Source organism: Ruminococcus flavefaciens (genome assembly GCF_900116855.1).
Lineage (GTDB): Bacteria > Bacillota > Clostridia > Oscillospirales > Ruminococcaceae > Ruminococcus > Ruminococcus flavefaciens_R.
Window position 1 is genome coordinate 277,744 of sequence record NZ_UETD01000002.1, and the last position, 57,671, is coordinate 335,414.

41 protein-coding genes and 2 tRNA genes (1 of these 43 running past the window's edge) are annotated in these 57,671 nt (G+C 45.9%); 13 read left to right on the forward strand and 30 right to left on the reverse strand.

Features of this window, described 5'->3' with window-relative positions:
- Positions 1-143: 143 nt before the first annotated feature.
- The 4 genes from DSZ37_RS01375 to DSZ37_RS01390 form a co-directional block, all read right to left on the reverse strand.
- Positions 144-536: a hypothetical protein gene (locus DSZ37_RS01375; RefSeq protein ID WP_109725182.1), complete on the reverse strand. Its 393-nt coding sequence runs from the start codon at positions 534-536 to the stop codon at positions 144-146.
- Between the two features lie 10 nt (positions 537-546).
- The gene (locus DSZ37_RS01380) at positions 547-1,122 is read right to left on the reverse strand and encodes a hypothetical protein (RefSeq protein ID WP_109725183.1); all 576 of its coding nucleotides are present in this window, start codon (positions 1,120-1,122) and stop codon (positions 547-549) included.
- A 2-nt stretch (positions 1,123-1,124) separates the two neighbouring features.
- Positions 1,125-1,637, reverse strand: coding sequence for a MotA/TolQ/ExbB proton channel family protein (locus DSZ37_RS01385; RefSeq protein ID WP_109725184.1), 513 nt, complete (start codon positions 1,635-1,637; stop codon positions 1,125-1,127).
- Between the two features lie 108 nt (positions 1,638-1,745).
- The gene (locus tag DSZ37_RS01390; protein WP_242978536.1) at positions 1,746-2,762 is read right to left on the reverse strand and encodes a lysylphosphatidylglycerol synthase transmembrane domain-containing protein; all 1,017 of its coding nucleotides are present in this window, start codon (positions 2,760-2,762) and stop codon (positions 1,746-1,748) included.
- A gap of 212 nt (positions 2,763-2,974) precedes the next feature.
- Here DSZ37_RS01390 and DSZ37_RS01395 point away from each other — a divergent pair, with 212 nt between their 5' ends.
- A complete protein-coding gene (locus DSZ37_RS01395) occupies positions 2,975-4,702 on the forward strand; it encodes a MutS-related protein (RefSeq protein ID WP_109725185.1) in 1,728 nt (575 codons plus the stop codon).
- Positions 4,703-4,747: 45 nt separating this feature from the next.
- Here the strand turns inward: DSZ37_RS01395 and DSZ37_RS01400 are convergent, their stop codons facing one another.
- Entirely contained in the window at positions 4,748-7,267 is a 2,520-nt protein-coding gene (locus DSZ37_RS01400) for a glycoside hydrolase family 9 protein (RefSeq protein ID WP_109725186.1), read from the reverse strand.
- A gap of 420 nt (positions 7,268-7,687) precedes the next feature.
- Between DSZ37_RS01400 and DSZ37_RS01405 the strand changes: the two genes are divergently transcribed.
- Positions 7,688-8,113 carry a hypothetical protein gene (locus tag DSZ37_RS01405; protein ID WP_109725187.1) on the forward strand — a complete coding sequence of 142 codons (426 nt, stop codon included), beginning with the start codon at positions 7,688-7,690 and terminating at the stop codon, positions 8,111-8,113.
- A 42-nt stretch (positions 8,114-8,155) separates the two neighbouring features.
- On the opposite strand, the gene DSZ37_RS01410 is transcribed toward DSZ37_RS01405, so the two are convergent.
- Both DSZ37_RS01410 and spo0A read right to left on the reverse strand, forming a co-directional pair.
- On the reverse strand, positions 8,156-8,827 hold the full coding sequence (locus DSZ37_RS01410) for a suppressor of fused domain protein (RefSeq protein ID WP_109725188.1): 672 nt from the start codon (positions 8,825-8,827) through the stop codon (positions 8,156-8,158).
- 124 nt (positions 8,828-8,951) lie between these two features.
- Positions 8,952-9,710, reverse strand: a complete 759-nt coding sequence (spo0A, locus tag DSZ37_RS01415; RefSeq protein ID WP_109725189.1) for a sporulation transcription factor Spo0A — start codon at positions 9,708-9,710, stop codon at positions 8,952-8,954.
- A 246-nt stretch (positions 9,711-9,956) separates the two neighbouring features.
- Here spo0A and DSZ37_RS01420 point away from each other — a divergent pair.
- Positions 9,957-10,041 (forward strand) — tRNA-Leu (locus tag DSZ37_RS01420).
- A 6-nt stretch (positions 10,042-10,047) separates the two neighbouring features.
- Positions 10,048-10,139, forward strand: a tRNA-Ser gene (locus tag DSZ37_RS01425).
- A gap of 127 nt (positions 10,140-10,266) precedes the next feature.
- On the opposite strand, the gene DSZ37_RS01430 is transcribed toward DSZ37_RS01425, so the two are convergent.
- The 3 genes from DSZ37_RS01430 to DSZ37_RS01440 all read right to left on the reverse strand — a co-directional run bounded on the left by DSZ37_RS01430 (position 10,267) and on the right by DSZ37_RS01440 (position 13,927).
- Positions 10,267-12,207, reverse strand: a complete 1,941-nt coding sequence (locus tag DSZ37_RS01430) for a CotH kinase family protein (RefSeq protein ID WP_278297886.1) — start codon at positions 12,205-12,207, stop codon at positions 10,267-10,269.
- 202 nt (positions 12,208-12,409) lie between these two features.
- On the reverse strand, positions 12,410-13,339 hold the full coding sequence (locus DSZ37_RS01435) for a phosphatase PAP2 family protein (protein ID WP_181380191.1): 930 nt from the start codon (positions 13,337-13,339) through the stop codon (positions 12,410-12,412).
- Positions 13,340-13,348: 9 nt separating this feature from the next.
- Positions 13,349-13,927: a hypothetical protein gene (locus DSZ37_RS01440; protein WP_109725191.1), complete on the reverse strand. Its 579-nt coding sequence runs from the start codon at positions 13,925-13,927 to the stop codon at positions 13,349-13,351.
- A gap of 268 nt (positions 13,928-14,195) precedes the next feature.
- Here DSZ37_RS01440 and DSZ37_RS01445 point away from each other — a divergent pair, with 268 nt between their 5' ends.
- The 3 genes from DSZ37_RS01445 (at position 14,196) to DSZ37_RS01455 (ending at position 20,721) form a co-directional block, all read left to right on the forward strand.
- Positions 14,196-14,750: an RNA polymerase sigma factor gene (locus tag DSZ37_RS01445; RefSeq protein WP_109725192.1), complete on the forward strand. Its 555-nt coding sequence runs from the start codon at positions 14,196-14,198 to the stop codon at positions 14,748-14,750.
- Positions 14,740-17,319, forward strand: a complete 2,580-nt coding sequence (locus DSZ37_RS01450) for a hypothetical protein (protein WP_109725193.1) — start codon at positions 14,740-14,742, stop codon at positions 17,317-17,319. Before DSZ37_RS01445 ends, DSZ37_RS01450 begins: the two co-directional genes overlap by 11 nt.
- 213 nt (positions 17,320-17,532) lie before the next feature.
- On the forward strand, positions 17,533-20,721 hold the full coding sequence (locus DSZ37_RS01455; RefSeq protein WP_109725194.1) for a dockerin type I repeat-containing protein: 3,189 nt from the start codon (positions 17,533-17,535) through the stop codon (positions 20,719-20,721).
- Between the two features lie 77 nt (positions 20,722-20,798).
- Here DSZ37_RS01455 and DSZ37_RS01460 read toward each other — a convergent pair whose 3' ends face one another.
- The 5 genes from DSZ37_RS01460 to DSZ37_RS01480 all read right to left on the reverse strand — a co-directional run bounded on the left by DSZ37_RS01460 (position 20,799) and on the right by DSZ37_RS01480 (position 25,394).
- Positions 20,799-21,425, reverse strand: coding sequence for a hypothetical protein (locus tag DSZ37_RS01460; RefSeq protein ID WP_109725195.1), 627 nt, complete (start codon positions 21,423-21,425; stop codon positions 20,799-20,801).
- Complete coding sequence (locus DSZ37_RS01465) at positions 21,376-22,605, reverse strand: ABC transporter permease (protein WP_109725196.1); 1,230 nt, start codon at positions 22,603-22,605, stop codon at positions 21,376-21,378. The genes DSZ37_RS01460 and DSZ37_RS01465 overlap by 50 nt, the downstream gene beginning before the upstream one ends.
- A complete protein-coding gene (locus DSZ37_RS01470; protein WP_109725197.1) occupies positions 22,605-23,501 on the reverse strand; it encodes an ABC transporter ATP-binding protein in 897 nt (298 codons plus the stop codon). Before DSZ37_RS01470 ends, DSZ37_RS01465 begins: the two co-directional genes overlap by 1 nt.
- A 76-nt stretch (positions 23,502-23,577) precedes the next feature.
- A complete protein-coding gene (locus DSZ37_RS01475) occupies positions 23,578-24,735 on the reverse strand; it encodes a HAMP domain-containing sensor histidine kinase (RefSeq protein WP_109725198.1) in 1,158 nt (385 codons plus the stop codon).
- Positions 24,723-25,394 (reverse strand): response regulator transcription factor, encoded by a 672-nt coding sequence (locus DSZ37_RS01480; RefSeq protein ID WP_109725199.1) that lies wholly within the window; start codon positions 25,392-25,394, stop codon positions 24,723-24,725. The genes DSZ37_RS01475 and DSZ37_RS01480 overlap by 13 nt, the downstream gene beginning before the upstream one ends.
- A 273-nt stretch (positions 25,395-25,667) precedes the next feature.
- Here DSZ37_RS01480 and DSZ37_RS01485 point away from each other — a divergent pair, with 273 nt between their 5' ends.
- The 4 genes from DSZ37_RS01485 to DSZ37_RS01500 all read left to right on the forward strand — a co-directional run bounded on the left by DSZ37_RS01485 (position 25,668) and on the right by DSZ37_RS01500 (position 31,424).
- Positions 25,668-26,537: a hypothetical protein gene (locus DSZ37_RS01485; protein ID WP_109725200.1), complete on the forward strand. Its 870-nt coding sequence runs from the start codon at positions 25,668-25,670 to the stop codon at positions 26,535-26,537.
- A 109-nt stretch (positions 26,538-26,646) separates the two neighbouring features.
- Positions 26,647-28,971, forward strand: coding sequence for an ABC transporter ATP-binding protein (locus DSZ37_RS01490; RefSeq protein WP_109725201.1), 2,325 nt, complete (start codon positions 26,647-26,649; stop codon positions 28,969-28,971).
- On the forward strand, positions 28,964-30,811 hold the full coding sequence (locus DSZ37_RS01495; RefSeq protein ID WP_109725202.1) for an ABC transporter ATP-binding protein: 1,848 nt from the start codon (positions 28,964-28,966) through the stop codon (positions 30,809-30,811). Before DSZ37_RS01490 ends, DSZ37_RS01495 begins: the two co-directional genes overlap by 8 nt.
- A 79-nt stretch (positions 30,812-30,890) precedes the next feature.
- The gene (locus tag DSZ37_RS01500) at positions 30,891-31,424 is read left to right on the forward strand and encodes a DUF3877 family protein (protein ID WP_181380192.1); all 534 of its coding nucleotides are present in this window, start codon (positions 30,891-30,893) and stop codon (positions 31,422-31,424) included.
- 236 nt (positions 31,425-31,660) lie between these two features.
- Here DSZ37_RS01500 and DSZ37_RS01505 read toward each other — a convergent pair whose 3' ends face one another.
- From DSZ37_RS01505 to DSZ37_RS01525, 5 genes are read right to left on the reverse strand one after another with little or no spacing between them, the layout of a single operon-like run.
- Positions 31,661-32,635 (reverse strand): ion transporter, encoded by a 975-nt coding sequence (locus tag DSZ37_RS01505; RefSeq protein WP_109725204.1) that lies wholly within the window; start codon positions 32,633-32,635, stop codon positions 31,661-31,663.
- A complete protein-coding gene (locus DSZ37_RS01510; protein WP_109725205.1) occupies positions 32,628-34,052 on the reverse strand; it encodes a deoxyguanosinetriphosphate triphosphohydrolase in 1,425 nt (474 codons plus the stop codon). Before DSZ37_RS01510 ends, DSZ37_RS01505 begins: the two co-directional genes overlap by 8 nt.
- A complete protein-coding gene (gene sfsA / locus DSZ37_RS01515) occupies positions 34,049-34,756 on the reverse strand; it encodes a DNA/RNA nuclease SfsA (protein WP_109725206.1) in 708 nt (235 codons plus the stop codon). Before sfsA ends, DSZ37_RS01510 begins: the two co-directional genes overlap by 4 nt.
- Positions 34,728-36,371, reverse strand: coding sequence for a hypothetical protein (locus DSZ37_RS01520; protein WP_109725207.1), 1,644 nt, complete (start codon positions 36,369-36,371; stop codon positions 34,728-34,730). Before DSZ37_RS01520 ends, sfsA begins: the two co-directional genes overlap by 29 nt.
- Entirely contained in the window at positions 36,364-37,128 is a 765-nt protein-coding gene (locus DSZ37_RS01525; RefSeq protein WP_109725371.1) for an AraC family transcriptional regulator, read from the reverse strand. Before DSZ37_RS01525 ends, DSZ37_RS01520 begins: the two co-directional genes overlap by 8 nt.
- 170 nt (positions 37,129-37,298) lie before the next feature.
- Here DSZ37_RS01525 and DSZ37_RS01530 point away from each other — a divergent pair, with 170 nt between their 5' ends.
- Positions 37,299-38,663 (forward strand): MATE family efflux transporter, encoded by a 1,365-nt coding sequence (locus DSZ37_RS01530; RefSeq protein WP_109725208.1) that lies wholly within the window; start codon positions 37,299-37,301, stop codon positions 38,661-38,663.
- Positions 38,664-38,843: 180 nt separating this feature from the next.
- Here DSZ37_RS01530 and DSZ37_RS01535 read toward each other — a convergent pair whose 3' ends face one another.
- Entirely contained in the window at positions 38,844-40,352 is a 1,509-nt protein-coding gene (locus DSZ37_RS01535) for a hypothetical protein (protein ID WP_109725209.1), read from the reverse strand.
- Entirely contained in the window at positions 40,349-40,942 is a 594-nt protein-coding gene (locus DSZ37_RS01540; RefSeq protein WP_109725210.1) for an RNA polymerase sigma factor, read from the reverse strand. Before DSZ37_RS01540 ends, DSZ37_RS01535 begins: the two co-directional genes overlap by 4 nt.
- Before the next feature lie 403 nt (positions 40,943-41,345).
- On the opposite strand from DSZ37_RS01540, the gene DSZ37_RS01545 reads away from it, so the two are divergent.
- Complete coding sequence (locus DSZ37_RS01545; RefSeq protein ID WP_181380193.1) at positions 41,346-43,871, forward strand: heavy metal translocating P-type ATPase; 2,526 nt, start codon at positions 41,346-41,348, stop codon at positions 43,869-43,871.
- A 131-nt stretch (positions 43,872-44,002) separates the two neighbouring features.
- Here the strand turns inward: DSZ37_RS01545 and DSZ37_RS01550 are convergent, their stop codons facing one another.
- The 8 genes from DSZ37_RS01550 to DSZ37_RS01585 form a co-directional block, all read right to left on the reverse strand.
- Complete coding sequence (locus DSZ37_RS01550; RefSeq protein ID WP_109725212.1) at positions 44,003-44,959, reverse strand: TIGR03943 family putative permease subunit; 957 nt, start codon at positions 44,957-44,959, stop codon at positions 44,003-44,005.
- A gap of 18 nt (positions 44,960-44,977) precedes the next feature.
- Complete coding sequence (locus DSZ37_RS01555; RefSeq protein ID WP_109725213.1) at positions 44,978-46,147, reverse strand: CobW family GTP-binding protein; 1,170 nt, start codon at positions 46,145-46,147, stop codon at positions 44,978-44,980.
- 116 nt (positions 46,148-46,263) lie between these two features.
- Positions 46,264-48,345 carry an elongation factor G gene (locus DSZ37_RS01560; RefSeq protein ID WP_109725214.1) on the reverse strand — a complete coding sequence of 694 codons (2,082 nt, stop codon included), beginning with the start codon at positions 48,343-48,345 and terminating at the stop codon, positions 46,264-46,266.
- A gap of 108 nt (positions 48,346-48,453) precedes the next feature.
- Positions 48,454-50,001: an oligosaccharide flippase family protein gene (locus DSZ37_RS01565; protein WP_109725215.1), complete on the reverse strand. Its 1,548-nt coding sequence runs from the start codon at positions 49,999-50,001 to the stop codon at positions 48,454-48,456.
- An 85-nt stretch (positions 50,002-50,086) separates the two neighbouring features.
- Entirely contained in the window at positions 50,087-50,848 is a 762-nt protein-coding gene (locus tag DSZ37_RS01570) for a zinc ribbon domain-containing protein (RefSeq protein WP_109725216.1), read from the reverse strand.
- A gap of 68 nt (positions 50,849-50,916) precedes the next feature.
- Positions 50,917-51,660: a type 1 glutamine amidotransferase gene (locus DSZ37_RS01575; protein WP_109725217.1), complete on the reverse strand. Its 744-nt coding sequence runs from the start codon at positions 51,658-51,660 to the stop codon at positions 50,917-50,919.
- The gene (locus tag DSZ37_RS01580) at positions 51,657-52,994 is read right to left on the reverse strand and encodes a MurT ligase domain-containing protein (protein ID WP_109725218.1); all 1,338 of its coding nucleotides are present in this window, start codon (positions 52,992-52,994) and stop codon (positions 51,657-51,659) included. The genes DSZ37_RS01575 and DSZ37_RS01580 overlap by 4 nt, the downstream gene beginning before the upstream one ends.
- Positions 52,995-53,011: 17 nt before the next feature.
- Positions 53,012-57,671 carry the 3' portion of a DUF4011 domain-containing protein gene (locus DSZ37_RS01585; RefSeq protein WP_109725219.1) on the reverse strand. The gene runs 1,109 nt beyond the window's last position, so 4,660 of the gene's 5,769 nt are visible here — the last part of the coding sequence; its start codon lies beyond the right edge, outside the window; its stop codon occupies positions 53,012-53,014.

A 57,671-nucleotide genomic window follows, 5' to 3' on the forward strand; every position in this document is an offset into this window, starting at 1 on the left:
GGGGCTAAATTCAGTTATAAAGTCTTTGGAAAAAGGGGGCTTGGGGGAAAAGAACCTTTCCTCAGAAAGGTTTTTTCCTCCAATAAATTACATATAAACTTCTATATAAGTACTACTCTTAATGTATCAGCCTTTTCTTTTGCTTATTTATCAGCCTTTTTGTAGTTCTTGTAGCCAAGCTCGTCAAGCTTGTCCGTAAGTTCATCAACTGTATTCTTGGCAGCAGTGTCATCGGAAGTAATAGTGATCTCAGTCTCCTTATCGAGCTTGCCGATCTCGACAGCAAGTGCATCAAGAGTCAGTTTTTCATTGTTGAAAAGATAGTCATGACCGGAAACCGTTATCTCGGCAGCGTTCTCATCCTTGCCCGCCTCGGTTGTCGGCTCTGCCTTGTCAACTGTCTCGGAAGCAGATGTGTCATTCTTCTTGCCTTCTCCCGAATCCTTGCCAAATCCGCCGAATCCCTTGAAGTAGATAAGCGCAAATATCAGTGCTGCTATGATAAGTATAAGCAGTATTCCAAGTATTTTTTTCATTTTGATTACCTCACTTTGATATGTTTATTGTAGTAAAATAGAGATCTTTGTATTCTCTCTGAATACTCATTATCGCCCTTTCGACCGTGGGCACGGCAGCCTCCGTTCCGAAGTCGTTGCCGTTGAAGGTCAGGGTGCTTATGATAACATCTTCGGGACTGTACCCTGCTTTTTTAAGCATTTCCTTCAGCTTGTCCTTCAGTTCCCTTGACTCATCGGAACTTATCTCTCCTATTCTCTTGTTTCCGGAGAGAACACTGAGAGTCCACACATCGCCCTTTTCCACCTCATGAAGGTTGAAAGTGATGCCCTTTCCGTCGTTGTATGCTGAAAGTGCCTGCTGATTCTTTCCTGCGTTGGCGTCAGCTGTGAGGATACATTCCCACTCCTCGTCAGCCTTTTGCCTCCATTCCATCTGTTCCTTTTCATTCTGCTCCTGCATCTCGGTATAGGAAGTCTCGGCAGCTTTTGCCTTCTCTGTGGCATTTTCCGCATCAATACCGCTGTAAAGCACAAAGAAGAACAGGATTATCATTGTAACATCAAGGAGAGATGTAAAATCCAGAATTATTTCTCTCAGCTTCATCCTTACAACCTCGACTGCTTCTGCGACTCATCAATACCGCTCTTTCGGAGTTTCTTTATGAGAGCCAGATGGCGCTGTATAAGGTCTTCCACATCGGCAAACATCCTCGCATTGATTATCTTGAACACAACTGCGAAGATAATTCCCCATGCTGTGGATGTAAGTGCACCGAAGAAATTGTTTTTTGCATTGCTTATCGCCTCAGCCGTGGACATATCAAGCCCGAGGAGAGCGATGACAGTTCCAAGCATTCCCAGCAGAGGAAATATAGATATAAGTGTAATGAACAAGGTGTAGTTTGAATTGATCTTTCTATAGCTGTCGAATATCTTGTCTACCCTGTCTACATTGTAAAGATCATCGCTTGACGCTTCCCAATCATATATCTCATTGTCAACAGCCTGCCTGTTCTGATGTAGCATTACAGCTACAAGGGCTGTTGCAATGGCAAATACAAAGATTATAATATTGTAATATGGAGAAACGGCGTGTCCGAATTTTGACCAGAAGCCCATTTTTACCACCTCTTTTTCTATTATACAGCATTAATATACAAATTGCAAGGTCTTTAGCGAATATTTGACAATAAAAAACTCCGCTGTTATGCGGAGCGGATATCATATTCAGTTTTGTCTCTTTTCTCTTTTTATATTTATTATGTGGGCGCCGAATGTGACTACTGCTCCTATAAGGAGTATCAGATAGAAGGTCAGTCCGCGATTTATGAGCAGTGCAGGCTTTACAAGTTCTTCGCCGAATATTTCCGTGAACGTCAGCAGGAAACAGCCCTCGGATATGCCTGCCGCACCGGGAAGCGGAAGCATTTCCACAGCAACAGCTATGATGATCTGCAATGTGAGGATATCGATGAAGCGTGTTCCGCTGAGCCCGTATGCCTTATATACTATCCATGTAACGGAAAACAGGCATATCCTCTGCAATGCCGTAAGCACGAATATCTTGAACACGACAGCGATATTCTTCTTGATGTAGTCGGCTCCCATTGCGTATGTATCGCATATCCTGATGACCTTTTCGGTGTATTTGTCCTTGTTTTTACGCTTTATAACTCTCAGCTTTGACAGCAGTCCTACGGTCTTGATACCGAGTGCTCTCGCCCAGATAGGCTTCAGAAAAACAAGAAGCAGCAGTGCTATAAAGGAAAGGTTCAGCACAAAGCCAAGAACTATCAGCCACTTCATATCACCTGCATACTGCTCCACCGTTCCGAAATTGAATATCAGAAATCCCAATGCCAGCAATATTAGCACTGATTTATAGGCTATGGTTATCAGCAGCATTATCAGTGTGGAGTAGCCTATCTTTATCTTATCCTTCTTCATATGGTACATCTGCATAGGCTGACCGCCTGTTGAAGACGGTGTGATATAGCTGAAGAAAAAGCCGATAAAGGAGTATTTAAGGCACCTGAAGAAGCTGGTCTTCTGTTCAAGTACCCTTAGCATATAATGTATTATCACCGATTCTCCTGCAACAAAGGCAACGGCAGCTGCCGCACCTCCTGCTATCCAGCGCATATCAGCGCTTTTAAGGTCGCGGATGATCTCAGGAAGCTCCTGTTCTTTGAATATCAGGTGCAGGGTAAGGAGAGTTATTACAAGAATAAGTGCGATATTCAACGCGTACTTCAGTATTTTCTTGATTTGCGTCACCCCCGCGTTATAGTTGAAATAGGTATAGTTACTTAACTTAAATTATAACATATCATTTATCCATTGTCAACATTATTCCCCTTTTTACCACATTATTCCGCATAGACGTAAAGTATTCACAGAGAATTGACAAAAGCTGCTTTATAGTTTATAATATAAGAAAAAACGAGGAGGGAGTTATGAAAGACAATAATTCATTCAGTATTCTATCACCTTTGGATCGTGATAACGTATACAGACAGCTGTCAGCTACGGCGTGCCATGACCTCGGACTCGAGACTTTATGCCGTGAGCTGACAAATGACCCGAAAGAACGGAACATAATCACAGCCATTCTCTCAAATATGACCGCTGATCAGAAAACCGCTCGTTACAGACAGGAGGTCTTTCGCGATGTACTGGCTCTTCCCGAGCTCAGAACTAAGATGACAGAGCTTTTTGACAAAATCGAATTCATCAGGAACTTCGGCTCTACCCGAATAGACAATGATGAGAAGATCGGTCTCTGGCATCTTCTTCACCGACTCGACGAGCTGAAAGACTACATACTCTGCGTGGAATCAATGAGAGAATGCCTGTCCGATGAACGTATCACCTCCGAGGGACTTACCGGATTCAAAAAGTATCTTGACTCTCTCTATGATGACGCCTGTTTTGCGGAGATGAAGAAGGATATCTTTGAGCTGAAACAGAAAACATCAGATATTCGGAGCGTTACTATCGGTATAAATGTGAACGAGAGGTTTGAGGCTGTCAGCATGGGCCTTATTTCAATAAATGACACCACCTTCAAGAAATCAAATATCATCAGCAACTTCGCCGACGCTATTTCCTCTAAGGACAAAATACAAAAAGGCTGCGACTGGAACGGCAATATGCATTATCAGCTGATAGAAAAAGAAAAGACTGAGAGTGTTATGAAATTCATGGAGAACCTTTCAGGATTTATGACTATCAGAGACAAGCCGTTCATGGACGCAGGAATAAGGTCCACTATCGTCAACGCTGCAAATGGTGACGGGGTGCAGAACTCCACATTCTATCTCGACAAGATACTGAACAAAATTCTTGATTCCCTCGTTAAAAAGCTCCGGAACACTTTGTCAAAATACGCTGATATCGCCATAATCAACATAACCCAGCTCATTCCCGAATTCATGTATTATATCCGATTTGCTGAGTTTGTGTCAAAATACAGAGAAAAGGGATATAGCTTCTGCGAGCCTCAGGTCCTTGACAGTGACAGAAATGATATGGACGCACAGGGACTATATAACCTCAAGCTTGCACTTAATTCCATGCCTATGGAAGATATCGTCTGCAATGACCTCATATTTGACAAGGCACATACTATCTATATCCTGACAGGTGCAAACCGCGGCGGAAAAACCACTCTCACTCAGGCTGTGGGACTCATGTATGTACTGGCACAGGGCGGTATATCTGTACCTGCCTCATCATTCAGCTACAAGCCTGTGGACTGCATATACACCCACTTCCCTGCCGATGAAGACAAAACAATGGATCTGGGCAGACTCGGCGAGGAATGTGTAAGATTCAAGGAAATATATACAGAATGCACCTCTGACAGTCTTTTGCTCCTTAACGAGACCTTCTCGACTACTTCCTTTGAGGAGGGCTACTATATCGCACGAGACTCCGTAAGGGCGCTTATGAAGAAAGATGTACGCACCATCTTCAATACCCATATGCACAAGCTCGCTTCCGATGCAGATGAGATGAACAAGGATGGAAATTCATCTATGGTATCCTCACTTATAATGCGAAGCGACGAGGGAAAGCGCTCATTCAAGGTGGAGATCGCTTTGCCCGAGGGCTCCTCATACGCAAGAGATATTGCTGAAAAATACGGTGTTACATACAAAATGCTCACAAATGAACAATAAAGAAAAAAGCTCCCGAAATGGAGCTTTTTCCTTTGCACTATATTCTTACTCGGGAAGCTTGTTGATAAGCTTGAGGAGGAACTTCTGGATAGTGAGTGCATCATCAGCTGTAAGACCGTTGGCATTTCCGGTAACATCGCCGTTTATACGTCCCTGTGCAGTGAGATGTATCTCGTTGTCGCCGTCGATACCGTACTTATTGGGATTAGCAAGTGCCTGCATTATGAGTATAGCATCTGCAAGCTCAACTGTACCGTCGCAGTTTGTATCACCGGGAGTTACTACCTCATATTTCTGGGAGGTAGTTGATGAAGTAGTAGTGAATGTTGTTGTTGATGTTGTAGTTGTAGTCGTAGTTGTTGTGGTGGTAGTGCTTGTTGTTGTAGTTGTTATAGGCTCGGGCTTTGCAGAACCGTCTGTAAGTGAAAGCAGATATGTCAGAGGTGAATTCCAGTAGATGGTTATCTCGTTTGTGGAATAGCTCTCGGAGTTGTCAACATAACGCTTTGCAGCAGGAAGGTCCTGACAGTATGCCTTTGCAGCACTGTCCTCAAGGTTCTGGTTTACACCGCCTGCCAGCATACCCTTCATTGCATGACCAACAGCCATTGAAGGACGGTGGTGAGGATTTTCGGGAGATACTGTACCATAGCCCGATACGAAGCATACAGAAACAGGGTTTACACCGAGGAGGTAGTCCAGTTCTGCATTTGCAGAGTCAAGATACTTGTCCTGACCTGTGAGCTGATCGGCAAGTCCGAGGATAACACCTGCGTTTGCTATCGTCATGTTGCTGCCCCAGTTATACTTTGTGATAGCTGAGCCGTAGCTTGAACTCTCGATGGTCTTCACCATAGAATCAGCCTGAGTCATAACTGCTGTATAAGCGTTCTGATATGCAGAGGAGTTCTTGTCTGCATTCTTCATTGTGAGAATTGCGATATTACCGTAATCGCCCACTGTGGACCAGTCAAGTCCTGTGTAAGCTCTGCTTGCTGAGGAAAGATACTTCTGGTCTCCTGTTGCACGGTACATCTGAACAGCCGCCCAGTAGCGCTCGTCCTTGTCTGTCTTGTCTCCGTACTCACCTGTAACGATCTCAGTAGGATTTCTGAACAGGAAGTTGGGGTTAGCCTCAAGCCATGACCATGACTTTTCAGCTGCTGCCATACACTTATCAGCAAAGGTTTTGTCGTACTTCTCGTAGAACTCTGCTGCAAGTGCCATGGAAGCACAGAAATCAGCTGTTGCTGTGGAGCTTACGGGAGTAACGATAAGAGGAGCCTTTTCCTCGGTAGGCATTACATATCCGGGGAAGTTCTCACATGATACCTTGTGGTATACTCCGCCGTCAGATGCCTGCATCTTCATCATCCACTCAAGCTCAAAACGTGCCTCATCGAGAACATCGGGAACACCGTTTCCGCTCTCGGGAATATTGATGTTGTCGCTGTAAAGGTCAGGAGCAGCCTGATATGCATAAAGCAGGTCTGCAACAGCCTTTGCAGCGGGAACTACATATCTTCCGTAGTCACCTGCATCGTGCCAGCCGCCCGAAACGTCGATCTGCTGGTTTGTGCCGTATACAGTTGCCATGCTTGTGTGACAGGCTGCATGACCGAACTCGCTGTCATTTACCTGAACACCGCAGCGCTGGAGATAGAGCATCCTTACGCTGTCGTCAATAAGCTTTGAATAAACCTTGTCGCCTATCTCAAACGTGTAGGACTTGTCAAGTCCGTCGCAGGTGATGTAGTACTTGCCTGCTGTCTTGACAGATGAGAAGTCACCTGTGTAATTAGTCTCATTTGCTGAGGAGTTATCTCTCCTGTTCTCAAGCTTGCCTGTGTAAACAGTCTCGTTTGTGTCAGCGTTAACGACCTTGAACTCGGACTGATTTGTGATATCGCGGAATACAGCAGTCTTCTTTGCATCTGTTCTGTATCCGACCTGATTTATGTTTATAGAAGGTGCATAGGGGCGGTCGGCACTGTAATCTACCTTGCTGTCGTCAACAAGCTCCAGTGATACGTTGTCGATGTAGATAGTGTGCTCGGGCAGTGCTCCCTCATACTTCTCCTGTATGCCGCAGTTGAAAACAAGCTTTGCCATGATGTCTGTATCTTCTTTCATGGTGAACTCATAATCAATGGTCTGGGGAGCGGTAGTAAGATTGAGGCCCTTCCATGTATAAGCCTGATATGTGCCGCCGTTCTGCTGTATCATTCCTTCCACGAAGCGGTCCTGTGTTGACCAGATATCGTATTTCAGACGATATACGCCGTTCTTGTAAAGAGGAACGATGTCATAGAATACCTGTACAGAATAGTTCAGCTTGCCCACATCTGATATTTTCAGTGCAAGCTTTCCGTCTTCGCCTTTGAGTGTGCAGACGCCGCCGCTCTCCTTGTAGGTGCCCCAGTCAGAGACTCCGTTATCGAATGTGGAGTTTGAAATGAGGTTTGAACCTGCGGATGCGGGTATCACCGAAATAGGCGTTGCGGTGGCCATCAGCGCACAGGCTGCAAGAGATGCAGCGCATTTTTTTAAAACCTGTTTTTTCATAATTTTTCCCTCTCGTTCTGTGGTTATACCACGTATTGATACTTATATTTTAGCAAATAAGTTCCACATAATCAATAACATATCGAACTTGTTGTATAACATTTTGCGCATAACTTTTTGTGCACCGCATTTCAGGATGTATAATGTGCATATCCCGTAAAATAAAGTGTTATCACCTGCAAAGTTATTCATGTCATATAACCTATTATCCTTTATAGTACCTCTGCATTAGTTTAACTGTCCATCCCATAATAATACATTGCCGTCAGCTTTTTATCGAATAATAACGATGTTGAGCCGCAATGCTTTACATAATACATCTTTATCTCTGCGCATCTTGCTATTTTAGCACTGATATGTTATAATATATATCAGTGGAGCAAGCTCCCCGTCATCCTATTATTTAAAAGGAGTGATCTTATGTTAGCAGATAAGGAAAAATTCTCGCATATCGAAAAAGAGCTTACAAAAGAAGGCGTCATCAATAAGTTTGAAAAGGAAACAGGCGTCATTAAGGGCAGAATGATGATCACACTCGGAGATGTCCCCAAAAGTCTCGGCAATGAGATAAAGAGAGAAGAAGGCGATGTAGCTTTTATCGGAACCTTCGATTTCTGCGACTCGGCTGTGGGAATACTCTTTGATCCAAAGAAAATGGATTTCACATCGCCTCTATGGGTATCGCTCCAGACAGATTACGCAATGAAACCTCAGCAGGAGTGGTGTGATTTCTTCGTACATACCATAATCAAGAACGTCAAGGGCAACGGAACATTCAGTATTCCCATGTATACTTTCATCGCTGATAACGGAAGCTTTACCGTTGCTCCCGAAAAATCGGAATAAAAAAAGCACGAAGATCATTTCCTCGTGCTTTTGCTTTCATTGTTATATTACAGATGATCTGGTGTAATCTGTAACATCACTTCCCAGCTTACCGTAAAGCTCAGCAACAGTAAGCTCTTTGTTTCTCAGAGCAAAAAGCTCTGCGTCTGTGCAGCCAATGAACTCAACAAAATCGACCTTGCCGTTTGGTGTATCAATGGAGCCTGCGTCAGTATCGGTTATCATGATAAAACCTGTAAGAGCACTTTTCTGATGAAGATCAATACCCGAGGTCTGTCCCGTATAAAGATATTCATTAGCTCTGAAACACTCGCCATGCTCAAAGGTTATGCGGGCTATCTTCTGGAAGATGCCGCATATGCAGCGAAGCTCTCCCTCCTCATCAGCAGGGTCTATGCCTGCTTTTCTGAGCTTGAGCGTGAATTCCATACCGTAACCGCTGATCTCGGGATCATCTGTCTCTTTCTCGAATATCTCGCTGAGACCATATGTGACAAAGTGATAGTACTCCCCTGTCTCATAAATACTTATGCCCGTAAGCGGATCATCGCCGCCAAGCTCCCACGGGATAAGGACTCCGTAATGCTTCGGGTCCTTCTGATCGGGATAGAGCTTCTCAAAAGCAGCTGTAATTGCGTCCCAGCCCTTTGTGTCTGTCTTCTCGATCTCAACGGTATCGTCGTCCTTTTTACCAAATTTGTCAAATAGACTCATTGTTATTCCCCCTAAAATAAAAATATACTTATATTATACATTATAAGCAATATCAAGTCAACAAAAAACGTCCGTATCTTTAAGATACAGACGTCATTGAATTAATAATATCCTTATTATATTGTCAGCTTGCAGTGCTTTCTGTTTTCAGCTTCAATCTTATCCTGTCCGTCACAAGAGCGATGAACTCGGAATTTGTAGGTCTTCCTCTGTAACTGTCAACAGTATAGCCGAAAAAGTCATTTATCATCTCGGCATTACCTCTGTTCCACGCGATCTCAATTGCGTGTCTTATTGCTCTTTCAACCCTTGATGAAGTCGTTTCATACTTCTGCGCCACACTTGGGTATAACTGCTTCGTGACACATTCCATAAGCCTGCTGTTTTCAACTGCACTCAATATCGCTGTCCTCAGATAATGATATCCCTTTATGTGCGCAGGAACTCCAAGCTTCTGTATCACATCTGTCACCAGTATCTCTGTGTCAGTACAGTTCGGCAGAACTGTCTTTCGGCAAACCGACTTTACGATCGATGGGATAGAATCGATATCAAACGGCTTTGCAAGAAAATATGATGCGCCGTTCTCAATTACCTGTCTCTCAATAAAGCTGTTGTCGATATCCGATACAACTATGAAGGACGGTACGCTCACAAGTGATTCCCTGACCTGTTTTATCAGAAGCAATGCATCTGTATCAGGCAGTGTAAGACCTGCCATCACAACGTCAGGTTTATCATTGAGAATGGAATCAAGTATCGCTCTGCCATTGTTTCTTCGGGTATAGGCTGTCATGCCGCTATCCCTTAGCTTTGCTGCTACTCTTACTCCGTTTGATGCTGAATCGTCTCCGATCAATACTTTGATTCTTTCATTTTCCATGATAGGACTCCTTTTCTTGTTACTACGATAACCATTGTACACCCATTGGAATGAAAAAACAAGGGGTATTTTTAACGCAAAATGTCGAAAATCAAGATTTTTTGTCCAGTTCTTACTCATAACCTTTCATTTCGTTTCTAATTCTTATATTTTGTTATTATAAAATTCTTTTATAGTTATAAAATAAATATATATCAAAATTGCTTGACATATGCCTCCTATTGTAGTATAATATTAAAGTACTTTGCGAGTGTGCTGGAATAGGCAGACAGGCACGTTTGAGGGGCGTGTGTCGAGAGACGTATGGGTTCAAGTCCCATTACTCGCACCAAAGTACGGACAGATGGCTGAGCTGGTCTAAGGCGCACGACTGGAACTCGTGTATACGTTAATAGCGTATCGAGGGTTCGAATCCCTCTCTGTCCGCCAGAATTAAAAAGCCTGTATTTCGAGGAAAACACTGAAATACAGGCTTTTCTGTTACCTATATAAAGTTAAACCTCTTTTTGGACAGCTTGAAAAAACGGCACTTCTTTTTGAAGTGCCGTTAATCATATCAGTTGATACAAATAAGCGAAAAATCCGAGATACGGTATGTTCCTGTTCCCTTGTCAAGTCCGATAAGGAACTTGACATTGTCATCTGACTGCGTCATAGTTACTGTATCGGTAATGGTCTGAACGTTTGGAGTAAACACATGGTCCTGATAAGAGTAGCTCTTATACTCTCCGTAACCCTGCTGGAACATCGAATAAGTATTGACGTTCTGTGAAGTACTAATCTTATAGGTCATGCGGTATGTCTTTCCCGCCTGAAGCGAAACCGTACTGCTGCTTACCTGTGCATACTGACCTGTTCTTACGACATTGACAGTTATACTGCCGTCATCATTATAATCGATAGAGCCCTCACCGTCATTCATCCAGACACTCCATCCGAACTGATCGATCATATTCGGATCATCCCGCCAGTTATCATTAATGCCATAGAGGAGATTCAGATGATGCTCCGCATATTTTGCTCTGTTCTTGTAGAAATTGCGGATCATCTTTATACAGCTGTCATATTTTGCACTTACGCCGAATCTGCGGAAGGTATCATTAACGGCATCCGTAGTTGAGGAAGCGTAAGAGTCTATCTTTGCCGATACCTTTGAATTATCAAAGTTATCATTCATTATCTCCTTATAGCGGCTATAAAACTGCTGTTTGAATTCTGCATTGCTCATCAGCTTATTGAACAGAGAAGATATACTGGTGATCTTGCCGGATCTGTCCATATCCTTGAAACAGTCACGACGGAATGAACACTGTCCGTCATAGCCGGAAGAATACTCCGTATCAAAGAGCAGGAAACGCCATTTCCCGTCTGCATATGGATTAGAAGCGTCATTCTCATCCGAACGCCATATCATCCAGTTATTGCTGTTGATCATGCAGTCCCAGTTTACGATATAGCTTTCAAAAGCGATGAAATCCATAAGTCCGTTAATATCCAGAGTGTCGCAGACTCTTTTATAATTGGACTGATCTGACATATCTGCGGACATTGCCCAGTTCCAGAACTGTCGGAAATCCTGATATACCGACTCAAGTCCGGAATATTCGTATCCGTTCTTTATTGTAGTAACACGGTCTGAATCAACATGATAATGTGATTCAAGGTAGTTCTCGTCCAATTTTTCCTGCATCGAATAGGTTCCCCAGAATTCACCGTCAAGGAAGACAATATAATCCTGCTTTGCCTGCGTACCAAGTGAAAGTCCTTCTGCAAGAGACTGGTTCAGATCATCACGGAATCGGCAGTTATCATAAGCGTTACCGCCATTGCGTATAGTTACCTTTTTGTATTCCTTTATCTTTGCACCGTCTGTGTCCGTAGCGCCGCCCTCAAAGAAATCATACTGCATTTTATTGGCACCGTAATCACGACGCGCATAGAATGTCATACTCTTCTGAGGGAATGCTGCCGTCCAGTTTCCTGCTATGCGAACTCCCACATCCTCTGTGAATTTCAGCTTACCCTGTTCAAATACCTGTATGTTGCAGGGGCGCTCCCATTCCTTGCCTTCCGAATTATAATTAGTCGGATTTTCACTGCTTCCCACATCAAGATTCGGGTCAAAACTACCGCTGTTCTTCCAGCGGTAGTACTGATCGCCGATCATATATATGCCTTTTTCCTTATCAAAGAAATTACTGCTGTCAGTGGAGATCGACAATACCTTCATATCCTTATAATATGAAGCGGTTTTTCCGATGAAATAGCTGTTTGTTGCTACTTCGCTGTATATTCCGCCGCTGTCCCTGCAAACTGCTCTGACGATCATTCCCTTATCAACATTGTAATTCGGAGGATTATACCCTCTCAGAGAAATATCCCGAATTGCTGCAAGCTGATTTGTATCATTGGTATTGTTGCGTATGTTGATACTGCCCTGATACTGTTTTGCGGAACCCGATGTCCGCGGATCAGAGCCATCAAGCGTATAGAGGATCTATGAGCAGAAGCCGGAGGAATGCGGTGAGGTCATAAAGTCATTTATTGATGGATTGGACAGCTGAATTATGATTTTTATCAGCCGCCGAAAAAACACAATGCCCCATAGTGTTATGAAACACTATGGGGCAAAACTTCTATATGGGTATCTGCTTAACGTTTCGGGGATATGTTTTTTATATACTTTTCAGCGATGAGACTTATTTATATCTTTCACAGTTTTTAGCAATACGGTGCTGTACTGTCAGAGATGCCATAGCAGACAAAACGCCTATGATCGCTCCTGCGGAAACATCGCTGAGGTAATGTGCTCCGAGTATCATTCTTGAGCTCATTACAGTGACAGTAAATACAAAGCCGAAAGCAAACAGATACGGCTGTTTGTCTCTCAGCTTCGGGAAAAGCCATGAAAGAGACGGGAATATGCACATGGTAAGACTGCTGAATATGCTGTGACCGCTGGGAAACGAGCGGAACTCATCGGCTTTCAGACCATACTCCGCTGCATATTCCTCTGCTCCCGAAAACGGCTTGTACCACGGCACAAAGGTTATCCCCTCATAGCCGAGAATTGCTGTACGGTAACGCGGACGGTCAAATGTGTTCTTCAATGCTTCCATGACTATATACGCTGCAAGCAGTATCATAAGAAGTCCGAACACTCTCCTTGCAAGCAGCTCGTCACTGCTCCTTTCCGCCGTCAGATATCCTACAAAAAACAATGGATATATGAGAATAGCACTAAATATTAGAATAACAGGAACATTTCCGACGAAAGACGGGAATATGCTTCCCAGATTATTGCCTGACACCAGTGACCTGCCGCCGATATATCCGAGAAAAACTGCCGCAACAACACAGAATGTGCAGAGCGCCCCCCTTACCTGCCCGCTTTTCTTCGAGCTATGAACTCTCTGAAAGATAACTCCCCAGCCAAGCACCTGCACCGCATGAAAAGGATAAACGCCTGTTGTCGTTATGAGCTTCACAATAGTGTGGTCTGGCGAGAATAAAGCTTCCGCTGCATATTTATCGAAAAAAGTCCCGGTCAGAAACAGTCCAATGAAAAAGACCAGTATCCCGATACACAGTCTTATCTGTAATGAATAATTCTTTTCAATTCTTCTCATAGTCATTTATCAGTAACCCAGTAAGTCCTTTATCACATATTTCTTCAGGTCGCCGGAGTTTTTGATGACGTATTCTTCAAGTTCCTTCTTGTATGGATCCTTATATTCGGTGGCATTCTCTGATCTGACCTCATTCAGACTTCCCCATTCGCCTACCCAAAGAACCTCGCCTGTGATGATGACATTGTCCTCGCGGCATACTATCAATGTTATGCTCGCATCACAGACACCGGGTTCTTTTCCCACATACCAGTTGTCACCCTCCTTAATGATAGAGCCGCTGCTGTTATACAGTTCCTTGTACCGCTCCTTCGCTATATCTTCAGAATCGTACACCCTAAACTCGAGCTGCTCTTTTTCGTCCTTTTCTGATTCCTTCTTTTCGTTCCATAAAAAGAGAGCCGCTTCACCCTTCCGCACTCTCCAGCCTTCTGATAGCTCTACGTCTTTTTGGAGTTCGATAGTATAGTCTGTGGCATACTTTATCTGTGATTTTTTACCGGCACAGCCTATCATCGACAGCGATGAAAACATCAGCAGTGCAGCTGCGGCTGATACTGCCAAGCGTGAAAATGATCCGTTTTTCATAAAGCTTTCTCCTTTAAGAGTGTTTCTGATATGATAACATATCCTCTTTATAAAGTCAATTGATATATCATAACAATAATATTAAAATTCGTTAACATAACGTAATACAGCTGTTCTTCCTTGACTCAATATGGCAGAGAGAGTATAATAAATATAGTTGTACGGCGAATTATCACTGTGCAAAATTTTTTTGAAAAAACTGCGACATCTGCCGCTTTGCTTTCGTATAAATAACAAATGGAAATATTTCCTGCCGAAAGGAGGAAAAATGGAAAACGGTATCAGTAGCTACAGCCGTTTCCTCTCAGGAGATAAAGATGCAATAGACGAGATAATCCGCAATTATAAGGACGGTCTTGTTTATTTCCTGTATAGTATTATCGGAGATATGGGGCAGGCTGAGGAAGCTGCCATAGATACTTTCGTAAAGCTCTATGTCGATAAGCCCACTTTCAAGGGCAAGTGCAGCTTCAAGACATGGCTCTACACTATCGGGAGAAACAAGGCGTTCGATATCAGGCGAAAGGTCTCTAAATTCAGCTCAGTTTCCCTTGATGATGCGTTTGACATCTCCGACGAGGAAAATATTGAACAGAAGGTCATAGATGATGAGCGGCGTTCTGACCTGCGCAGACTCATCTCAAAACTCAAACCCGAATATAGTCAGGTTCTGTACCTCATCTTCTTTGAGGATTTCAAAAATGACGAAGCGGCTGAAATAATGAAAAAAAGCAGAAAACAGATCACTGATCTGCTGTACAGAGCAAAGAACGCTCTGAAAAAAGAAATTGAAAAGGAAGGAGCAGTGTTCTATGGACTATAAGACCATGGCGGAGATAGTCAAGTCCCGCGGCGAGCGTATTCTCGAAGAAAGACGTATCCGAAGAAAGCGCATTATCAGGATCACATCAGGCGCAGCCGCTATTTGTGCTGCCGCTGTAACAGGCTTTGGCATCTGGCACAGCAATACTGCAAAATTCCCCTCATCCATCAATTTCAACAGGGATACAGCAGTCACAACTACATATGACACTATATATACTACCACTTCCGCTTCAGAGAATAATAATACGGTCACTTCAATGACAGTCACCCACGCTTCAAAGGATGTTAAAAGCACTGTTACATCCGCAGAGGCTGTGAAGAACGCAGGCAAAGCTTCTCAAGTGACAGCAACGACTGAAAAAAGAGCTGCTCAGAATGTACCTGCTCCGACCACAGTCAATGCTGCTCCGCAGGAAAGTAATATTGACGCTCCGACTGTCACTGTACCCGGCACAACTGAAATAATTACAAGCACACACAGGAGGATATACTATATGAATAAACTATCAGCAGGATTTGCTGCAATGCTCGTCGGCGCAGCAGCTGTACCTAAGCCCGTGAGCGCCGTCAATGACACAGGAATGAGACCTGTTCCCTTTGAAGTTATGAGCTCGGCATACGATATAAATGACTTTGAGTTCGACAATTGGCGCAAGGACGAAAGCATAATTGACATCGACCAAAACGGTAAATTCGATACACATGATATATATGTTCTTTACCTCCGCTCTATCGAAGAAGAAACACACGAGCCCGACGATAAGTATGTGGATGTCAACAAGGATAACTCCTTCGATGAGTTGGATGTATACAGTCTTATAAGCTACTATACCTGCTACAATAAAGTAGAAAGAGAGATACTCGATCCAATCTACTATACAACAGATATAAATGAATTAAAGTACGCTGAGAGCTTCGTAAAATACTTCACCGAGAAAACAGAGGAGTTCCACGGTCTCTATGATATCTTTATCGAAGCCATGGAGGAAAAGTCACCCGATCTCGATATTGACGGCAGCGGCAAAACAGATTTCGGCGACATTATGGATATTTACTTCTTCGATCATATATTCAACGACCCCGATGTCACATACGATTATATGAACAGAGATTACCTCTCCTTTGACGATAAGCTATTGGTATACAACGAGCTTACAAAGAGGAAATTCCCGTCAGAGCATGAAGAAAAATGCATGGAGCTGTACAGGACATTTGACGGTGACAGAATAGTCACTCCCATTCTCTCGGAATACCTCATAAGATATTATCTTGAGACATCACCGGTTCTTGCAGAATACTCCGACCACCGCTACTATGAAGCTTTATGGGAGAATAAATATACCTCCGAATACCTGCTTCCGAATTACAGCAGTATACTGTCATCGTTCATTAACGATGTGGAAAGCACGGAACGAGAAATGGGCCTCCCGACTTCAGATGTAAGATCGTCAGTGGATATGACGAATATCGAAAATGAATATAAGATATACAAGGAAAAGGCAGAAAAAGGACTTCTCCCCGAACCTGATGTTGATCTTGACGGAGACGTCGACTTCGACGACCATCAGGCCTGTGACGATATTTTTAACTACTATATGTATTACGAAAGCGATATCTATTCCGATGAAGTGAGATACCATTTCATGAACGATTTCGACATAAATGGAAACGGTATAAGCGGTGACGCCGCTGATTGCAGTATCGCACAGATCTATATATGTGAAAAGACAGGTATAAAGACCAAGCAGGAAAAAGCATATGAGGAATTCAGGGACGCTTGGATAAACGGTGAAGTTTCCAATTACCCATGGTCGGGAACCAACTGCCTCGACGGCACAAGATATCCTCTTACAGACCCTGATGACCTTTTCACTCTCTGCTATAACTACTGGTTCGCATTCACCTATCCTACATGGCGGGCACGACAGGCTGTATGCGATAAATTCTATGAAGATGTCACGGCAGGCATCAAGCCCGAGCCAGATGTGGACATGAACGGTATCATCGACAAAAACGATTACATTTTCGCTGACAATACGCTGTACTCTCAGACACATACATCCGAAAACCTTGATGTTGTTCCCGTTGAGATAATGGACAACTATATCACAAATTTCGACCTTAACGGAAACGGTATAAGCGGCGATGCAATGGATACCACTATTCTTCTTGATTATATTTCAAGAAAGTGTGATATCGACTCCTCGGAGCTTGAAAGAATGGCTGATGAAGCCCATGGTCACTATCATACGACATATGAAACATCCACAGGTACCACGGTTTTTCCTTCGCCTATAAGCACTAACACTACAACAGCTGTGGGTGACCTTTCCGAAAAAGTCGGCGACGCAAACTGTGACACAGACCTTGACCTCTCAGACGCCATACTCGTTATGCAGGCACTTGCTAACCCTGATAAATACGAAGTAAAGGGCTATTCAAGGAACCATATCACCGAGCAGGGTAAAATAAACGCCGATGTTGACAAGTCAACAAGAGGTCTTACTTCAAATGATGCACTTTGCATACAGCAGTATCTCCTAAGGAACAAAAAGGCTCTTGTATGACCCATAAAATCCGATCTCAATACCATTCTCACAAGTGCCCCGAGACGAAAGTTTCGGGGCTTTTTTATAATTATAAAAAAGCAATAAATGCATTGCAATAAGTGCACAAATATTGTATAATATATAAAAGTACGCTGGATAAGTGTTTTATTCGGCTTTTACGTCCATAAACAATATCATTGACCGCAAAAAATGACATAGGGAGGAATCAAAATGAAACTAAAAAAGATGTTATCCACACTCTCAGCAGCAGCAATGGCTCTGTCATGCGCTTGTATTCCGCCTGCTTCCACCCTCGTTCCGTCTGCTTTTGCAGAGGAAGGAAACGAGGAGATGCCGATCTTCATTCCTGATTTTCCGCAGGATGTACTTGATGAGTTCGGTATCAACTGGACAGGTCTCGGAGCTAATCAGTTCATTGAAAACACAGAACTTGATTACGGCAGCTGCCATCACAGCTTCTCATATGACGGCGGATATGCAATGTACAGCGATCAGAACTACAAATATCATTTGTGCTATTCCGGTCAGTGGCACGACTGTGACAGCTTCAATATGTGCCAGTCAAAGGAATTCGCTTACCCCGATCTCACCGATGACAGTGATGTTTACGAGGTAAAGCCCGAGCTCACATTTGATATCTTCGCTTTTTACGAGGTACGCACAGAGGGAGAACTCAAGTTCGGTGCTCAGCTGGAGCTCAACGGCGGCAGCGACAAGCTTTTCGTAATTGAGCGCTACACACCGTCGACCGACTTCTCAGACTATGAGAAGATAGGCTCATACACCTCAAAGGGCAATGAGTATGACCTCTGCAAGTCAAAGACAGAAAGCAGTTATTACGCAATCAACAAGAATGGAAAGATCACTGCTGCCTCTTCTAATGAAAATGAAGACTTCAACATTTCAACTTCCATCAGCGATCACCTTGCTAACCTCCACGAGCTTGCAGGTATAAGCACTAAGCTCACCCGCTACGGCACTGTTACCGAGGGTAACGGTGGCAGCGGAACAATGTACAATGACTCGAAGCTTATAAGCACATACTTCACTCTCCCCGAAAAGGAGTCACCCGAAGACGTTTACGGTGAAGATGCGGTTTATGACTACAACCTCGTAAAGAAAATGGACGGATACAGATTCTCATTCCAGAGCTCCGACAGCGGTCTGCCTGTCGATCAGCTGGATGACGGACGCTATGTATACTCCCAAAACAAAAATGACTCCTACATAATCCCCTTTGCGGACGGAAGCCTTATAGCAAATAATTCTGAGGGAATAACTTCCGCTGCTTCGGCAGGTAAGGAATTTGACGGCAAGACATCAGTCCTTGACCATAATTACCAGTACAACTATTCATATTATATAGACAACAACAGAGCAAAGGTCTCGGCGGTTGTCTGGATGCTCGATCCTTATGTCAAGGTCGAGTTTACAGAGTGGTCTCCTAACTTAGGTCTTTCAGGCTCGGCATATAAGGGCTCTGTGGATATGGGCGAAGAGAGATACGATATTTACGCTGATTACACTTATGATAACGATATCGCTCCCCTTATCAATAAGGATTTCCAGAGCTATTTGTTCGTACACTATTCCGGCAATGACGATCAGTCTGATACAATTACACGCTCGCTCCCGATAACAGCTGTTCTCAGCAGAGCTCAGACATTCGGCGTAGAGGTAGGAAACCTCGCCCGTATAAGCCTAAATGTCAACTCTGTTATGGACAAATACTACTTCAACATATTGCAGAATGAGATCATTGAGGACTCGCCTGTCCAGCCCGGTGATGTCTATGTTGACGCTAACGGAAACAGCGTTGAATTGGGCGGTCATACATTCTCAGGCTCGACTGACGGCTATATGTACGGCTTTGAGAACGGAGGATTCGCAGCTTCCTGTGAAGGCGGCAACAACGGATATTTCGATTCAATGCTCAAGCTTGATGAGGGAATAGTTTACGATCCCGAGTCGGATAAGCATACTGTCATGAATTACAATATCGAGCATACTCTTGATGACAAATATCAGGCTGCTCTCAGAGTAAGCGGTTCGTATGACAATACCGGACGAGTTCTCTATGTTATCGAAAACGATCATAATTTCTCCATCGACGATAATATCTTCGCTCCCAGCTCTTTCGATTATTATGCTGATCCAAGAGATCCCAAATTTGAGTATGTAAAGTCCTATACATCAGACGGACATGATTACGACCTGTACAAGGTAGCTTATCGTATCAATTCTTTCAGCGGTTCACAAAAATACGAGGCATTCGCCGCAGTAAGAAAGGATCAGGCTGAGGACGGTAAACTCTCAGGAAATGTTGATATCACAGACCACATCATCAATATCGCCGATGAGGGACTAAGCAAAACTCCGCTGACTGAGTTCTCACTTGCTATGGATACAAGGCAGTCAACAGGTACTATCAAAGCTGATTACTGCGTTGACTTCAATATAGACGCCGGTTCCATAGACTTGCCAGATCAATACGTTGAAGTAGAAAGCGATCCTGTGACTCTGGGAGATCATACATTCTCGGGAGCTACAGACGGTTATATGCGTGGTTACAGCAATGGTGCTTTCTCAGCAACTTGTGAAGGCAAGAATAACGGATATTTCGATTCCATGCTCAAGCTGGATGAGGGCGTTGTTTTAGACCTCGACTCAGACAAGCATACTGTCATCGACTACAAGATAGAGCATTCTCTTGATGACAAGTATCAGGCTGCTATCAGATTAAGCGGCACAAAGGACAATATCTCCAGATTCTTCTTTATCATCGAGAATAACACGAATTTCTCTGTGGATGATAATATCTTCGCTCCCAACTCCTTCGATTATTATACTTTACCCAAGGAGCCTAAGTTTGAATATGTAAAGACATACACATCAGGCGGACACACTTACGATCTTTACAAGGTCAATTACACTATCAGTTCTTTCGGCGGCGCCACTAAATACGAGGCATTTGCAGCTGTAAGAAAGGATCAGCAGGCAGGCGGACGACTCAGAGGTGCTGTTGATGTTACAGACCACCTCATCAATATCAATGACGAAGAACTAAGCACAACTCCTCTGACCGAGTTTACACTTGCTATCGATACAAAGCTCTCAACAGGCAGCATTGAAGCAGCTCATGCGATAAGCTTTGATACCGAAGTTGCTTCCGAGGAGATCATCGGCGACTTCAACGGCGACAATACCATCGATTCACTTGACCTTATCGTTGCAAGAAAGGCTCTTATCGCGCAGTTCTCTGACGATGCAAAGCCCGCTCCAAACAAGCCTGCTTCCAAAAAGATGGACGTTAACAAGAATGGTTCATTTGAGATAGCAGATATCGTTATGCTCCAGTCATTTGTAATGGGCAAGATAAACACATTCCCCGAGGCTTGATAAGCAGCGGCATAAAAACTTAATAAACAGCAAAAGCCGCCTGTGAGTTTTCTCACAGGCGGTTGTTTTAATTAATATCATCTTTCCCTGAAAAGCCTTCTGAGTACAAATCCAGACACAACAAGCACAACCGACAGGATACAAAGCCATTTCTTCTCCTCAAAGCTTCCGGTTGTCATTGAAAACAGAAAAAACACACCAAGCTTATCCTTCAGTCCGAAGTTGCAGATGTAGTAGATAACAGCGGTCATATAGCCAACGATCACGTTATCGCTTACGGCTGATGCAAAAAAGCCTGCCGCACCGAGTGCAAATGTGCTTGCAAGCGAGCCTGCAAACAGTCTCATGGTAACAACAGAGTCCATTGACTTCATGTACAGTACAAATGCCCCCGTAAGAGCCGTTATGACAATTGCTCCGCACAGCAGACGCATGAAGCATACTCCAAGATATGGCGTTTTCTTCGAGCGTACAACCTCGCGGATGCTCTCGTTCTGCTCAGGCATAAAAACAGCAGGCATCAGTATTGCTCCCATAAGCGGAAGAAAGAACTCCAGCGGCTGGGCGGCAAGCAGCTCATCAAGCCGTGACACACCGAAAATAACAGGAGTAAGCAGCACTACGCCCAGAGCTGCAAGATAGTGAAGCACATAATTATGCCTTGTGTCTGAAGATACTATCTTTACCAAACAGCCTGATACCATGGAACCTGCCTCCCCTCTTCAGTTCGTATACATATGCGGTGATCGCTGTGATGACTATTGCTGTGATGAAGAAGAATATTCTGTTGAAGATGAAATCATTTCTGCTAAGCATGAATTCATCTCTGCCAAAGACCGTGTTATGGCGGCATACAAGGTCAAATTTACTTATGCTTCCCGAAAGTTTTGCACCAGACGCCATGATCGAACTGAACCACCATGCAAACTGAAGCAATATTGCTATTCCCGATGAAAAGACCTCTGTAACTATCATAGCAACAGCAGTAACTATCATCAGCTGAGGCAGGAGCCAGAATGTGGGCAGTGTAAACATCTTATACAGTGCAAGATCATTAAAGTCAAAGTACTTAATAAGTTGGATAGCCGCTGCTATCATACATAAGATAACAGGTATGAACATCATTGTGACAAGTGCGGCATATCTGGTGAATATGAGCTTTAATGAAGATATCTTCCTTGTGTATATAAGGTCGCTGACTCTCTTGCGTCTGTCTGCGGAAACAAGTGCCGCTGCAACGAACACAGGCATAATGCCAAGATCTATACCCACATAATCGCTGAATAGCCTTGCGTATCCGCCTGCAACTCCGTCCTTTTCATAAAGGTCGGATATCACGGCTTCTCTATCCTCCTGTGTCATGGGTACATAGGAGTAAGTGACAACAAGATCTTCAACTTTGTAGCTTGAACCTCCGCCGAGTATATCATCGACCTGCCCCATAAGTTCACAGAAGCGCTCGTATGTAATGGCATCGGAAACAGGCAGCTCACCTATATCATAATACATCGTTTCTTGTAAACCGTGCTCAACATAATAATGCTCACCGCTGTCCCTTATATCCATAAGCTCATCATGAGTAAGACCCGTGACCTCAAGCAGGCATTCCTCAACCTTTTGGCTGTCATCCTCATTAAGACGAACAGATTTATAGAAACCATAGGGATAACAGATGTAATTGTTTGCAAGATATTCGGTAGCAAGATTATCGACAGCACCATTCATTATTACATCATGATCCTCGGATATCTTTTCGTCAGGGATATAGGGATCACCCTTGTTCTCCTCAATGTACTGTGACACAAAGAACAATCCCACAACAAAACAGTAAATTATAAATGTAAGTGAAGTGAGTATCCTTCTGCATTCCTTACCAAACAGCATTATTCCTCACCTCCCTTTACATCACAGCCGCTGCTGTGAAGGCAGTACATATATGCGCCTTCAAGGTCGGGCTCGGTTAGAACTGTGTTGGGAAGATCGGGCTCGCTGTCGGAAACTATCCTTACAGTGGTATAGTCGTTCTGGGAGAGCATACCCGTTACTATGTATTCCTTCTTTATCTGTGGCATGAAGCGTTTCTCCACATTAGAGGTGAAGATATGTCCCCTTGCATTTTCGATAAGCTGTTCAACTGTACCCTTCCAGAGTATCTTTCCTTCGTCCATGATAGCTATATTCTCACAGGTAGCCTCTATATCGCCTACGATGTGAGTTGAAAGTATAACTATCCTCTCCTCAGCCACCTCGCAGAGCAGGTTGCGGAAGCGTATACGCTCCTCGGGGTCAAGTCCCGCAGTGGGCTCGTCAACTATGAGCACCGTGGGATCGTGTATGAGAGCCTGCGCTATACCCAGTCTGCGCTTCATACCGCCTGACAGCTCTTTTACCTTTTTATGCCTGTGTTCGATGAGGTTTACCTTTCTCAGAAGGGCTGTGACTCTCTTTTTTCTCTCTGCCTTGGGTATGCCAGAAAGCGCTCCCAGATAGTCCAGAGCCTCATCTGTCTTCATTGACGGATACATTGAAAAGTCCTGCGGCAGATAGCCTGTCATTGCCCTTATTTCCTTTGCCTTTTCTATGGGAACTCCGCAGACTGTGATCTCACCGCCCTTTTTTCTGTGAAGAGCTGCAAGTGTTTTCATAAGTGTGGTCTTTCCCGCACCGTTTCTGCCGAGAAGTCCGAACATTCCCTGCCCGATCGTCAGGTCAATATCGAACAGAGCCTGTTTCCTGCCGTAAAACTTGCTGACATTTTTTATCTCGATCTTTTTCTCCATTTTATCGCCTCCAAAAAGAATGACATGGAAGATTTCTCTTACCATGTCATTATAATAATCTATGAATTTCAACTTTTTATCTACTTTCTGATTTTTTTATATCAAATGAAGCCGTTACCGCTCCGCCGCCTTTTTCATTGTTGGCAAGAGCTATATCTCCGCCGCATTTTCTGCACAGCAGTCGGCAGATATAAAGCCCGAGTCCGAAGTGCTCCTTCTCGTTCTCGTCACCGCCGCGGTAAAAAGGCTGCCACGCCTTACGCAGGGCTTCCTCCGAGAAGCCCTCGCCGTCATCGGAAAAGGTGATGTACAGCTTGCCGCTGTCAGTATATATTCGGCAGTTTACTCTGCTGTCTGCATATCTCGAAGCATTTGCAACAAGATTCTCGCAGACCTGCATGACCAGTTCTCTGTCCGTAAAGAGCTCCTTTGACTTGTCTCCATCATTATTCTGAAAATAGCTCTTGACTGCGCAGACAAGACTGCCTGTTTCGTATACCTCCTTGCAGAGCTGACCGAATGTAAAGCAGCTCTCCTCGGGGATGATATCCTCCAGCTTATGGATACCGCTCATCTTCTCGGTATAGCGCTCCAGCCTTTCGATCTGCCCTGTCATCTTCCTGAGCATAGCCTGCTGCTTTTCGGGGGAGAGCTGCCCGTCAAACTGCTCAGCCAGCTCAGTATAGCCTTTGAGGACGGTAATTGGAGTTCTAAGGTCGTGTGAAAATGCGGAGTTGAGCCGCTTTCTCTCCTCAAGAGACTTCCAGAGCTGATAATTGCTGTCATAGAGGTTTTTCCTCATTGTCTCAAAAGAGTAGCAGAGCGCTCCAAGCTCATTATCGGAACGGCTCTCTACAGTAAAGTCAAGATCATCACCAAGTATTCGCTCGGAAGCCTTTGACAGCACATCAACAGGTTCTTCCAGCTCCCTTCGGTAAAACAGCCTGAATGTGAACCAGAGACACACCACCGACCAGAGCGGTATCAGCATTGCCTTTGAATAACGTATGACCTTGTATTTCCAGAGCCACTCGGGTACTTTACCCGAGATCTCCAGATCGTCCGTGTATATATAGGTAGCAATTACGATATTTCCAGCTCTGTTAAGATACCACCGCTGAAAATATTCCGACAGCCACATTATTACAAATCCTCCTGCCATACATACTATAAAACAGGGTATCAGATATTTTATCAGCGAGGTATAAAGTCTTTTTTTCTTCATTTTATCCATTTGTAACCCATTCCCCAGACAGTAGCCAGATGCCTGTCCTCGTCATAGCGTCCCAGCTTTGCTCTGATACGGCGTATATGCTCCGCAATGACGGAGCTGTCTCCCTCGGCATCATATCCCCATATCTTCTCGTAGATACGCTCCTTATCGAATACCTGCCCAGTATTCATTGACAGCAGTTCTATGATGCGGTATTCCTTATTGGCAAGGTCAAGAGCTTCTTCTCTGACAGAAACGGTCTTGTTGCTGTAATCCACCACAACATCACCGAAAAGCCGCACATTATTCGCAGTATTGACCCTATGGTCACGCCTTATATGAGCAGCTATCCTTGCACCGATCTCCTCGAGTGAAAAAGGCTTGATTATGTAGTCGTCTCCTCCTGCCGCAAATCCCTGTATCTTATCCTCGTCCTCTATCCTCGCAGTGAGGAACAAGATCGGACAGCTTACATGGTCGCGTATGCGCCTGCACACCTCAAAGCCGTCAGCCTCAGGCATATTCACATCAAGGAGTATCAGGTCGGGAGTTCTGGAAGCCTGTTCTATTGCTTCTTTTCCGTTATTTGCTGTATATACGCAGTAGCCCTTTAATTCAAGATAGTCCTTGAGAAGACTCACAACGTCCTTTTCATCATCTGCAACAAGTATACTGTACATATGGTCACTTCCCTTCCACTATATCATAAAAGCGCAGCGTTATGATATAATCGCCCGATATGCAGGGAGTAAATCTCTGATTTACGTATCTGCAAGGGCTTTTAGATAATTTATAATGAATGCTTTTGCATTCATTATATCATACAGTGTAAATATCAACTATTTTTCAACTATAATATTATACTCCCTTAGCCTTTTATTGTCAATCTGCTGCCTTGCTTTATCTGATGATTTATGCTATACTTATTTATATCAATCATTCAGGAGTTTTATATGTCAAGACTTATTTCCGATAAATACAATGAGTGGGAGGAGCTTTGCAGACAGCGCTTCGACAAGCTGAAAGCCAATGAGGAACAGCTCAACCGCTATTACATTGACCTATACAATATGGGCAGCGAGATAACTCCCGAGGTGGACGACAGCGACGTCACTGTACGCCTTGCAGACCTGCAGCGGGAGATACGCAGTCTTATCAGTTATGCGGTAGGCTGCGTATTCGGCCGTTATTCCCTTGACCATGAAGGCTTATGCTTTGCAGGCGGCAAGTGGGACAGCTCACTTTACTCGACTATTATTCCGTGCAGTGACAACATCATGACCTTAAATTCACCTGACAGCGGTCTCACAAAGGCAGTTACCGACTTTGTTGAAAAGGTCTACGGAAGCGATACTCTCGCGGAAAATCTCCGCTTTATTGCCGATGCCCTTGGCGGAAGCAGCGAGCCTGCAACAGTGATACACAACTACCTCAGAAAGGACTTCTTTGCCGACCACTTCAAGGTATACAAGAAGCGTCCCATATACTGGCAGTTCACATCCGGCAGGAAAAGCGGCTTTACCGCAATTATGTACTTTCACCGCTACACTCCCGAACTGCTCTCCATGCTCGAAAATGATCACGCTGTTCCGTATTCTGAGGAGCTGAAAGCACAGCTTCGCTCCGCAGCAGCAGCCCACAAGTCATCAACGGGTGCGGAAAAGTCCGCTTACCGCAGAGATATCAGCCGTTTGCAGTCTCAGATAACCGAAATGGAAGGCTTTATTGCCAGACTACATCTGCTTGCCGAAGAGAATATCATTCTCGATCCCGATGACGGGATAAAGGTAAATTATGAAAAACTAAAGGAAATACTTGTATAATGCCTGTCCCTCGCCCTTATGCGAGGGACTTTTTTCACCATACTTTCACTTGACTTTTTTATACTATTAATGTATAATATACGCTGATATACTATAAAAGGAGGATATGATGAAAAGAATAATTCTGAATCTGGCACCGTACAAATTCATCGTGCTTGTCATTCTTCTGCTGCTGGGAGTTCAGGCTTACTGTGACCTGTCCCTCCCCCAGTACACCTCGGATATGATAGACACGGGAATACAGAACCACGGTGTGGAATATGCCCTCCCCGAGAAAATGACCTCGGAGGACATGATGTACTCGACGCTGTTCATGACAGATGACGAGAAAAATGAATGGACGGGATATTATGATGCTCAGGACGGCGATATACTGAAAAGAACTGCCGACGAAGACAGTCTCGGGGAGCTCACTGATAAGTTCCTTATCCCGCTTACGCTTTCACATCAGACTGGTAATATGAGCGAGGACCGTTTCCGTGAGACCATAAAGCAGTCCATGCAGGCTTCCCCCGAACAGGCTCCCGAGGGCTTTGACATCGACAGTCTCAGTCTCGATGAGATCGGACAGTTCATGGGCATGGAGCTGAAGACTCACGAAGCCGAGAATGAAAATGGTGTAATGACCACATATGTGGATATGCGTCCTGTTATGATGGGACTTATTCAGAGCGGTCAGATGAACCCCGAACAGCTCGGCACCATACGCGATCAGATGGAAAAAACTGTTTCCACTGTTGGAAAGAACACCATGAACTCTATGGGTATTGCCTTTGCTATCGACGCTGACAAGGCGGCAGGAGTTGATGTTGACGCCATACAGAAGAGCTATCTATGGAAGCAGGGCTTCAAAATGCTCTGTATGGCGATACTCATGCTGGCAGCTTCCATATGTGCAGGCTTCTTTGCTGCCCGTACAGGCGCAGGTATAGGCAGAGACCTCCGCGAGAAGATATTCAAAAAGGTCATAGGCTACTCAAATACAGAGATCGATAAATTCTCCACCGCTTCACTTATCACACGAAGCACCAACGATGTCCAGCAGATACAGCTTGTAACGGCTCTGCTGCTGAGAGTCCTCATGTACGCTCCTATCCTCGGTATAGGCAGCGTTTTCAAGGTGCTGAACACTGGCGCTCACATGAGCTGGATAATCATTGCTGCAGTTGCCGTAATCCTCATGCTTGTGCTCGTCCTTATGCTCATCGCTATGCCTAAATTCAAGGCTATGCAGAAGCTTGTAGACGGGCTGAACCTTATCTCCCGTGAGATACTGACAGGTCTCAGCGTTATCCGTGCCTTTGGCAGAGAAAAGGAAGAGGAGGAGCGCTTCGACAAGGCAAACACCTCTCTCATGCGTACTCAGCTCTTTACAAACAGAGTAATGACATTCATGCTGCCATGTATGATGCTGGTAATGTATGGCATTACCCTCACCATCGTATGGGTGTCCGCTCACAGGATAGATGCAGGCGAGCTTCAGGTAGGTGCAATGACAGCTTTCATAAGCTACGCTATCCAGATAGTAATGTCATTCCTTATGCTGACTGTAATGTCGGTAATGCTGCCCCGTGCGGGAGTTGCTGCCGACCGTATAGACGAGGTGCTCAAGACAGATACAACAGTGCTGGATCCCGAAAAGTGTGAAAACATCTCCGCTTCAACAGGTACGGTTGTGTTCGACAACGTATCGTTCAAGTATCCCAACGCAGATGATAATGCCCTCGAAAACATCAGCTTTACTGCTGAATCGGGCAAGACTACTGCCATCATCGGAAGCACTGGCTGCGGAAAGACCACTCTCATAAACCTTATACCAAGATTTTACGATGTTACCGAGGGCAGCATCACTGTTGACGGCGTAGATGTCAGAAAGCTCACCAAAAACGACCTCCGCAGCAGGATCGGACTTGTGCCGCAGAAGGGAGTGCTTTTCTCGGGAACCATCGCTTCAAACCTTAAATTCGGACGTACAGAGGCTACCGACGAGGAGCTTGAAAAGGCTGCGGAGATAGCTCAGGCTATGGAATTCATCGGCTCGGACGAAAAGGGCTTTGAGAGAGCTATCTCACAGGGGGGAAGCAATGTCTCGGGCGGTCAGAAGCAGCGTCTTGCCATTGCAAGAGCCATTGTCAAGAAGCCTGAGATATATATCTTCGACGACAGCTTCTCGGCTCTCGACATGAAGACAGATGCGGCTCTGAGAAAAGCTCTGGAAGCCTATGTTAAAAACTCAGCTGTCATCATTGTTGCACAGCGTATAAGCACTATCATGAACGCCGACCAGATACTTGTCCTTGATGATGGTAAGATCGTAGGTAAGGGTACTCACAAAGAGCTCATGCAAAACTGCGAGACATACAAGCAGATCGCAGGTTCACAGCTCTCAGAGGAAGAGATCAAAAAGAGCATGGGAGGTGAAGATAATGAGTGAAAATAACAGCAGCATGAATAATCAGCGCCGCGGCAGACCTATGGGCGGCGGAAGATTTGCTCCCGGTGAAAAGCCCAAGAACTTCAAGGGCACACTTAAAAAGCTCATTTCTTACCTCGGCGTATATAAAATAGCTATTCTCATCGTTATGATACTTGCTGCCGTTGCTACTGTATTCTCTGTGGCAGGACCAAAGATAATGGCAAAGGCTACCAATGCCCTCTTTGACGGGCTCATGAGCAAGATCGCAGGCACAGGCGGTATCGACTTCGGATATATCGGCAGGATACTCCTGTTCACACTTGGACTTTATATCTTCAGCTCCGTTGTCAGCTTTGTTCAGGGCTGGATTATGACAGGTATCTCCCAGAAGATATCCTACCGCATGAGAAAGGATATCTCCGAAAAGATCGGACGTATGCCAATGGGCTATTTCGAGAGCAGGACCTACGGTGAAGTCCTCTCCCGTATCACAAACGACGTTGACACCCTCGGTATGACTCTCAACCAGAGCATTACACAGATCATTACATCTGTTGCCACACTTATCGGTACTCTGGTCATGATGCTGTCCATCTCTCCACTGATGACTCTGATCTCACTGGTCATTCTTCCTGTTTCGGCATTCCTGCTCTCATTCGTAATAAAGAAGTCACAGAAGCACTTCCGCACACAGCAGGAATATCTCGGTCATATCAACGGCATAGTTGAGGAAACATACAGCGGTCACACTGTCGTTCAGGCTTACAACAAGGAACAGGAAACTATTGACGAGTTCTGTTCAGTTAACAATGTGCTGTACAAGTCAGCATGGAAATCGCAGTTCCTTTCAGGTATCATGATGCCAGTTATGCAGTTCGTCGGCAATATGGGCTATGCAGGAGTTGCTATCTCAGGCGGTCTCCTTGCAATAAAGGGAGTCATCGGCATTGGTGATATACAGGCTTTTATCCAGTATGTAAAGCAGTTCACACAGCCTATTCAGCAGATAGCTCAGGTGATAAATCAGGTGCAGTCCATGGCTGCGGCTGCCGAAAGAGTATTTGAGTTTCTCGATGAAAAAGAGGAGGAACAGTCCCCCGAGGATCCTGTTATCCCCGAGAATGTTACCGGAGCTGTAAGATTTGACCATGTTTCCTTCGGCTACGATCCGGAAAAGATCATTATCGGTGACTTCAGTGCGGATGTGAAGGCAGGTCAGAAGATAGCCATAGTAGGTCCGACGGGTGCAGGAAAAACCACAATTGTAAAGCTGCTCATGAGGTTCTACGATGTCAACAGCGGGACCATCACCCTTGACGGGATCGATATCCGCAGGATACCAAGGAAAAAGCTCCGTGAGAGCTTCGGCATGGTATTGCAGGACACATGGCTGTTCAACGGCACTATCATGGAAAATATCCGCTACGGACGTCTTGACGCCACTGACGAGGAAGTCATTGCAGCTGCAAAAGCAGCTCACGCCCACCACTTCATCAAGTCTCTGCCAAACGGCTATGACATGGTGCTCAACGAGGACGCAAGCAATGTTTCTCAGGGACAAAAGCAGCTCATCACCATCGCAAGAGCTATTCTCTCCGATTCAAAGGTAATGATTCTGGATGAGGCAACTTCCTCCGTTGATACCAGAACTGAGGTGCTCATTCAGGATGCTATGGACAGACTTATGAGCGGCAGGACCAGCTTTGTTATCGCCCACCGTCTCTCAACTATAAGAAATGCCGACCTCATACTTGTTATGAAGGACGGTGATATCGTCGAGCAGGGTGACCATCAGGAGCTTCTTGCCAAGAACGGCTTCTATGCCCAGCTCTATAACTCTCAGTTTGAAAGCGCATAATAAAAAGGTCTGCATCAAGCAGACCTTTTTATTGATATTACAATGATTTCATGTTATAATGATAACGGAGGTAATAATTATGGATTTCAAAAGACTTGAAAAAAATCTCTGTGACAATATTTATGAAGCTCAGCTCAAGCTTGGCTACGATAAGCGCGAAATGAGCTTTAACTATATGAGTGCTTCACTGAAGCACCTCATAGGAAGCGATGTTAACGAGGAAGTGCTCCTCGCATTTGCTGACGAGACAGAAAAAAGGCTGGGAAGGCTGACCTTCCGTCCCATAAAGAACGGCTTCTGCATTACTATCCCAGCTGAGGGCACGGAATACGTTCACAACAGCAGCGACGACCGAAGCTTCATGGAAAATCTCGTTTCCGCAGTTAAAGGTCATTGCAGCACAGAGCCCCTTCTGGAGCTGTTCCGCAGCGCTTCTCCCGATGTGGTCATAAAGGAGATCAATAACGAGGAATTCCGCTATCTCGCCTATTTTCCCGACTCTGTTCCCGATGAGTATTATTACTGCATTTCCGAAGAAGAAGAAATAGACGGCAGCATCCACGGGTCCTATCACCGCTTTATCCGTGAGGACTACGAGGAATTCGGCTTCTGAAAAGGACAAAAGCTGTATTCGCCTAAGAATACAGCTTTTCTGACTTGTCCGTTACAAAAGAATTACCTCAGTGCGGTTATTGTGCAGATACCGAACCTTGGCACACGCTCAAATAATCAACCCAATTATTCTCGCAAATACATTATATCATTTCTATCCAGTCTTGTCAATAAGCGGCAGTATTATTTGTCTAAATCAAACAAATAATGCTGTTTTTTTTATATTTATGTAACTTTTTATTCCTTAACTAACTTTTCGCTCTTGACAATAAGGATATCATTCTGACGCATTTTAAGCTCATCCATGGGGACTACGGTCAGGTCTCCCCTGAGTATGACAAGTATACGCATATTATACTTCTCGGAAGCCTCGCTGACTCTCATTCCTTTGAATTCGCTGTTTTTATCAATGAGTATCTCTCCTACTTCATTGATATCACTGAATCTGACATCTGAATGCTGATTTTTCGTATACTGTTCAACAAATCCAGCACTTATGATACCGGTGGGAATGGCAACTACTCCCACACCGAGGAAAGCGATACATATCGCCATGAGCTTTCCTATTACGGTTATAGGGTAGATATCGCCGTAACCCACGGTAAGAAGCGTGGAAACGCTCCACCATATACCCGAAAAAGCGTTGCTGAATGCTTCGGGCTGAGCCTCGTGCTCAACACTGTATATTCCCAGTGACGAAGCAAGCATAAGGACTATGATGATGAATACAGATGAGATTATCTGGTTCTTTTTTTCAATGAGTACAGTCGTTATGACGTGGAACGAATCATAGTGTGCATTAACTCTGAACAGGTGGAATATCCTGACTACTCTCAGCATCCTGAATACGATAAAGCCTTCTAAGAAGAAAAATGGCAATATGGTCAGCAGGTCAACTATTCCGTCAAATGACCACAGAAACTTCAGTTTTGCAGACAGACCGCGCTTGCTCGGATAGAGATAGTCCGCAGTCCATATGCGGAGTATGTATTCAATGCAGAATATGAATATGGTAACTATCTCGATAACTCTGAATAAAGTCGTAAAGCTTTCCAGCTCGTCGAATGTCTCCAGAAAAACTGTCAGTATATTCAGTATTATAACTATTACTATGAACCAGTCAAAGAAACGGCTTATGAGATCGTCCTTGTTGCCTATCTGGATAATGTCGAATATCCGCCGTTTAAGCGGCTTTTTGGTCTTTTCACTCAATTCCGCTCAGCTCCCTGTATAGTTTTCGGGCATAACCGTCGGTCATGCCGCAGATATAGTCTGTCACAAGCATAAGCCTGAAATAAAGTCTCTCCGCTTCGGACTTTCCTTCCGCGCTGACTTTATAGGCGCGGATGTAGTTCTCGGAAACCAGCCGCATTATCCTCTGCTCAATGGCAGAGCTTTCGTATTCGGTATCATACAGCACAGCCGCACGGGTAAGCTTGTTCAGCAGAAACTCATATATCTCTCCTGCGGCTATCTCAAGCTTGTATATCTCCTTGGAGCAGAAAACATATCGGTAAGCCATGTCTCCCAATGCATAGGCGATGGTGCTTCCGTGAGATACCGCAAGCAGCTCCTTGGGGAAGCTGCCCTCCATTATAGCGTCATAGTTGTTGGTGAAGCCGTAAGAGGCACATCTCAGCAGAACGCCCTGCACATAGATTATCCAGCGCTGGACCGCATTCTGCTCGGGAGAGGATATCCCTCTCTTTATTGCCTGTGAATAATAGTCCTCCAGCTTTTCTACGGCTCTGATGTATTCTTCCCTCTCGCCCTCATCGGCACATTTCTCCATGTAGCGCTCCTTCAGATCGCTGACCAGCTGTGAATAGGTCATGAAGCCTTTTTTGACTGCGTCCTCGATATCTGCTGTCTTATAGGCGATATCATCGGCAGCTTCCAGTATAAATGCAAGAGGATGACGGCAGTCCACAGCTCCGGTACTTTTTACTATGTCCTCGAATATCTCCCTGTCCGCATAGTAATAGCCCATCTTCTTATCCTTGATGTTTCCGCTTTTCTTGTTGATACCCGTAGACGGAACGGGATACTTTATTATAGTATTGAGGAGAGTATATGTAAGGTTCATTCCGTTCTCATCCACGAGGAAATGAAGCTTTGTAAGCAGTCGAAGTGCCTGTGCATTACCCTCAAAGTGGTAGAAGTCCCCTGCCATCTGCGGTGTCAGTATACTGTCAAGGCTCTTGCCTCCCAGCTCCAGCTTAGGAAGATTTCTCCTGAACCAGTCGCGGACGTAATCCTCGCCGAAGTGACCGAATGGCGGATTGCCGATATCATGGATAAGTCCCGCACATTCAAGGACACTGCATATCTTCCCGATATCAGCCTCGGAAATATCATCATCCCTGCGGTGGTCAAGTATATAGCGGAATATCATCTGTCCGAGGGATTTTGCAAAGGACGACACTTCAAGAGAATGGGTGAGGCGTGTACGGACAAAGTCACCTCTGTCAAGGGGAAATACCTGCGTCTTGTCCTGAAGCCTCCTGAATGAAGCGCTTCCGATAATGCGGTGATAATCCTTTTGGAACTCGTTCCTCTGATCAGAGCTTACTGCGGAAGTGGTATAGCTCCTTCTTCTCTTTTCACATAACAATTTTTTCCAGTTCATATCATTTGCTCCGTTCTTATGGTGACAGGTCGGTCGATGGTCATGCTGTCGGGAGTCACAATGCAGTCATATGCCAGAAGCTTTACTCCCGCCTTTTCGGCTTCTCTCAGGGCATCTCCGAACTCTCTGTGCATTGCGTCATTCGGTCTGAACTCAGTGACCTCCTTCATCTGTATCACAAAGAGTATATATGCTCCGAAGCCCTCGTTTTTTGCGCGAATGAGCTCGTGTATATGCTTTACTCCTCTTTCGGTAGGAGCATCGGGAAAAAGCACTACGCCGTCATTTTCAAGAGTGACTCCCTTGACCTCGAGAAATGAGACCTTCCCCCCGTCCTCAATACGGAAATCGAACCTTGAATCTCCGTATGTATACTCACGCCTGATAACAGCCTGCTCTGAGAAAAGCTCTCCCTTTTTCAGCCATTCCTCGGCGGCTGCATTGGGCATTTGCGAATCCATATTGACCAGCAGAGGCAGAGCGCCCTGCCGCAGCTTTTCAACTGTCACAAGGTCAAAGCGCGTCTTTCTCGCAGGATTGTCAGACTCTTCAAGGTAGACGGTACAGCCCTCGGTGAGAAGCTCCCTGCACCGTCCCGTATTCTTCACATGGACAGTCTCCTCTTTTCCGTCGATGAGCACCCTTGCGATAAACCTGTTGGGACGGCTAAGGAATTCAGCCTTTCTTATATGATGATACTTCATAGTCTTTTCCGTAAAGCTCCTTGTATTTGTCCTTTGTACAGATAATATAAAGTCTTTTTTCATCAAGCTTATCCTTGAAAGGACGGTATGCTGTTCCGCTGAATGCCTCTGCAATATATCCTCCCTCAAAGCCAAGTGACTCAATTATGGGAGAAACTGCCACAGGTGATGAACAGATGACATAATCCGGAGCACCAAATGTTCTTGCATATGCTCTGTCCGCCTCCATCTCCTCCTCATCAGCGATGATGTGAGTAACATATGTCACATCCCCCTCCATATTGTAGTAGAGGTTCTTATCGAAATAGGCGTTCAGTGTTACGGGAGCATCGGGATAGATATTAGTATCGTCGGGCATCCATGCTATCATTATCCTGCTGCCTTCGATATTCATGTCCTTTATCCACTCTGCCGCCGCAGGTGCATTGTCATAGGGCTTTATAATGTCATTGGCATAGCTGTAAATGTCCCAGTAGATATTTACTGCCACTGAAACTGCTGCTCCGCCCACAATGCAGGTCTTGGCAAACTTCTCGGAAATGCCGATCTTTTTTATTACGTGTGTAAACTCAGCCAGCTTAATGGGCTCCTTGGCAGAGGCGGTCCACATAATGAAAATGACATAGAGCAGGAACATTCCGTAATGATGGGGATAGGCATAAATGCTCATTATAACTGCTGCACAGAGATATGGTATTATCATTTCGGCTATCATCCGGCGCTTTTTGCAGACTATGAAGATGACAGCCCAGATAATAAGGGAAACTGCTCCTGCTCCCACCATCTCTCCTATGGTATTTGCCTCGTCCTGTATGCTTGATGCATCTGAGGAGAATGAGGTCACGAATACCTCGCTGGGTATAAATATAAAGCAAAGCAGAAGTACCACGGGATAGCTGTATGTCTTATCGAGATGTACAGCCATGGTATCCTGCTTGGGAGCTATATCCAGAATAATTGCTATCGCCGCTGCAAGCAGTGCTGCATAGCCGATGAAAAGCTTCTTATTTGCAAACAGCTCCGAAAAAGTCCTGCGGAAGCTCCTTTCGCGTATCATACCTCCTGCTATGTCCGCAAGAGCAATTCCACCTGCAAAGGCAATTCCGTAGGAGTGGCAAAGGCAGAGGAAAACCATCGATAGTATGTACGGCAAAGGCTTCTCACGCCTGTCGTTATAGAATGAAGCGCAGAGCATTCCTGCAAACATCAGCATTGCATACGGACGCGAAAGCACGCAGTAATGGTAAATAACAAAGAAGCTGGTTGGCAGCAGCGCCTTTGTGACGCGGCTGAACGGTGAACGCAGTTCCAGCATGATAATCATGGCTTCAAAGAATATGAACTGCACTCCCTTTATAGTAAGCTCATATGACAGTCCGAGACATGATGCAAGCTTTATGAGCATATGCCACAGCGGCGGATGTCCCTCATAGTGTGGGATAGTGAATATCACCTCATACCATGAAGCGTCCCGTCCCACAAGATATGGCTGAGCCTCCTCATACCACGGCTCGTGACAGATAAGTCCGACTATGCCTATTACTGTTGCCACAGCAGTTATGATAAGCCCGAACAATACATCGGACCTATTTCCGTTTTTAGTTTTATTATTCATTGCCGTGTTTATTCCCTTCGATAACGTCTTTATAGTGCAGCTCCCTGAACCTTTTTGGAGTCATGCCGTTGATCTTTCTGAAAACGCTGATAAATGCGCTCTGTGATGAGAAGCCAAGTGCAAGAGATATATCGAGGCATGAAAAATCAGAGCTTCTCAGAAGATTTTCCGCCGTGGATATCTTCGCCTTTGTGATGAACGCCTTGATACTCATCCCCTTTTCCTTTGAGAAAAGCTTGGACAGATATGAGGGATTGAGCCCGACGTGCTCCGCAAGAACACCAAGTGTCAGGTCCTCGTGCAGGTGCTCGTAGATGTAGTCGATACATCTACGTACATGGAGGGATATGACATTATCCTTCTTGAGCGTCCTCATACGCTCGGCAAAGTCCAGCTCCATCTCGCCGAAAAGGTCGATGAGCTCCTCGATATTCTTCATCTTGTCAGCGCGCTGTATATAAATATCGCTGAGAGTGTATGCTGTATCGTGCCCCAGACCGCCCTCCACGCAGTATCTCGCCACAAGTGCAACAGCTGTCACAAAATGGTACATCAGATTGCGGACGGGATCCTGTGAAAGAGTTCCCTTGCCCTTCATAAAATCGGGACGAATACTCTCGAACCTCTTTTTTACCTGCTCCGTATCTCCTGACTGAACAGCTCTGTAAAAGCTCAGCTCATACTCGAACGGGCTCCTTGTAAAGCCGTCATTTCGCTGTATATATAGTCTGTAATTAAGGTCCTTGTCGGTTTTCACAAGCTCACCTCCTGTTGCGATTCCGGTCATATTTTGTGATATTTCTATTATATCCTATTTTTGATACAAATGCAATATTTCTGATATAATTTGTTGGTGCCTTGGACTATAATAATCACAAAGAAAGAAAGAATAAACATGAAAATACTGCTTCATAAGGAGGCATCACTATGGCAAAGGCAAATGATCTCACAAACGGTAAGGTTTCAAGCCTTATCCTCAAATTCTACTTTCCCATGCTGCTGACCAATATGCTCCAGCAGATGTACAACATCGCAGACACTGCCATCGTCGGCAAGGGCCTCGGTGACAACGCTCTCGCAGCTGTAGGAAATATGTCGTCCCTTACATTCCTTATATTCGGCTTCTCTATGGGACTTGCAAACGGCTTCTCCGTTATAGTAGCACAGAGCTTCGGCGCTAAGGATTATGCAAAGCTTCGCCGCTCCGTGGCTTCGTCGGCAATGCTCTGCTTCATCATTGCTCTGGTGCTCAGTGCAGTCAGCATAATATTCCTGCGTCCCGTGCTTGGACTTCTCAGGACTGATGCCGCTATCATGCATGACGGACTGGTCTACGGCTACTTTATCTTCGGCGGACTCATCGCAACTATCGCCTACAATCTCTGCTCCTGCATACTCCGCGCACTGGGCGACAGCAAGACACCTTTCATTGCAATAATCATCTCCACCATCGTCAATATCTGCCTTGATATGCTCTGCATATTCGTGCTAAAAACCGGCGTTGAGGGAGCAGCGATCGCTACAATATTCTCGCAGATCGTATCTGCATTCATCTGCTGGCTGAGGATACGCAGGATCGATGTCCTCAACATCACCAAGGAAGACTTCAAGGGCAACGGCAGTCTCTACGCCGAGCTTTTCAAGAACGGTCTTCCCATGGCGCTCATGAACTCCATCACAGCTGTCGGCTGCATGGTCATCCAGTACTTTGTTAACGGTCTGGGTGTTGCATATACTACTGCTTATTCAGCCTGCAGCAAGTTCATAAACCTGTTCATGCAGCCTGCCTGCACAGCAGGATTTGCAATGTCCGCTTTCACAAGCCAGAATTACGGCGCAAGAAAGTTCAGCCGCATCCGCGAAGGGCTCCATGTATGTCTGGCGATAGCTACGATATCCTATGTTATCCTCGGCTCGGTAATGATATTCTTCCCCACTTATCTCGCAAGGATCATGGTATGCGGCTCAGAACCTGTAAAGATCGCAGGAACATACCTTCCCATATGCGGTATATTCCTCTTTGCAGTTGACTTCCTCTTTGTATTCAGAAACGGCTGTCAGGGCTTCGGAAAGCCACTTGTGCCCATGATCTCGGGCATAGCAGAAATGGCTCTCAGAATAGGTGTTATCGCCCTTTTCATAAACGTTATCGGATTCAGAGCCACAGCCTATGCAGAAGCCTCTGCATGGATAGGAGCACTTATCCTCAATATGGCTTCATTTGAGCATACATTAAATAAGAGTCTCGTAACTTCTGTGATACACCACAAAAAGCTTCGGACTGCTGCCTGATCCCGGACTGGTTTTCAGTCGTTAATATACACCCCAATTCCATTCCTCACTCCGCTGTCTGTGTTCCACCACAGGCAGCACTTTTTTTGCAAAAAAACAGCCCTTCGATCTCTCGAAGGGCTGTATCTGAACTTTCTTTTGCAATTCAAATTATATCTTGAGCGAACTTCCGTAAGCTGCTTAATTGGGTGATGTTAACGTAAATGCAGGTTTCTTTGAAGGGTCAATCACAAATTCCTCGGGGACTGTTACAGCTTCAATGTTATGAGCTTCTGCCTTCATTCTGTTCTGCTCCTGCTCATATACTTCCTGCGCTTTCTGCGACTGTTCTGATATTTCTGCTTCTATCTTCTCATTCTTGGCGGCAAGCTTCTCCATTTCTTCCGATGAGGTGTCTATTTCTCCGATATGATCGATAACATCTGATTGATGTATCCGTATTTCTTCATCAGTACCGCTTACCTTAATAAGTATCTTGGCATTGCTGTCTGACGAATACTGGAAGAAGTTAAACGGCGAAATATAGACCTGCATCAAGATTTTTGACGCATATGCCGCAGGAGCGGCGATAACAGTTTTTTCTTGCATATCGGGAACTATTTCAAGCAAATCAGGATGACCGTCACTCAGTATACTGTCAGCTGCATCTTCAAATGGTAAGTAGTACGCCATGGACTCTGATGTAACTGCATCATTTATATCGCTGAAATAATCCTTTCTGGCAAAACCGCTCTCATTATCCTCGGGCATCGCTGAGGTCCCGTCGAAGTTTATGGAGCACTTCCACATATCCTTTGACTCGGGCAGTTCAACGGCTGTATAGGCATCAGTTTTTTCATTATAAGCCGCAATGAACATATCATAATAGCTGCCGCATTCTTCTCCCATTGAATATAGCACCTGTGCAGTAACTGAATTGATCTCATTACCGTCTTTCATAAAGCACTTATACTCGTAGGAAGCTGCTGCAACGAAATTACCGTCCTCATCAGTCATGTTTCCGTATTTATCGCCATTAAAATGAGTATCCACTGCATACTGCGCTTCGGAACGAGACATGAAAGTGTAATCACTGTTCAGCTCATCAAACTCCTTATCGCTGTATTTGGCCTTAGACTCAGCAGCTGCAATTATATTTGATCTGCTGAATTCGCCTGTGTACTCAACTGCATAGACCTGATCGGTAAATATGTCAGGTGCAGCAGTCCTCACAAAAAAGCGTACTCTTATATCTTCATTGTCACTGTCTTCAAAAGGACTTCTGTAAAGCGGATCCACAAGGATATCATAAGCGATGTATTCCTTCAGCGTCATATCATATATATCATAGGTGTGTTCTTCTGTCTCTGAAAGTATCTCGGATACGATCTGTCTGTACTTGTCATCGCCATCCTTGCGAAAATTTGAAAGGAAATCCTGAACAAATGCTGTTTTGGGAAGAACTCCCACGCAGATAACTACTGCCGCAGCAGCTGCAACCCATTTGAGGATAGGTGCAGCCCTGTGTCTGCCCGTAACGTTCTCAAGGTCGCTTACGGTAAACTCGCTGTCGGAAAAATCCGAATCATTTTCAGGAAAAGCTCTTGCGGAGATCTTGTCGAAACAGTCTACATTTGATGAAAGCTCCTTCATCTTGTCTCTGAGTTTCTTCTCAAACTCGGGATCTCCTTTGATATTTTTATCTTTCACTGATCTTCACCTGCCTTTTCCTGTAATATGGATATTGCTTTTTTGTACCTTGATTTGACCGTTGTTTCGGGGCATCTCATGACCTTTGCGATCTGCTTGAATGTCAGCTCTGCACAGCATCTGAGGATAACGGTCTGCCTCTGTACATCATTAAGATGCTTCAGAAGCTGATTTATGTAAATACTGTCCTCCACAGTCTTTTCAGCCTCGCCGTAGCTCTGTATAATTAAGTTTGATATCTCCTTTTTGTACCTTCGGCGAAACTCTAATGCAACGTTGCGCGCTATTGTAAGTATGAAGCCTTTGCCGTCCCCTTTCTTAGCGGAGAATTTCTTCACCTGAGTTAGTCTGACAAAGGTCTCGGTCACACAGTCCTGTGACAAATGATAATCAGATGTTATTCCGAAAGCAACTGCGAATACGCTGTCCTTGAACATCAGGTACAGCTTGCTGAGGCTCTCCTTGGAGGTCGCACAGTCTGAAATAAGCTCGTTCACGGTATTATCAGGCTGAGAAACCTTGCCACTTTCTGTAAATACTGTAAAAATCGCTGTGTCACCTCCGCTGATAGATTTAGTTGCGGCATCCATATTATCACTCCTTTTGCGGCTGAAAGAGAACCGGGTATGCTCCGTAAACGGAAGCTTCTCCTCAGCCATAATGAAAGCTTTCATATATAAGTGATTTCAGGAGCCAAAAAAGACGAAAAGTTTTCAAAAAAATATAAAATTATGTTAGTTGAATAAAACAATGGACATAAACAGCTTAATAAAGCCATCTGCAAGAGAGAGCTTTTTTACATAGAAATAGAAAACTGCTTGAAAACAATAATATTAGTTAACCAAAGCTAACAATAATAAGCCTTTATATAGCTATTATAACATCATAGCAGCTGATTTGCAAGAAATCTCCTGCATACTATTGACAAATACTTCATGATATGATATATTAAACATATGAACAACCGTTTATATGAGAAAGGATAGTGACCTTATGGAAAAATACTTTTCTATATCTAATCTGGACTGCGCTCACTGCGGCGCTAAAATAGAGGAAGCTATCGGCAAGCTCGAGGGAATTGAGTCTGCTGTGCTGAACTTCCCCATGAAAAAATTCAAAATAAAAGGCGATCTTACAGATGAACTTATCGCGAAGATCAACGAGGTCGCCAACTCCATCGAAGCAGGAGTAGTTATCGCTGCTATGGAGGAGGCTCATCATCACTCCCGCCGCCACGAGCATGAACACGAACATCACCACCATGATGAGGAATGCGGCTGCGGTCACGACCATGAGCACGAGCACGAACATCATCACCACCACCACGAGGAGTGCGGCTGCGGTCACGACCACGAGCACGAGCACGAACATCATCACCGCGACATAAGCGGAGATGAGTTTACGATTGAGAACCTTGACTGTGCTAATTGCGGTGCAAAGATCGAGGCGGCTATCAGCAAGCTTGACGGCGTTGAGTCGGCGGTACTGAACTTTCCCATGAAGAAGTTCAGAATAAAGGGCAATATAACCGATGAACTGCTTGAAAAAATCAATCAGGTTGCAAACAGTATCGAAGCAGGTGTGGTCATTGCTCCCGTTAGCAAGCTCCACAGTCACGCGGAGCATGAGGAACACGAGACCGAGCATACTCACTCTCATTCGGAAAAGCGTGAAAGCCTAAAAAAAGATATCATTCCTCTTATAATAGGTATAGTTATCTTTGCAGCAGCTGTTATCAGCGGAAAGCTCCTTGATATAAAGCCGCTTACAATAGCGCTATACGTTGCAGCTTATCTTATTCTCGGATACAATGTACTGATCGCAACCTTCAAAAACCTTAAGAACAAAAAATTCTTCGACGAGAATTTCCTTATGACAGTTGCAACTATCGGAGCTTTCGCCCTTGGTGAATACGCCGAGGCTGTGGGAGTCGTTCTGTTCTTCCGTATCGGTGAACTGTTTGAGAATTACGCTGTTTCCAGAAGCCGCAAGGCTATCACAGATGTTGCAGGGCTTAAAGTTGAGGAAGCCGATGTACTCATTGACGGTGAGTTCAAAAGGATACACTCCGACGAGATAGAGGTTGGCGATATTCTCCGCATAAAAGCCGGCGAGAGGATCGCTGCCGACGGTATTGTAGAGTCAGGTGAGTCAAGGATCGACACCTCCGCTGTCAACGGCGAACCTGTTCCCCTCACTGTAAGAAAGGGCGATGAGGTACTGTCAGGCTGCATAAACCTGTCAGACACATTTACACTGAAGGCTACAGCGGCAGCTTCAGACTCAATGATATCCAAGATTGCACAGGCAGTTGAGGACGCTTCGGCAACAAAGCCCAAGATAGACCGCTTCATCACACGATTTGCAAAGATATACACTCCTATAGTTATAGCAATTGCAGTTCTTACCGCTGTTGTCCCCTCTCTTATCACAGGAAACTGGAGCAAGTGGATATACTCTGCACTTACCTTCCTTGTAATCAGCTGTCCCTGCGCGCTGGTACTCAGCGTGCCCCTTGCGTACTTCTCGGGTATCGGCGCAGCTTCAAAGCTGGGAATACTTTTCAAGGGCGGTAATGCAATCGAAGCTCTTGGCAAGATCAAGGCTGTTGCCTTCGACAAGGCAGGTACGCTCACCAACGGAAGCTTCTCCGTTACGGAAGTAAAGTCCTACGGAAAACTTGGAGAAAAAGAGCTTCTCTCCATATGCGGAAGCTGCGAACAGAGCTCTACTCACCCTGTTGCCGAGAGTATTGTGGACTATTGCAGACAGAATGACAGCAGGCTGTTTACTGCTGAAAAGACCACGGAGATAGCAGGCCGCGGTGTTTCAGCTGTTATGGACGGCAGGAACATACTCTGCGGAAACGAAAGACTAATGTCAGAGAACAATATATCAGTGCCCAAGGAGGAAACACCTCTCGGAAGCATAGTTTACATCGCTGTTAACGGCGAGATACAAGGCAGGATAGTTGTATCCGACACCGTGAAGAAGACCTCCGCCGACGCTGTTTCACAGCTTAGACAAATGGGTATCGCTACTGCAATGCTCACAGGCGACAAGAACGACAATGCACAGGCTATGGCTAAACAGCTCGGAGTTGACTCCGCTAAGGGAGACCTTCTCCCCGACGGAAAGCTCGCCGAAATAGAGCGTATCCGCAAGGAAAACGGATCAGTCATGTTCGTAGGCGACGGCTTCAATGACGGCCCCGTACTTGCAGGGGCTGATGTGGGCGGTGCAATGCACAGCGGCTCCGACCTTGCACTTGAGGCTGCGGACGCAGTATTTATGAACTCCGAGCCTGATTCGGTCGTAAAGGCTAAGAAAATTGCCGATAAGACACTGCGAATCTCCTACGAGAACATCATCTTTGCATTGGCAGTCAAAGCGGCTGTGCTTGTGCTGGGTCTCATAGGTCACCCCAATATGTGGCTGGCTGTTTTTGCTGACTCGGGCACGGCAATGCTCCTCATACTTAACTCCATCAGAGTGCTGAACATAAGAAAGTACAAATAATAACATAAGGGAGACTTTTTCGAAAGTCTCCCTTTGTTGATATTCAACTGTTTATTATCAACATCAAATATTTTTTTCAACACACTGTTGAACACAATGTTAAAAGCTCCCGCAAAACGGGAGCTTTATTATTAATAGAATGTAGCTACAGGCTGCTCGGGGGCTTCGGCTTTTTCAACCTTCTGCACCATAAGCACAGGTCCCTTGCCCTTGTAGAGCTTATGCTTCTGAACGCTTATCTTTCCCGTAATGGTTATCCATTCCTTGTTGGGCGGCTCGTTTCCGCTCTCGTCCTGAGCTACCATCCAGCAGTACTGGATATCCTCAACACAGCAGGTCATGATATGACGTCCCACAGCGTAGGTGTTTTCGGGGAACTTGCTGTTCTTGGCGGTAAGCCCCTTGAAAGTCATGATCTTGCCGTCATACTTGAAGGGCTCCTCCATAATATCTCTGTACCAAAGAGCGAAGTCCTTGTCCTCAATGGTTATCTCGTCAGCCTCTACATCGAAGGGCAGCGGATCCTCTATATCATCATAGGCGATCTGTCCGTCGGAATACTCATAAACTATCTCAGCGCGTCTTGAAACTCCCCTGACGATCTTATGGAACTCGTTGGGGTCAAAGCTCTTCTCGAAACGGTTGAAGACCACCATTTCCGTTGTGTTGAACTTATCAACAACAAGGCTGCGCATATTGGAATTATAGTTCATGAATGTAGTGGAGTCCACAAAGCACATTACCTGTGCGATAGTGGTCTCATCGGGCATTGCCTTGAAGAACTCGTCCATGGTCCACATACCGTTGTACTCAACAACGATACGCTCTGCACCGCTGTCCTTGAGTATCTTTGTGAAGTTCTCCATGGTGAAGTCTTCCTTGTCCTCAATGACATGGGTAACGATGTTCTTCTTGGGCATACGGGAGATATCGTACTCCTCAATACCCTCCTCACAAATGAGGAGAAGTGTTTTCTCACCCTTGTTGAAGCGTCTGTCCTCTAAGGTCTCTTGTATGAACTTAGTCTTTCCCGACTCAAGAAAGCCGAGAAAGAGGTATATCGGTATTACATCATTCTGATCAGGCATTATAAAAGCTCCTTTCGATCAGGCATTGAAAAGCTCGGCAATAGCCTCTTCGTTTATCTTTGAGCCGATAACGCAAAGTCTGCCGATGGTACCTGCGCTTCCGTTACGGACATCAGGCACACCGGGAACATAATCGTAGTGTATCCACTTTCCGTCAGCTCCTGCAACTATTCCCTTTGCACGGAGTATCATACCGTACTTTTCTTCATCGCCGAGAGCGTTGAGAGCAGCGGTGATCTCCTCAACAGTGTAGGTCCTTGTAGTCTCTCTGCCCCAGCTTGTGAATACATCGTCAGCATGATGGTGATGATGATGCTCATGATCGTGGTCATGATCGTGGTCATGACAGCCGCAGGTGCAGTCGGGACCATGGTCATGGTGATGGTGCTTATGCTCGTCATCATCATCGTCATGGTGGTGGTGATGGTGCTCATGCTCGTCATCATCGTCGTCATGGTGGTGATGATGCTCATCATCATCGTCGTCGTGATGGTGATGGTGGTGCTCATGCTCGTCATCATCATCGTCGTGATGGTGATGATGGTCGTGCTTTGCAGCCTCCTCAAGAAGCTCCTTCAGCTCATCATCGAGAGTGTTCTTCTGTGTCATTGCATCAACAAGCTGTGCGCCTGTGAGCTGATCCCACTCTGTTGTAACGATGGGAGCTGCTGGATTTTTCTCGCGCAGGCTCTTTACACACTCATCAAGCTTCTCCTGTGAAAGTCCGCTTGTATGGCTGAGAATGAGGCAGCTTGCGTATGTTATCTGATTATCGAAGAACTCGCCGAAGTTCTTCATATACATCTTGTACTTCTTTGCGTCCACAACTGTTGTAAAGCCGTCAAGCTCCACATCGTGAGCATTGATATTCTGAACTGCGCGGATAACGTCACTGAGCTTGCCGACGCCCGAGGGCTCGATAAGGATACGGTCGGGAGCATAGTCTGCAAGGACCTTCTCCAGAGCCTTTCCGAAGTCACCGACAAGGCTGCAGCAGATACAGCCCGAATTCATTTCGGTTATCTCCACGCCTGCGTCCTGTAAAAATCCTCCGTCAATGCCTATCTGACCGAATTCGTTCTCAATAAGCACCAGCTTTTCGCCTTTATAGCCCTCCTGAATGAGCTTCTTTATAAGAGTGGTCTTTCCTGCACCGAGAAAACCCGAGAAAATAGTTATCTTTGTCATGTGAACAACACTTCTTTCATTTAATTTCAAATTATATTATACCACACTGACAAAAATAAATCAAGCCCCGTACAGACACAAAAAGGCTGCCGCAGCTGCGGCAGCCTCTGATATGCTTATTCAACATTTCCTACTGCGGAAATTACCTCTGTCAGGAGATTTGCAGGGAGCTGCTCATATCTTACGAAATCGAATGTGAAGCTTCCCATTCCTCTTGTGGTCTGACGGAGATACATTGCGAAGTCGTGCATCTCACGCATGGGCACCTCAGCCTGAATAACGGTATTGCCGCTGCCGACAGGCTCCATGCCGAGAACTCTGCCTCTGCGCTTGTTGAGCTCTCCCATGATATCGCCTGTGTTCTCGTCCGGAGCTGTTACCTTCAGCTCGCCGATAGGCTCAAGCATTACGGGGTCAGCCTGACGGAGTCCCTCCTTGTATGCGATAGAAGCGGCAGTCTTGAATGCCATTTCCGAGGAGTCAACAGGGTGATATGAACCGTCTACCAGTATAGCCTTCAGTCCGACTACGGGGCAGCCTGCAAGAACGCCCTTCTTGACAGACTCCTCAAGTCCCTTCTGAACTGCGGGGAAGAAGTTCTTGGGAACAGCTCCGCCGAATATCTTCTCCTCGAATACGAGAGTATCGCTTACGCAGGGCTCGAACTCTATCCATACATCACCGAACTGTCCATGACCGCCCGACTGCTTCTTGTGTCTTCCCTGAACCTTTACCTTCTTGCGGATAGTCTCCTTATAAGCTATCTTGGGAACTGTCAGGTTGACCTCAACACCGAACTTTGTCTTGAGCTTTGCAGCTGCTACCTCGATGTGCTGCTCGCCGAGACCGCTGAGTATCTGCTCCTTGGTAGTCTCGTCCTGAACATATGTGAGAGTGGGATCCTCCTCAATAAGTCTCTGGATACTTGCCGAGATCTTAGCCTCATCGCCCTGAGCCTTAGCCTTTACAGCCATTGAATAGCAGGGTCTGGGGAACTCCATGCCTGCAAACTCAACAACTCTTGCCGAGTCTGAAAGCGTATCTCCTGTATTTGCGGATATCTTGGAAGCAACAACGATATCGCCTGCATATGCTGCGGATACCTCGGTCTGCTTCTTGCCGCAGAGATTATAGAGCTTGCCTATCTTCTCTGAGGTACCTGTTGTAGAGTTGACAACGTCACAGTTTGATGTGAGCTTGCCTGACATAACTCTTATGAAAGACATCTTGCCAACGAAAGGATCGGCAACTGTCTTGAATACAAATGCTGAAAGAGGGTCCTCTGTATTGCAGGCTACCTCAATAACGTCCTTTGTGGGAGTGTAAGCCTCAGCTGAATAAACCTCGTTAGGTGACGGGAGCAGAAGCTCTATCTCCTTCAGAAGCATATCAATACCTGCAAGATCAGCAGCAGATGTGCATACAACAGGAGTGATGATACCACGGTTCATACCGTCGTGGATACCATCAATGAGCTCCTTCTGAGTGAAAGCCTCGCCCTCGAAGAACTTCTCCATAAGCTCCTCGGAGGTCTCTGCAACAGCCTCTGAAACAGCAGCTACCAGACCGTCAACACGATACTCGAACTTCTCGGATATCTCAGCTGTGGGCATATCTGTCTCGATAGCGTTGCCCTTATCATCGTATTTGTAGCACTTCATCTCAATGAGGTTAACGTACTCAACGATCTTTCCGTTGCTGACAACGGGAACTACAACAGGGCATACGGTAGGACCGAAAACGGTCTTGAGCTCTGTGAGAACGTTGAAGAAATTAGCGTCCTTGTCGTCGATCTTTGTAACCACGAACATCTTGGACTTGCCCTGCTTTACTGCTTCGTCATAAGCCTTTCTTGCGCCGACCTTGACACCTGACTTGGCGGAAACAGTGATCATTACAGTATCGGAAGCTCTGATGCCCTCGATCATTTCGGCTGCAAAGTCGAACAGACCGGGGGTGTCGAGCAGATTTACCTTTAATCCGTTATATTCAAATGAAGCCAGAGACGTACCGATCGAAATCTGTCTCTTGATCTCCTCGGGATCGTAATCGCAAACAGTTGTGCCGTCAGCAGTCTTGCCGAGTCGGTCGGAAGCTCCTGCCTTGTAAAGGATCGCCTCTGCAAGAGAAGTTTTTCCCGAGCCGTTATGGCCTGCAAATGCTATGTTTTTGACTTTGTTTACATCATATTCTTTCATGGTAAAGTTTCTCCTCTTAAATGGTTTATCCGTTTTTTATGCACGGCATACAAATATTATAATTCATTAATAAAAAAATTGCAATACTAACATAAAATTTTCTACATTTCATAGTACACGGCTAACTGTTTGTTGTGCATTATCACCAAATAAAACTGCTTCTGATTTACTAAATAGCTTTACTTTTCCCAAAGCGGAGAAGATAAGGCAGTAGAACGCCCCCCAAACAACAATGAACAGGGCTGAATATAGCAGTTTTTCTTCTGTAAGCCCCATGAAACGGAATATCAGCTCCGACAGGGACATTGTTGAAAAAGCAAGCGTCACAGGCAAAGCAACGGTCCGCAAAAGTGAAGCTTTTGCGCCTGATGCTCTTATTATCCTTATGAAACGTGAACTGTTTCCAATGATATTGCTGGCATAATAGGATATCACGATGCCATAGAAGCCTATACGCGGCACTAGTATCAGCACTGCGGTTATCCGTATAATGTACTCGGCAAGATAATTCACGGACGAAAAGCTTTGAAGCCCCAGCCCTTTTATCATTGACTCCAGAACTATCTCCATGTAGATAAACGGCACAACGGGAGCAATGATTGTTATCATTCTTCCCGCGAGTGCCCCCCCTCCGAGAAGCTCACCTATTACGCTTCCGAAGCGCATGAGCACAGCTGCTGCAAAAACCGAAAACATAAGCGTACACGCCTTTAACCGCTCTGTCATACGGCGAATCCTTTCACTGTTTCCCGAAGCCCTTGCACGGGCTGCTTCACTGACTATTATTCCCGATACCGAGCATAATACCACCGACGGGAAGAACAGTGTTGGAATGACTATCCCCTCAAAAACCCCGAACTCTCCCAATGCCCGTCCTGCGGAGTCCCCGTACTGCCGCAGACATATGGGTATCAGGGCGTCATTTGTACTGCTCAGGACGGCAGTAAGAATGCTCCCACCCATTATGGGAAAGGAAAAGGCTGCATAGCGCCTGAATGAAAGAGAGCACATCCCCTGCGACCTATGATAGTTCTTTATGTAGACCGTTCCGAGAAATATCAGTGAAACTGCATTGCCTGCGATGACTCCGCCTATCATTATGCCGCATACTGCGTCCTCGGTCACATTTCCTGTCATAAGCGTCATGACAACTATGTAGACGCATTTTGCGGCAAACTCAGTTATATCGCCTGCTGCTGAGACCGCAGCCCTCCGCGTCGCATTAAAGTAGCCTTTCAGACAGGCTGTAACTGCTCCCGTAACAAGTGCAAAGGGCATCTTTCTCAGGGCTGCGGTCATGTGGGCGCCGCTGAAGAACCGCAGACTGACAGGCTCGGCAAGTATGACAACTGCCGCAGACACAGCGGCGCTCAGCAGCAGGCACAACTTTATGCCGTGGACAAGAATTCCGTTTGGGTCACCCTCGGGCTTTCCCAGCTCCTCGGAGATAAGACGGCTGGTACACAGAAAAGCATTACCGTTTGACAGTATGCCTGCAAGTCCCAGAAATGAACCCATGAGCGAAAGTATACCTATGGCAGATGTGCCGAGATTTTTCGTTATGAACACATTGAGCAGCAGTGCAGCAGAGTCAAGAATGAGCTGCATGACCGTGAGAATAACGGTATCCCTTATTATTTTGCTTCTGATTATCATAGCTTCCTCCCTATCGTACTTATACATAATATGGAGGTTTTGACGTAAAAATGACAAGGCGGACACATCTGTGTCCGCCTTAAAGTCATCTTTTTTTGTAGAGAATCAGCTCGGGATCGGTTATGTCCTTGCCATAGGAAACTACCATAAGAATATCCGAATTTGCTATGACTCCGAAGAAGCGTCCGTCACCAAGCTCGCTTTCAAGCTGATCGCCGAGGTATGTTGCATTGTCATCGAGAAGCTTTACCGTCTTGCCGTTGGGAAGCGGATATTCGATATTCACATAGGCTCCCACAAGAGCATTGAGCTTTTCGACATTCGGCATTCCCTCGATATTAAGAGAGTTGAACTCCTCAACGAGATTCTGCTTAAAGTCCTCAACGCCGTCATCCTCAAGCTCCTTACCCTGCTTCCAGTAGTCCAGCTTTGGAAGCATCTCCTTCATATATGAGCGAGCCTGCTCCTCGGAGAAGCCCTGTTCTGCCATGTGCTTAACGCAGACATCTATAAGATCGTCCATGTTATGGTACATGAACTTCCCGTCTGCATAGCACCATCTGCAATAGTCCTCGTTGAAGCTTCCGTCAGGTTCCTTACTGATAGAGCCGTCCTCAAGAGGCATTCCGCAGCACTGGCATTTCAGCTGTCTCGGTGAGCCGAGAAGTGTGTTGATGGAAACATCAAAAAGCTTTGACAGCAGCTTCAGCGTTTCCGTGTTCGGGACAGTGTCCCCTGTCTCCCAGCGTGATACAGCCTGTCTGGTAACAAATACCTTTTCTGCAAGCTCATCCTGTGAAAGACCGTGTTTGTTTCTGAGTTCAAGTATTACGTTTTTTGTTTTCATAGTTTATCACCTCAAGGCTATTATACCACAGCTGTATCAAAAAGCAAGCAACTATCTGTTGCGCGGTATCACTTCTTCAGCAGCCTGTCCAGCATTACCTGACGGCAATCTTTTTCCAGCGTATCGTCAAGAGGCTCGAGAGCGATATGCTCAGACTCTCCCCTGTTGATGCAGTACTCTATCATGTAGTCCGATATCTCGGGATTTTTTGACAGGCAGGGGCCGTGGAGATATGTTGCGATGACGTTCTTCTCGCAGTAGCCCTCAGCTTCGCTCTTTGAGCAGTTTCCGTTGCCGTAAAGCACCTTGCCGAATGGCGTCTTTATACCCTGAGTCTGTCCGCCGTGATTCTCAAATCCCACAACCTTAACAGGCTTGCCCGTTATCTTTGTCTCAATTACGATATTGCCGATACAGCGCTTTCTGCGGCTGTTGGGTGCAACTGTGAAGTAGTCAAAGAGACCGAGTCCCTTTATATCGTTGCCGTCTGCGTCACGATAATACTTGCCCATGAGCTGATAACCGCCGCAGATAAGGAACAGAAATGTTCCGTTCTTGTATGCCTTAATAATGCCGTCTTTACATTTCAGCAGGTCCTCGGAAATGTGCTGCTGTTCAAGGTCAGCACCGCCGCCTATGTAAACAAGGTCATAGGAGCTGAAGTCGGGCATCTCGGAATCAATGGAATACTTGTCGATCTGACAGTTTATGCCTCTCTTTTTGCAGCGGAACTGAAGAACCTCCATGTTGCCGCTGTCGCCGTAGAGGTCAAGCATATCGGCGTACATATGAAGTATCTTTATAGTTTTCATTTGTTACCTCCATGCTTTGCGATATAGCGCTTCAATGCGCTTCTTGTGGGCTGAACAGCCGTATAGTTGGCAATAATGAACTTTCGCCCCTCAGTGCTGGCAAGCTCCTCAACAGCCTCATCAAGGTCGGGACGCACTACTATATTTGCAGGGTCATAGCCTGCGGTCTTGATACGGACTGCGATATCATACGCTCTTGTACCAGATGTAACTACTCTTGTAACACGCTCAAAGATACTGAAGTTTATATCGTATATCCATGATACGTCCAGACCGTCCGCAACATTGTCATTGAGCACGAAAAGGAGCTCCTTTTCGCCCTGCATCTCGTTCATAACACGGAGAGTCATATTGGCTCCCACGGGGTTTTTCGCAAGGTTGAGAGTTGCCTTTCTGTCACCCAGCATGAAGTTCTCCATACGTCCGTTCTTGACTGTGTAGCTGTTGATAACTCCATCGGTTATCTTCTGGTCTATGCCATAGAGCTTTGCCGCAGCTGCAACAGCTGTCATATTATAGACGTTGTATATGCTGTTGAGCTTTGGCGAATATGTATGACCGTCAGCTGTGAACACAGGCTTTTCAAGGTCGATATCCTTTGCGGTGATATAGGGCTCGTAGTTTCCGAAGCCGCACTTTTTACATATGAATTTGCCGATGTGCGAATACTGGTAGTAATCGTACTCCAGCGCCTCACCGCAGAATGGACAGAAGCGTCCCTCAGAAGCTTCAAATATCTTCTGTGTCGCAAAGGCATAGGGCTCTGCGTGGAAGTACTTCACGTTGTTGTTTTTGGGATTAGCTCTGCCAAGACGGGCAGTATTCGGGTCATCACCGTTGAGTATGAGATTGCCCTCAAAGGTCTTGCAGAAGCCGTTTATCTTCTGTATAAGGGTCTCCATCTCTCCGTTTCTGTCAAGCTGGTCACGGAAGAAATTCAGCACCACCAGTGTGTCAAGCTTCAGCTGCGAATACACAACGGGAACATGAGACTCATCGGTCTCCAATATGAGGTAGTCCGCCTTGACCTTGCCAGACATATCGCAGTGTCTCAGCAGCAGGGAGCATATTCCCGTATCAAGGTTGTTGCCCTCTTTGTTTATGATTATCTTCTTTCCGCTCCTCTCAAAGAGCTGAGCGATACAGTTGGTAACAGAGGTCTTTCCGTTGGTTCCCGTTACCGCGATTATGGGGCAGTCCACCTTGAACATGGATACTGCCTTATGCCTTGAAAGGTGCCACAGGATTATTCCCGGAAGGTTTCCTGCGTTTCGGTGCATAAGTCTCAGCACCTTTACTATTATCTTGCCGATTATTATCAGAAGTCGTTTCAATTTCGTCCTCCGTGTTATTAGTTTCCAGTATATGATACTCTTCCGTCCTCGGAAAAGCCTATCCAACCGCGCTGCTTTGCAGCCTTTATGCCCAGAGCAACAGAGGTCTCAAGAGTGGGAGTTATCCTTGTGAAGCCGAAGAGATGTGCCACCTCGCGAAGAAGGTCCGGACGCTCCATAGCTACCTGACGGGACATTATTTCCTTTATGCCCACAGCTATCTCCTCGGGAGCCACATCGTCTATGTCACGTTTTTCGTCGTCCTTGTAGACTGTGCGGCACTTGTCGTACTCCTCGGGAGACTGAGTTCCCAGCCATACATACTCATTCTCGCCTGCTGTTGTGACCTTTGCGTCAGCTTTTTCAAATGCAGACTCGAACAGTGCCTTCATATTAGCTCCCGGACGTGATATGCCCCAGCATGAGAAGGTCTTTTTTGCAAGTGTCTTTTTATTCATAGGAGCTTCCGTCGTCAGTATATCGCTTATGCACTTGCTAATCTTTGCAAGGCTCACCTCGCTGAAGTTTTCCGAGCTTCCCAGTGCCTTTATCTTAAAGGGCTTGAACTCGTCAAAGCTCTCGGAGAAACTGCTTACCTCCTCGGTCTCGAATACCAGCTCCTGCTTCTTCTTTTCCTCAGTCTTGGGAGCTGCCTCGGGATGGCGGTAACGCTCAACAGCTGAATCTATCTCGTTCTTTATCTTGCTGAGCACCTTTTCCTTATTGTCCAGCCAGTCGATGATATAAACGCTCATGACGTTCCAGCCAAGTCCTCTCAGCACGCTTGGCTGAGACAGACTTCTGTCGCTGGCGGTGCCGTTGTGGAAGTAGGACTCGTTTCCGCAGTTGATACCCATGATGTAGGTATCGGGTTTGTCGGGATTTACCACTGCCACATCTACCTTATAGTCTGAACAGCCAACACTGCACTTGCACTCGTATCCAAGCTTTCTTATCTCCTCGGCAACTACTGTCTCGAAGCCCTCCGAGCTGCTCTTGGAACCTGCTCTTACGGGGAGAGCACTTCTGCCCCTTGCAGCAAATTCGAGGAAGCCCTTGAGTCCCTCAACACCGTCGGAGCGTGTGCGCGAAAGGTCTATCATATCGGGTGTGATGACAGAGAATACTATCATCTTGCACTTTGAACGGGAGATAGCAACATTAAGACGCCTCCAGCCGCCGTCACGGTTAAGTGGTCCGAAGTTCATGGACACCTTGCCGTCCTTGTCAGGACCGTAGCCGATAGAGAACATGATAACATCTCTCTCGTCGCCCTGAACGTTTTCGAGGTTCTTGATGAGTATGGGCTCATACATCTCATTGGCGTACTCCTCAAGCTTGGGATCCTCGCGGTAAGCATCTATGAGAAGGTCATCGATAAGGTTCTGCTGGGGAAGACTGAATGTAACGACACCGATACTGAACTTTCTCAGCTCGGGGTCTCTCAATCTGCGGCAGATCTCCTCCACGACAGCTTGTGCCTCAGCCTTGTTGGTACGGGTAGAGCTCTTGTCATAGTAGCCCTCAACGTGTACCCAGCTTACCTCAGATACCTGATCGTCAGGCGACGGGAAGGTGTAGAGCTTGTTATCATAATACTTGGAATTGCTGTATGCGATAAGGCTCTCATGACGCGAACGGTAATGCCAGAGCAGATGCTTCTGCGGCATGGACAGTGCCAGACAGTCATCCAGAACGCTTTCAAGGTCTTCTTTTTCGTAGTTCTCCTCGTCCACCTGATTTGAAGCAAAGAAGCTTGTAGGCGGAAGCTGCTTCGGGTCGCCGACTACGATGACATTTTCGCCTCTTGCAATAGCTCCCACAGCCTCACAGGTGGGAAGCTGAGAAGCCTCGTCGAAGATAACAAGGTCGAACTTGGGATAGGATGGGTCGATGTACTGTGCCACGGATATAGGGCTCATAAGCATTACGGGACACATCCTGCGCAGCAGGTTGGGTATGCTGTCGAAAAGCTTTCTGATAGACATCATTCTTCCGCCCGACTTGATAGCCTTCTGGAGTATGCCTATCTCAGAGCTGTTTGCAGAACTTCCGGGAGTGGGTATCTTTGCTGACAGTTCTGCTGCCAGCTCCTTGATTGAGAGTGTGGAGAAGCTGTCCAGTACCTCACCAAAACGTCTTATGGTGTCCTCGAAAAGTGTTCCTTGGAACCTTGAAAGCACGGGATTGCGTGATATAGTGCTTGTCACCATAGCCTTGCTGATATCGCAGTCAAATGCGCCTATAAGCTGTTCTGTCGGCACCTCGCCGTTCATGTAGGCGTCTGCCACATTGCCGATACCAAGCTCTCTGAGCCTGTTGCAGATAGTGACGATACCTGTCCATTCCTTCAGCTGAGGAAGTGCATCTATAACGGCGTCTGCCTTCTGCTGAGCGTCGCTGCACCAGCTGTCACCGGTGATGAGCTTGTCGGTATTTATGCCGAAGCTGCTGCGGAGCTGTGAAGCCACATTCTCAAGAGCGGCAAAGTCTGAGGTTATCTTTGAAGTATCACCGTTTACGCCCTGTGTGAGACTGGTGCAGAGCTTCTGCTTTATCTCGGGACTGAATGTTGAAGCTGAGACTCTTTCGCCGAGTTGTGAGGAGCGCTCAACGCATTTCTCAATAGCTGCCCAGTCCGCATTCTCGTCAAGTCTGAGACTGCCGAAATACTTCATCAGCTCGGGCTGTGCGGAAGCTACATTCTGCTTCAGCTGCTTGAACTGGTTTATTTTGTCATAGAACTGCGTGATGTTCTCTTTTGTTACTGTCGAGGAGGTCTTGGCGTGGGCGGCAAGCTCCTTTACAAGCTTGCTGCTGCCCATGCTCTTTGCAAGGAACCACTTGCCCTGTGCTGTCTTCCACCTTACAAGGGCATCAGATGCGTTATAGTCAAGCACTGAAGGCTCGAATTTGGCGAGGAGCTCCTCCTTTACCTGTGAAAGAGTCTTACCCGTGCCTATAAGAGCCTGCGCAGGCTCCTTGAAGCCGTTCCAGCGGCTGTCGGAGATAATGTCGGGAAGTAACTGCTCGCCGCTTGCAGAGGCTGTGATTATCTCCGCCGCCAGCTTGCACTCCTCGAATGTCATCTCGCTGCTGCCCGTGAACTGCGCCAGCTGCTGAGTATCTCCCTGAGCTGAGGTGAGCGCGTTCTTGAGCTCCCTGAGCTTTGCTTCCATTGCTCCCCTTGTTTCGGGAGTGCATGAGGTAAGCTCGCAGACGCCCAGTGCAGTTGTGGTAACGTCACCGAACTCTCTGCCTGCTGCGGCAAGGCTCTCCAGAGTCTCACGCCATGTTGAGTATGAGGTCTCGCTCATTGCATCCAGCTGGTCATTGGTAAAACTGAACTTGCCGCCAAAAGAGCTGTTTTTCTCGTATCTTACAGCTGCATCGTACATTGAGCAGCCGAAATTGCGCTTCTTGTGTATCTCCTCCATTGTACCGTTGAGCTCACGGCGCATTTCGGATATTTTCTCAGCCTGAGCCTTGTACTCCGCGGGCTTCTTTATCCTGCCCACGTTGAGGGTCTCCTCAAGCTGTTTCAGAACTGCGCGTTTCTGCGCCTTGTTGGAATGGAGCTCAATACAGAAGGGACCCAGTCCCACCTTGTTGAGACGCTTTTCAACTACGGAAAGTGCAGCCATCTTCTCCGCAACGAAAAGCACGGATTTTCCCTGATACAGCGCACTTGCTATCATGTTGGTGATGGTCTGGGACTTACCGCTTCCGGGAGGTCCGTGGAGCACGAAGCTTTTGCCCTGCGAAGCCGCATACACAGCCGCAAGCTGTGAGGAATCCGCACTGAGGGGAACTACCAGATCTGTGGGTGCTACCTTGTTGTCAAGGTCAAGTGGAGATATGTACAGATCGTCCCCTGCCCACTCGGTCTTGCCTGAGATAAGACTTGCAACCACCTTGTTCTTTGCAAGCTCGTCAGCACGGTTGCGTATATCGTTCCACATGATGAAGCGGTTGAATGAGAATTGTCCGATAAAGGCGTAGTCAACTATATCCCATCTGGGCTGGGACATGATGCCCTGACGGACGGTGTTGAAAATAAGCTGCAGATTCACGCCGTTCTCGTCCTCGGGAACAGGATCAAGCCCGTTTATGTCGATGCCGAAGAACTGGCGGAGCATTTCAAGCATGGTTATGTTGACCTGTGTATCCTCATCACGCATACGGATGAGGTAGGTCTTTTCCTGCACCTTTCTGATGATATCAACAGGCACCAGTACAAGCGGTGCATAACGAGCCTTATCGCTCTTTTCTGTCTCATACCAGCGCAGGAAGCCCAACGCCAGATATATGGTATTCACGCCGTTTTCCTCAATGCTCACCTTAGCCTGTCTGTGAAGCTTCTTCATTATCTTTTCAAGGTCGCTGTCCTTGATGAAGGTACGGAGCCTGTGACTCTTGAACTCCGCCTCGGATATGGTGGATATAAGGTCGCGGTCATTTTCTATCTCGAATATCTTGCTGTCTGTGAGTGCAAGTGTAGTATCATTGGGAACAGGCATCACCTTGAAGTCCTCGCCCTTGGATATCTCGTCCTCCAGAACGCCAAGATCACTTATCATGAGCTGTACGCTCATTGCCGAGGGACGGAAGTTGAGCAGGCTGTTTCTGAGGCTGAGGTCAAGGAGCTTTCTCTCCCACATTACCTGCTTGGTGACC

Excerpts from the sequence above, each read along its gene's own strand:
- DSZ37_RS01400 (WP_109725186.1), bottom strand. The coding sequence starts at position 7,267 with ATGAAAAAACAGGTTTTAAAAAAATGCGCTGCATCTCTTGCAGCCTGT.
- DSZ37_RS01550 (WP_109725212.1), bottom strand. The coding sequence starts at position 44,959 with ATGCCTGATCAGAATGATGTAATACCGATATACCTCTTTCTCGGCTTT.
- DSZ37_RS01500 (WP_181380192.1), top strand. The coding sequence starts at position 30,891 with ATGGATTTCAAAAGACTTGAAAAAAATCTCTGTGACAATATTTATGAA.
- DSZ37_RS01575 (WP_109725217.1), bottom strand. The coding sequence starts at position 51,660 with ATGAAAACTATAAAGATACTTCATATGTACGCCGATATGCTTGACCTC.
- DSZ37_RS01385 (WP_109725184.1), bottom strand. The coding sequence starts at position 1,637 with ATGGGCTTCTGGTCAAAATTCGGACACGCCGTTTCTCCATATTACAAT.
- DSZ37_RS01555 (WP_109725213.1), bottom strand. The coding sequence starts at position 46,147 with ATGACAAAGATAACTATTTTCTCGGGTTTTCTCGGTGCAGGAAAGACC.
- sfsA (WP_109725206.1), bottom strand. The coding sequence starts at position 34,756 with ATGAAGTATCATCATATAAGAAAGGCTGAATTCCTTAGCCGTCCCAAC.
- DSZ37_RS01460 (WP_109725195.1), bottom strand. The coding sequence starts at position 21,425 with ATGGTATCAGGCTGTTTGGTAAAGATAGTATCTTCAGACACAAGGCAT.
- DSZ37_RS01465 (WP_109725196.1), bottom strand. The coding sequence starts at position 22,605 with ATGCTGTTTGGTAAGGAATGCAGAAGGATACTCACTTCACTTACATTT.
- DSZ37_RS01435 (WP_181380191.1), bottom strand. The coding sequence starts at position 13,339 with ATGAGAAGAATTGAAAAGAATTATTCATTACAGATAAGACTGTGTATC.
- DSZ37_RS01475 (WP_109725198.1), bottom strand. The coding sequence starts at position 24,735 with ATGGATAAAATGAAGAAAAAAAGACTTTATACCTCGCTGATAAAATAT.
- DSZ37_RS01565 (WP_109725215.1), bottom strand. The coding sequence starts at position 50,001 with ATGATAATCAGAAGCAAAATAATAAGGGATACCGTTATTCTCACGGTC.
- DSZ37_RS01380 (WP_109725183.1), bottom strand. The coding sequence starts at position 1,122 with ATGAAGCTGAGAGAAATAATTCTGGATTTTACATCTCTCCTTGATGTT.
- spo0A (WP_109725189.1), bottom strand. The coding sequence starts at position 9,710 with ATGGAAAATGAAAGAATCAAAGTATTGATCGGAGACGATTCAGCATCA.
- DSZ37_RS01485 (WP_109725200.1), top strand. The coding sequence starts at position 25,668 with ATGTCAAGACTTATTTCCGATAAATACAATGAGTGGGAGGAGCTTTGC.
- DSZ37_RS01540 (WP_109725210.1), bottom strand. The coding sequence starts at position 40,942 with ATGGATGCCGCAACTAAATCTATCAGCGGAGGTGACACAGCGATTTTT.
- DSZ37_RS01405 (WP_109725187.1), top strand. The coding sequence starts at position 7,688 with ATGTTAGCAGATAAGGAAAAATTCTCGCATATCGAAAAAGAGCTTACA.
- DSZ37_RS01445 (WP_109725192.1), top strand. The coding sequence starts at position 14,196 with ATGGAAAACGGTATCAGTAGCTACAGCCGTTTCCTCTCAGGAGATAAA.
- DSZ37_RS01490 (WP_109725201.1), top strand. The coding sequence starts at position 26,647 with ATGAAAAGAATAATTCTGAATCTGGCACCGTACAAATTCATCGTGCTT.
- DSZ37_RS01480 (WP_109725199.1), bottom strand. The coding sequence starts at position 25,394 with ATGTACAGTATACTTGTTGCAGATGATGAAAAGGACGTTGTGAGTCTT.
- DSZ37_RS01410 (WP_109725188.1), bottom strand. The coding sequence starts at position 8,827 with ATGAGTCTATTTGACAAATTTGGTAAAAAGGACGACGATACCGTTGAG.
- DSZ37_RS01570 (WP_109725216.1), bottom strand. The coding sequence starts at position 50,848 with ATGAAAACAAAAAACGTAATACTTGAACTCAGAAACAAACACGGTCTT.
- DSZ37_RS01470 (WP_109725197.1), bottom strand. The coding sequence starts at position 23,501 with ATGGAGAAAAAGATCGAGATAAAAAATGTCAGCAAGTTTTACGGCAGG.
- DSZ37_RS01455 (WP_109725194.1), top strand. The coding sequence starts at position 17,533 with ATGAAACTAAAAAAGATGTTATCCACACTCTCAGCAGCAGCAATGGCT.
- DSZ37_RS01395 (WP_109725185.1), top strand. The coding sequence starts at position 2,975 with ATGAAAGACAATAATTCATTCAGTATTCTATCACCTTTGGATCGTGAT.
- DSZ37_RS01375 (WP_109725182.1), bottom strand. The coding sequence starts at position 536 with ATGAAAAAAATACTTGGAATACTGCTTATACTTATCATAGCAGCACTG.
- DSZ37_RS01530 (WP_109725208.1), top strand. The coding sequence starts at position 37,299 with ATGGCAAAGGCAAATGATCTCACAAACGGTAAGGTTTCAAGCCTTATC.
- DSZ37_RS01450 (WP_109725193.1), top strand. The coding sequence starts at position 14,740 with ATGGACTATAAGACCATGGCGGAGATAGTCAAGTCCCGCGGCGAGCGT.
- DSZ37_RS01440 (WP_109725191.1), bottom strand. The coding sequence starts at position 13,927 with ATGAAAAACGGATCATTTTCACGCTTGGCAGTATCAGCCGCAGCTGCA.
- DSZ37_RS01495 (WP_109725202.1), top strand. The coding sequence starts at position 28,964 with ATGAGTGAAAATAACAGCAGCATGAATAATCAGCGCCGCGGCAGACCT.
- DSZ37_RS01520 (WP_109725207.1), bottom strand. The coding sequence starts at position 36,371 with ATGAATAATAAAACTAAAAACGGAAATAGGTCCGATGTATTGTTCGGG.
- DSZ37_RS01510 (WP_109725205.1), bottom strand. The coding sequence starts at position 34,052 with ATGAACTGGAAAAAATTGTTATGTGAAAAGAGAAGAAGGAGCTATACC.
- DSZ37_RS01545 (WP_181380193.1), top strand. The coding sequence starts at position 41,346 with ATGGAAAAATACTTTTCTATATCTAATCTGGACTGCGCTCACTGCGGC.
- DSZ37_RS01560 (WP_109725214.1), bottom strand. The coding sequence starts at position 48,345 with ATGAAAGAATATGATGTAAACAAAGTCAAAAACATAGCATTTGCAGGC.